This window comes from uncultured Aggregatibacter sp., assembly GCF_938046485.1.
Lineage (GTDB): Bacteria > Pseudomonadota > Gammaproteobacteria > Enterobacterales > Pasteurellaceae > Aggregatibacter.
In genome coordinates this window covers 1-47558 of the sequence record NZ_CALIWN010000008.1, presented here as the reverse complement: position 1 = coordinate 47558, position 47558 = coordinate 1, and the positions used below count along the sequence as shown (strand labels likewise).

40 protein-coding genes are annotated in these 47558 nt (G+C 43.4%); 24 read left to right on the top strand and 16 right to left on the bottom strand.

The window, feature by feature from the left end:
- Positions 1 to 688 precede the first annotated feature (688 nt).
- From Q0203_RS00555 to Q0203_RS00510, 10 genes are all read right to left on the bottom strand, one after another.
- On the bottom strand, positions 689 to 2179 hold the full coding sequence (locus tag Q0203_RS00555) for a tetratricopeptide repeat protein (protein ID WP_297928777.1): 1491 nt from the start codon (positions 2177 to 2179) through the stop codon (positions 689 to 691).
- Positions 2180 to 2191: 12 nt separating this feature from the next.
- Entirely contained in the window at positions 2192 to 6193 is a 4002-nt protein-coding gene (hrpA, locus tag Q0203_RS00550; RefSeq protein WP_297928775.1) for an ATP-dependent RNA helicase HrpA, read from the bottom strand.
- A gap of 6 nt (positions 6194 to 6199) precedes the next feature.
- A complete protein-coding gene (locus Q0203_RS00545; protein ID WP_297928773.1) occupies positions 6200 to 6580 on the bottom strand; it encodes a DUF423 domain-containing protein in 381 nt (126 codons plus the stop codon).
- The gene (locus Q0203_RS00540) at positions 6581 to 7033 is read right to left on the bottom strand and encodes a DUF441 domain-containing protein (protein WP_297928771.1); all 453 of its coding nucleotides are present in this window, start codon (positions 7031 to 7033) and stop codon (positions 6581 to 6583) included.
- Between the two features lie 114 nt (positions 7034 to 7147).
- Complete coding sequence (locus Q0203_RS00535; RefSeq protein ID WP_297928770.1) at positions 7148 to 7477, bottom strand: branched-chain amino acid transporter permease; 330 nt, start codon at positions 7475 to 7477, stop codon at positions 7148 to 7150.
- Positions 7474 to 8205 (bottom strand): AzlC family ABC transporter permease, encoded by a 732-nt coding sequence (locus Q0203_RS00530; protein WP_297928768.1) that lies wholly within the window; start codon positions 8203 to 8205, stop codon positions 7474 to 7476. The genes Q0203_RS00535 and Q0203_RS00530 overlap by 4 nt, the downstream gene beginning before the upstream one ends.
- The gene (locus tag Q0203_RS00525; protein WP_290522089.1) at positions 8198 to 9142 is read right to left on the bottom strand and encodes a LysR family transcriptional regulator; all 945 of its coding nucleotides are present in this window, start codon (positions 9140 to 9142) and stop codon (positions 8198 to 8200) included. The genes Q0203_RS00530 and Q0203_RS00525 overlap by 8 nt, the downstream gene beginning before the upstream one ends.
- Positions 9143 to 9332: 190 nt before the next feature.
- Positions 9333 to 10670, bottom strand: coding sequence for an argininosuccinate synthase (gene argG / locus Q0203_RS00520; protein WP_006718777.1), 1338 nt, complete (start codon positions 10668 to 10670; stop codon positions 9333 to 9335).
- An 84-nt stretch (positions 10671 to 10754) separates the two neighbouring features.
- Positions 10755 to 11585: an SDR family oxidoreductase gene (locus Q0203_RS00515; RefSeq protein ID WP_297928765.1), complete on the bottom strand. Its 831-nt coding sequence runs from the start codon at positions 11583 to 11585 to the stop codon at positions 10755 to 10757.
- Between the two features lie 65 nt (positions 11586 to 11650).
- Entirely contained in the window at positions 11651 to 12511 is an 861-nt protein-coding gene (locus Q0203_RS00510) for a phosphoribosylaminoimidazolesuccinocarboxamide synthase (RefSeq protein WP_297928764.1), read from the bottom strand.
- Positions 12512 to 12829: 318 nt separating this feature from the next.
- On the opposite strand from Q0203_RS00510, the gene prfC reads away from it, so the two are divergent.
- From prfC to secF, 7 genes are all read left to right on the top strand, one after another.
- Positions 12830 to 14413: a peptide chain release factor 3 gene (gene prfC / locus Q0203_RS00505; RefSeq protein ID WP_297928762.1), complete on the top strand. Its 1584-nt coding sequence runs from the start codon at positions 12830 to 12832 to the stop codon at positions 14411 to 14413.
- A 272-nt stretch (positions 14414 to 14685) separates the two neighbouring features.
- Entirely contained in the window at positions 14686 to 15252 is a 567-nt protein-coding gene (locus tag Q0203_RS00500; protein WP_297928760.1) for a TetR family transcriptional regulator, read from the top strand.
- 37 nt (positions 15253 to 15289) lie between these two features.
- Positions 15290 to 16486, top strand: a complete 1197-nt coding sequence (locus tag Q0203_RS00495) for an efflux RND transporter periplasmic adaptor subunit (RefSeq protein WP_297928758.1) — start codon at positions 15290 to 15292, stop codon at positions 16484 to 16486.
- Between the two features lie 13 nt (positions 16487 to 16499).
- Positions 16500 to 19598: an efflux RND transporter permease subunit gene (locus Q0203_RS00490; protein ID WP_297928756.1), complete on the top strand. Its 3099-nt coding sequence runs from the start codon at positions 16500 to 16502 to the stop codon at positions 19596 to 19598.
- Positions 19599 to 19778: 180 nt separating this feature from the next.
- On the top strand, positions 19779 to 20078 hold the full coding sequence (gene yajC / locus Q0203_RS00485; protein ID WP_005701087.1) for a preprotein translocase subunit YajC: 300 nt from the start codon (positions 19779 to 19781) through the stop codon (positions 20076 to 20078).
- A 27-nt stretch (positions 20079 to 20105) separates the two neighbouring features.
- Positions 20106 to 21956, top strand: coding sequence for a protein translocase subunit SecD (gene secD / locus Q0203_RS00480; RefSeq protein WP_297928754.1), 1851 nt, complete (start codon positions 20106 to 20108; stop codon positions 21954 to 21956).
- A 17-nt stretch (positions 21957 to 21973) separates the two neighbouring features.
- Positions 21974 to 22939: a protein translocase subunit SecF gene (gene secF / locus Q0203_RS00475; protein ID WP_297928752.1), complete on the top strand. Its 966-nt coding sequence runs from the start codon at positions 21974 to 21976 to the stop codon at positions 22937 to 22939.
- A gap of 123 nt (positions 22940 to 23062) precedes the next feature.
- On the opposite strand, the gene artM is transcribed toward secF, so the two are convergent.
- From artM to artP, 4 genes are read right to left on the bottom strand one after another with little or no spacing between them, the layout of a single operon-like run.
- Complete coding sequence (gene artM, locus Q0203_RS00470; RefSeq protein WP_297928751.1) at positions 23063 to 23740, bottom strand: arginine ABC transporter permease ArtM; 678 nt, start codon at positions 23738 to 23740, stop codon at positions 23063 to 23065.
- Positions 23740 to 24411 (bottom strand): arginine ABC transporter permease ArtQ, encoded by a 672-nt coding sequence (gene artQ, locus Q0203_RS00465; RefSeq protein ID WP_297928749.1) that lies wholly within the window; start codon positions 24409 to 24411, stop codon positions 23740 to 23742. The genes artM and artQ overlap by 1 nt, the downstream gene beginning before the upstream one ends.
- 3 nt (positions 24412 to 24414) lie before the next feature.
- Complete coding sequence (locus tag Q0203_RS00460) at positions 24415 to 25134, bottom strand: lysine/arginine/ornithine ABC transporter substrate-binding protein (RefSeq protein WP_297928747.1); 720 nt, start codon at positions 25132 to 25134, stop codon at positions 24415 to 24417.
- Between the two features lie 18 nt (positions 25135 to 25152).
- The gene (gene artP / locus Q0203_RS00455) at positions 25153 to 25887 is read right to left on the bottom strand and encodes an arginine ABC transporter ATP-binding protein ArtP (protein ID WP_296026580.1); all 735 of its coding nucleotides are present in this window, start codon (positions 25885 to 25887) and stop codon (positions 25153 to 25155) included.
- A gap of 177 nt (positions 25888 to 26064) precedes the next feature.
- Here artP and folA point away from each other — a divergent pair, with 177 nt between their 5' ends.
- The gene (folA, locus tag Q0203_RS00450) at positions 26065 to 26547 is read left to right on the top strand and encodes a type 3 dihydrofolate reductase (RefSeq protein WP_297928745.1); all 483 of its coding nucleotides are present in this window, start codon (positions 26065 to 26067) and stop codon (positions 26545 to 26547) included.
- A 97-nt stretch (positions 26548 to 26644) separates the two neighbouring features.
- Here the strand turns inward: folA and Q0203_RS00445 are convergent, their stop codons facing one another.
- Complete coding sequence (locus Q0203_RS00445; protein ID WP_297928744.1) at positions 26645 to 28009, bottom strand: L-serine ammonia-lyase; 1365 nt, start codon at positions 28007 to 28009, stop codon at positions 26645 to 26647.
- A 176-nt stretch (positions 28010 to 28185) separates the two neighbouring features.
- Positions 28186 to 28689, bottom strand: a complete 504-nt coding sequence (locus Q0203_RS00440; protein WP_297928742.1) for a SprT family zinc-dependent metalloprotease — start codon at positions 28687 to 28689, stop codon at positions 28186 to 28188.
- 340 nt (positions 28690 to 29029) lie between these two features.
- Here Q0203_RS00440 and mraZ point away from each other — a divergent pair, with 340 nt between their 5' ends.
- From mraZ to lpxC, 16 genes are all read left to right on the top strand, one after another.
- Complete coding sequence (mraZ, locus tag Q0203_RS00435) at positions 29030 to 29488, top strand: division/cell wall cluster transcriptional repressor MraZ (RefSeq protein ID WP_295973526.1); 459 nt, start codon at positions 29030 to 29032, stop codon at positions 29486 to 29488.
- A gap of 102 nt (positions 29489 to 29590) precedes the next feature.
- Positions 29591 to 30559, top strand: a complete 969-nt coding sequence (gene rsmH, locus Q0203_RS00430; RefSeq protein ID WP_297928740.1) for a 16S rRNA (cytosine(1402)-N(4))-methyltransferase RsmH — start codon at positions 29591 to 29593, stop codon at positions 30557 to 30559.
- Positions 30559 to 30876: a cell division protein FtsL gene (gene ftsL / locus Q0203_RS00425; protein ID WP_021617071.1), complete on the top strand. Its 318-nt coding sequence runs from the start codon at positions 30559 to 30561 to the stop codon at positions 30874 to 30876. The genes rsmH and ftsL overlap by 1 nt, the downstream gene beginning before the upstream one ends.
- A gap of 17 nt (positions 30877 to 30893) precedes the next feature.
- Complete coding sequence (gene ftsI / locus Q0203_RS00420) at positions 30894 to 32717, top strand: peptidoglycan glycosyltransferase FtsI (RefSeq protein WP_296026594.1); 1824 nt, start codon at positions 30894 to 30896, stop codon at positions 32715 to 32717.
- Between the two features lie 71 nt (positions 32718 to 32788).
- Positions 32789 to 34255 carry a UDP-N-acetylmuramoyl-L-alanyl-D-glutamate--2,6-diaminopimelate ligase gene (gene murE, locus Q0203_RS00415; protein WP_297928737.1) on the top strand — a complete coding sequence of 489 codons (1467 nt, stop codon included), beginning with the start codon at positions 32789 to 32791 and terminating at the stop codon, positions 34253 to 34255.
- A gap of 8 nt (positions 34256 to 34263) precedes the next feature.
- Positions 34264 to 35643, top strand: a complete 1380-nt coding sequence (gene murF, locus Q0203_RS00410; RefSeq protein WP_297928735.1) for a UDP-N-acetylmuramoyl-tripeptide--D-alanyl-D-alanine ligase — start codon at positions 34264 to 34266, stop codon at positions 35641 to 35643.
- Positions 35637 to 36722, top strand: a complete 1086-nt coding sequence (gene mraY, locus Q0203_RS00405) for a phospho-N-acetylmuramoyl-pentapeptide-transferase (protein WP_021617067.1) — start codon at positions 35637 to 35639, stop codon at positions 36720 to 36722. The genes murF and mraY overlap by 7 nt, the downstream gene beginning before the upstream one ends.
- Positions 36723 to 36761: 39 nt before the next feature.
- On the top strand, positions 36762 to 38078 hold the full coding sequence (gene murD / locus Q0203_RS00400) for a UDP-N-acetylmuramoyl-L-alanine--D-glutamate ligase (protein ID WP_297928732.1): 1317 nt from the start codon (positions 36762 to 36764) through the stop codon (positions 38076 to 38078).
- A gap of 18 nt (positions 38079 to 38096) precedes the next feature.
- Positions 38097 to 39287: a putative lipid II flippase FtsW gene (ftsW, locus tag Q0203_RS00395; RefSeq protein ID WP_297928731.1), complete on the top strand. Its 1191-nt coding sequence runs from the start codon at positions 38097 to 38099 to the stop codon at positions 39285 to 39287.
- Between the two features lie 45 nt (positions 39288 to 39332).
- Positions 39333 to 40397, top strand: a complete 1065-nt coding sequence (gene murG / locus Q0203_RS00390; RefSeq protein ID WP_297928729.1) for an undecaprenyldiphospho-muramoylpentapeptide beta-N-acetylglucosaminyltransferase — start codon at positions 39333 to 39335, stop codon at positions 40395 to 40397.
- A 59-nt stretch (positions 40398 to 40456) separates the two neighbouring features.
- The gene (gene murC / locus Q0203_RS00385; RefSeq protein WP_297928727.1) at positions 40457 to 41887 is read left to right on the top strand and encodes a UDP-N-acetylmuramate--L-alanine ligase; all 1431 of its coding nucleotides are present in this window, start codon (positions 40457 to 40459) and stop codon (positions 41885 to 41887) included.
- 12 nt (positions 41888 to 41899) lie between these two features.
- Positions 41900 to 42829: a D-alanine--D-alanine ligase gene (locus Q0203_RS00380; protein ID WP_033002793.1), complete on the top strand. Its 930-nt coding sequence runs from the start codon at positions 41900 to 41902 to the stop codon at positions 42827 to 42829.
- Positions 42826 to 43593: a cell division protein FtsQ/DivIB gene (locus Q0203_RS00375; protein ID WP_297928724.1), complete on the top strand. Its 768-nt coding sequence runs from the start codon at positions 42826 to 42828 to the stop codon at positions 43591 to 43593. The genes Q0203_RS00380 and Q0203_RS00375 overlap by 4 nt, the downstream gene beginning before the upstream one ends.
- A gap of 22 nt (positions 43594 to 43615) precedes the next feature.
- The gene (gene ftsA, locus Q0203_RS00370) at positions 43616 to 44896 is read left to right on the top strand and encodes a cell division protein FtsA (RefSeq protein WP_021617060.1); all 1281 of its coding nucleotides are present in this window, start codon (positions 43616 to 43618) and stop codon (positions 44894 to 44896) included.
- An 84-nt stretch (positions 44897 to 44980) separates the two neighbouring features.
- Positions 44981 to 46252, top strand: a complete 1272-nt coding sequence (gene ftsZ, locus Q0203_RS00365; protein WP_021617059.1) for a cell division protein FtsZ — start codon at positions 44981 to 44983, stop codon at positions 46250 to 46252.
- 8 nt (positions 46253 to 46260) lie between these two features.
- Positions 46261 to 47178, top strand: a complete 918-nt coding sequence (gene lpxC / locus Q0203_RS00360) for a UDP-3-O-acyl-N-acetylglucosamine deacetylase (protein WP_297928721.1) — start codon at positions 46261 to 46263, stop codon at positions 47176 to 47178.
- Positions 47179 to 47558 lie beyond the last annotated feature (380 nt).

Here is a 47558-nt window from a genome sequence, read left to right as displayed (position 1 = left end):
ATCAGGATTGCCATATGAAAAATAAGAAGTGAGTGGAGAAAATAAAATGAAAAAATGCATACCAACGCTATCAATCGCATTATTTCCAAAGCGGAAGCCGGTACAGACTACGACGCAACAATGCGGCGTCCAATTGTTCGAATTAAATTAAATAAATACGCTTGATTTCTGAATGTTTTGAAGTTGGAAAAGTTGGAAAAAACCGCACTTTGATTTACTCACACTGGCGCGAGTCTCCAGACAACAGCTATTCGAAACCTTAACTTGGAGTCCAAAGATGGTCAACACCGCTTGGGTTTCCGCCACAAATTGAAACAATCTCTTTAATTAAAAGACTCTCAATTTTACATGTATTTTTGAGGTTCAAAACCGTTTTTAAAAATGACCGCACTTTTAAAAACGAAACGATGATTCAAGCATCCTCGCTTGGATCACATAAGCACAAGCGTGGACGCTTGCGCTATCTTGGGTAAAAGAAAAGCTGAATATCGGGAGAGGTTCAGCTTTTTTTGTTTTATAAAAGAAAGTGCGGTAGATTTTGAACGTGTTTTTGAGGTTGAAAAACGTTTGAAAAAATGACCGCACTTTTTAAAAACAAAACGATAGTTCAAGCGTCCTCGCTTGGACCAAATAAGCACAAGCGTGGACGCTTGCGCTATCTTAGGGGGTATTAATAACCTTAATAAAACTATGATTTATTTCTAAATGGATTCTTAGACAAACATACATCTTGGCTATTATTCAATAATCTTATAAAAAAATCCTCATATTTATAAGCACCTGATGATAAATAAATCTTATGTACATGATTATTAATTTTGTATTTATAATCTAAATACATTAATTTATTATCCTCTGTTTTAATTCTTTTGTCCTTTAAATCGGTAAGATATAAAATTCTGCACTCTTGTTCATCCTCAAAAGCAGCATGCTTTACTAGGAAAGTAATTGGAAGTAATAAGAAATTTATTACCTCATTTTTATTTGTATCATCTATAAAAGATAATTTTCTTATATTTTCCAATATAACATTAAGAATTTTAATTACACTCTCCCTCTTTTCTTTAATAAAATTTAAATAGCTTTCAATATCATTTTCGTTACCGTCTCTGTAAAATGTTATTTTTCCTCTTTGCGCAATATTTATATAATTAGACTTCGGATCAGGATCTATATATATGCATCTATATAAAGATAGTTTTTCTATAGATTTATTATCTTCTATAAATGGTTCTTCTATATTTCCTATAAAGTTAATGCGTTCTTCTTTATTATTAAAGAAATCACTATTAAATACAATGCTGACTCCCGAGGCTTCTAGATTATTCTCTTTTCCATATAATCTAAATTGATTTAGGCTATCATGATTAAATGTAAAGCAAGATATAAGTGTAAGAGTTCGTTTACTATCTGATAATGAAGGTATGTTAAGATACTCTTTTAAAACTTTACCTTCTGTAGGATCATTTACATTCTTTACTGTATTCAACCTTAAATATGAATCTTTTTTCTCTAATAAACTCAAGGCTACAGTAGGACTTGTATAATGAGCTACGCATTTTTCATGGCTATATTCATCACTTCTAACCTTAAGAATTTCTAAAATATCTACTATAGACTTATATATATCATTAATTATTTTTGCATTATCATTAAACTCCATGCAAAATAGCTCTTTTTTAGTTTCATAATAAAAGTATTTTTTAGATTCTCTAAAATGTTTTTTGCTTTGCTCTTTATCATTTAAATAATCTCGAAATAATTTACCTAAAAAATATTGAGCTCTATAATAATAATAAAGATTTTTTATTTTATCTTTATTAACCTCTTTAAAACTTTTAATTGCCTCATTGAAATTAAACTTACTATTAAAAAGTAAACCTAGTAAATACTGAGATTCACTATATATGTCTTCATAATCTTTAGTAACCTTACTTAAAGTATTTATAGCATCATCATAAGATTTCTCCCTAATAAAAATAATACCCAAGTAATAATTAGCATATGAGAAAATATATTCATCATCATCTTTTTTTATTTCTAGATAAGCATTTTTAGCTTTCTCAAATTGACCATTTTTTTTGTATTCCCTTGCTAAGTCAAAGCGAGCTTTAGCAAACTCTTTTGGAGTAGAATTATCTCTTTTTATAGATTCTAATCTTTCTATATTTACACTCATTAAACCATACCCTTATATATTATTAACTAAATTCAAAACCCGCTTATCCGACACCTGATACTTCGTGCCCAACTGCTGCGCAAACAAACTCACCCGCAATTCCTCAATCATATAACGAATTTCCGCCACCTCATCCGAAATCGGTTTAGATTTTGGCTGTTTGGCGAGGAGTTGTTGGTAGGCTTGTTGCACTTGTTCCACGCGTAACATAGCGGCACGATCTCGATTGACATCTTGAGCCAGTTTATCCATGCGTTTATCGATGGCTTGCAGATAGCGGAGTAAATCCGGTAGGCGGGCGTAGCCGCTTTTTTGCACGAAGCCTTGATAAATCAAACCTGAAATCTGGCTTTTCATATCAGACAGGGCAAATGCCATGGTGAAATCCATTTTGCCTTTGAGGCGTTGGTTGAGCTGGTGTGTGAGCGTGAGGATCTGCTCTACTTTTTGCGCAATATCCACGGTGACTTCATTAACGTTTTCACGTACAAAATCCCGTAGCTTATCAAAGTCTTCTTGGTTCCACACAAAGCCGCCGAAATCGGCAATGAGTTTATCCACAGCACAGGCAATGCAGTCGTCAATCAAATCCAACACGCGCCCAAACGGCGTAAAATATAGCCCCAATTTGGCTTTATTCGGCAATTTTTCATGTAGATATTTAATCGGTGACGGCACGTTGAGCAGCAACAATCGGCGCAAACCCTGTTGCATTGCCACCGCTTGTTCAAATTCCGTTTCAAACAGTTTAATGCCCACCGCGTCTTTTTCGTCCACAATGGCAGGAAAGGCTTTCACACTGAAACCGCGCTGCTTTTGTTCGTAACATTGCGGCAACTCGGAGAAACTCCAAATATGCAGCCCGCTTTGCTCAATGCCATCGTCCGCCACCGCAGAAATGCTTTCTTGCACACGATCTTTTAAGCTAAATTTCAGCTCGTCTAAATCCATAGATTCGGCGATTTTCTTGCCATTTTCATCTACCACACGGAAAGTCATTTTCAAATGGCTCGGGATTTGTTCCCAATGCCAATGTTCCGCCTCTACGGTGACGCCCGTCATGCGGCGCAATTCATAAATCAACGTATCCAATAACGGCTTTTCCAACGGCACGGCACGCCCTAAAAAGGCTTGGGCATAATTCGGTGCCGGCACGAAATTACGGCGATAGGATTTCGGCAGAGACTTAATCAGCGCGATGACTAGTTCTTCGCGTAAGCCCGGAATTTGCCAATCAAAGCCCGTCATTTCCACTTGGTTGAGCAACGGCAACGGAATATGCACGGTCACGCCGTCCGCATCGGTACCCGGTTCAAATTGATAGGTCAGTTTGAGCTTTAAATTGCCTTGATGCCAGAAATTCGGGAAATCTAGCTTGCTCACTTGTTCTGCATCATCATTAATCAAAAATGAGCGCTCAAAATTAAGCAGTTCAGGGTCTTGTTTTTCCGCCTTTTTCCACCAAGTATCAAAATGTTTTTGCGACACCACATCAGTGCCGATACGCTGATCGTAAAACTCAAATAAAGTGCGCTCGTCCACCAAAATATCGCGGCGACGGCTTTTGTGTTCCAATTCTTCAACTTCACGAATCAGCTGCTGATTTTGCTTGAAGAATTTATGCTTGGTGTTCCAATCCCCTTCCACTAAGGCGGATTGAATAAAGATCTCACGGCTTACTGTCGGATCAATGGCGCCATAATTTACCGGTCGCGCTGCCACAATCGGCACGCCATATAGACTCACTTTTTCATCGGCAATCACCGCCCCGCGGGATTTCGACCAACGCGGTTCAGAATAGGATTTTTTGGTTAAATGCTCAGCGAGTGGTTCAATCCATTCCGGCTCAATTTCCGCCACCATACGCCCCCAAAGTTTGGAGGTTTCCACCAACTCTGCCGCCATCACCCATTTCGGTTGTTTTTTAAAAAGCACGGAATTTGGGAAAATCGCAAAATGCGCATTGCGGGCACCGAGATATTGTTGTTTTTCCGCTTCTTTTAAACCGATATGCGACAATAAACCGCTTAAAAGTGCAGTGTGAATTTGCTGATATTCAGCTTTTTCCGAATTAATCGGCAAGCCAATTTCACGCACGGCAAGGCGAATTTGTTGATAAATATCCTGCCATTCGCGAATGCGCAAATAATTTAAAAAATCCTTTTGGCATTGGCGACGGAATTGATTTTTCGTCAATGCCTTTTGCTGTTCTTGAACGTAATTCCAAAGGTTCAAGAATGCTAAGAAATCCGATTTTTTATCGGCAAAGCGACGATGTTTTTCATCGGAAGCCTGTTGTTTATCTGTCGGACGTTCACGCGGATCTTGAATGGATAACGCCGAGACAATAATCATCACTTCATAAACGCTGCCCAAATTGACCGCACTTAGAAGCATTTTGGCAAGGCGTGGATCGACCGGGAGTTGGGCAAGTTGGCGACCGATTGGGGTAAGTTCCCAACCTTGCTTTTTCTCTGTCGATTCACTAGCGCGCGTCTCCTGACGCGTGCTTTCATCTGTCAAATTTTGGGCACGCGTCAGGAGACGCGCGCCATCACGAGATTTATATTTTTTCAGTTGAATCGCGCCCAACTCTTCCAATAACTTCACGCCATCTTGAATGTGCCGTTTATCCGGCGCATCCACAAAAGGGAACGCTTCAATGTCATCCAAACCCAACGCCGTCATTTGCAAAATGACAGAAGCCAAATTGGTACGCAGAATTTCCGGATCGGTAAATTCCGGGCGATTATTAAAATCCTCTTCCGAATAAAGGCGAATACAAATGCCTTCGCTCACCCGTCCACAACGACCTTTTCGCTGATTGGCAGAAGCCTGTGAAATCGGCTCAATAGGTAAGCGCTGCACTTTGGTGCGATAACTATAACGAGAAATGCGCGCGGTGCCGGGGTCAATCACATATTTAATGCCCGGCACGGTGAGTGAGGTTTCCGCCACGTTGGTGGCTAACACAATGCGATTTAAACCGCTCGGGTGGAAAATTTTATTTTGTTCTTGCGCAGAAAGACGGGCAAAGAGCGGTAGGATTTCCGTGTGTTTCAGATTTTGTTTTTGTAAGGCTTCGGCGGTGTCGCGAATTTCCCGTTCACCGTTCATAAAGATCAAAATATCGCCACGCCCTTCCGCTTGCAGTTCGTCCACCGCATTGAGAATACCTTGTAGCTGATCTTGATCGTCTTCTTCTGCAACAGGGCGATAACGCACTTCCACGGGATAAGTTCTGCCCGAGACTTCGATAATCGGCGCGTTATTGAAATGTTTGGAAAAACGTTCCACGTCAATGGTCGCGGAAGTGATGATGAGTTTTAAATCACGACGGCGTGGCAACAGCTGTTTCAGATAACCGAGAATAAAATCGTTGTTCAAGCTGCGTTCGTGGGCTTCATCGATAATCAGGCAGGAATATTGATTGAGGAAACGATCCGTTTGAATTTCCGCCAACAGAATCCCGTCCGTCATCAACTTGATTTGGGTATTATCGCTAATCTGATCGTTAAAACGGACTTTATACCCCACCAAATCGCCAAGCTCTGTTTGCAATTCTTCGGCGATGCGAGCCGCCACAGAACGGGCGGCAATACGACGCGGTTGAGTGTGTCCGATTGCGCCAAGATTGCCGAATCCTAGCTCCAAACACATTTTCGGCAACTGCGTGGTTTTCCCCGAACCGGTTTCCCCCGCCACCACGATCACTTGATGCTCGGAAAGCAGTTTTTCAATTTCAGCTTTGCGTTGGCTAACAGGCAGGCTTTCCGGAAAAATGATAGGATTTTGCACCGCACTTTTACGGCTTTCTACACGTAATCTTGCTTGTTCAATTTGTTGTTGGATTTCAGCCGCAACGGCTTGCTGCGCTTCTTGGTTTTTAATTTTGCCTATACCATGAATGCGGGCGGATAAACGGCGTTTATCCACCAACATAATGTCAATTAATTGGGAAAAAAGGGATTGTTGTAAAGGCGTGAATTCGTGCTTTACCGTTCTATTCTTCATACTGATTTACTTTTTCAAACTGCCGTAAGCCAAGCAAAGCCAGCCAATTAAAAATAAGGTACCCCCAATCGGTGTCACCCAAACCAGGAATTGTCCTGCACCAAGTGCGAGTGCATAAAGGCTGCCGCTAAACAAAAGCACACCGAGCACCCAAGAACCGGCGGCAACGTTAGCCATCTTGTTGGAAACCAATGATTCACGGCACAATTGCGCAATGCCGATACCCATGATGGCAAGGGTATGGAACATTTGATATTTCACACCGGTTTCAATCCACGCTAACGCTTTAGGATCTAAAACCTTGCTTAATCCATGTGCAGCAAAAGCGCCAATCGCCACACATAAAAAACCGCTCAAGGCAGCAATCAATAACCATTTGTTTTTCATTTAAAATTTTCCTATGAGTAATGCCAAAATACCGGCCGCGATAAGCGGCCCCACAGGGATGCCGCCGAGAAAAGAGACACCGATAATGGTGCCGATGACTAAGCCTGTCACCAATACTGGTTGTTCTCCCATCAGCGGAACACCTTTGCCCGCAAGCCACGCGACCAATACACCCACCGTAATGGCAACGAACATTTTCCAACTGACAAACGCCGACAAGCCGGGAAGCTGAATTTTGCCGGAAACTAACGGGCTCAAAACGCCAATGGTTAAAATCACGATACCAACGTGCAAGCCGTATTTTTCCAAATAGGGAATATATTTCGCGAGAAGCGTTTGTTGCATGATCAGTAACACGGCGGCGGAGATCGTGATGGCGCTATTGTGGCTAAGGATGCCAAGCAAAATTAACACCACTAAAAGTAATGCAATCATATTGAATTGAAGCGACATATTGATCCTAACGTGCGGTAAAAATTTGCGGAGAATTATAGCACAAGCCATGTCTTTTCTTTGCCGGTACAGAAAAATCCTGAAGAAAAAGTGCGGTTATTTTTTAGCGTCTTTTTACACAAATACCTGTTGTACCAAGAACATATATAACATCGTGCCGGCAGCGATGGACAAGAACATATTGCGCTTCCACAAATGCAACGCAACAACGATCGCACCGGAAAGAAATTCGGGAACGCCATGAAAGCCGCTAAACACATCCACGTTTTTGTAACAATACACCACAAGCATACCAAACATCGCTGCAGGTAAGACTTTACCTAAATAACGGATATATTCGGGAATCGGGCGGTTCGCCGGGAAAATCCAAAAGGGCAGCCAGCGGGTAAATTGCACGGCCAGCACAGCAATCCCGATGGTGATGATTTGTTCGGTTAATGTCATTCTTCAATCCTCTTTAAAGTTGAGGACAATTTCGGACGACGGAAAGTCAACACCGTCCAGATGCCGATTAAGGTTGGCAATAAGAAATAGTCATGTCCGAAAACGATGAGGGAAATCGCGGCAATCGCCAAACCTAACAAAGAGCTTTCATGAGATTTTTCCTGCGCCCAGTTTTCGGCAAAAATCACTAAAAACAATGCTGTCATAGCAAATTCAATGCCCTTCAAATCAAAGGGAATAATGTTCCCGAATACGTTGCCAATGCCAGCACCGATTACCCAATACATATGCAAATAAAACGAAACAAAAAAGAGATACCAACCCCGATCAATATGCGGTGGAACGTTTGCCATGTAATTCAAGGAAAAAGATTCATCTACCAACGTGGCAATAAGGTATGGGCGTTTTTTGCCCAAGGATTTTCCGTATTTTTCCAACATCGCAATGCTATAAAAAAGCTGTCTGCCACTCACCATCAAGGTAATCAATAACGCATTTAACGGCGCAAATGCCAAACTTAATGCGCCGGCAATGATGAATTCCACGGAACCGGCGTAGATGAATAACGCCATCAACACGGGATACCAAACACCAAAACCAAGTGCTTTCATGTAAATGCCATAAGCCACGCCAAGGAACAAAAAGCCGGCGAGCATCGGTGCACTATAGGGCAAGGCAGCTTTCGCCGCCGCCCAAATGGGATGAGAATTTGTCTTTACGTCAGACATACGACGAGATCTCTTCTAATATAGACAATTCGGGCAAGGTAGAAAAACTTTGAGCTTTCACGGTTTCATAGAAATCATCCACGAACGCCATTTGCGAATCCAACTCTCGCGTTGCGGCATAAAGATTGCTGTGTAACCCCTGTTCGGTAATTTTGCGCGCCACGATGTAACCACGATCCAAATAAGGCTTCGCCGCCCAAAACGGCAATGCCGCCACACCACGTTTACTTGCCACTAACTGAATGATGGCGATGGTAAGTTCACTGGTTCGGCGGGTTGGATTGATGCCTTTCGGGTGTAATACCTTACGCAACAAATCCAACATATCATCCGGTACGGGATAAGTAATTAACGTTTGATCAATAAAATCTTCCGCCTGCCAAACCTCTTTCGCTGCTAGCGGATGATCTTTCGCACATAATCCCACCATTTCATAGGAAAACAAGGGCTTATACACAATGCCCGGAGTCTCTTCCACTTCTTGCACCACAGCCCAATCAGCACGATGGCTTAACAACAACCCAACGGCATCGGTATGGAAACCGGACACAATATCCAACTCCACCAACGGCCAATGTTGACGGAATAAATCCATGGCAGGCATAAGCCAATCGAAGCAAGTGTGGCATTCTACCGCAATGCGCAACTCGCCGGCTTCCCCTTGTTTCACCCGCGCTAAATCGCGCTCCGCCTCAATCACTTTAGGCAAAATATCATTGGCAAGCTGAATTAAACGCTCACCTGCCGGTGTAAAGTGCAACGGCTGCGTTTTACGCTCAAATAACGGTAAACCGTATTGATCTTCCAACAGTTTAATTTGGTGGGAAAGAGCGGATTGGGTGAGATAAACCCGTTTTGCTGCCAAAGAAACACTGCCCGTTTCTTTTAAGGCAAGTAAGGTTTTAAGGTGTCGAAGTTCAAGAAAGATTGGTTTCATGAGAAAGATTCATATTCATGAGGAAAATAATGAAACCGTATCATACACCAAAATAGGCTGTGCTTTAATGTTCCAGAAAAGAAAATTAAGGCATAGATTGAATAAATCCGTTCATCCTTTTTGTTGAAGTTAAATCACACAAGAAGACCGCACAGAGATGTCTCAAAGTGCGGTCAAAAAAGAGAGCGTTTTACGCTTTTTTGTATAATTGCGGTAACGCAGAATCTTTGTTTGTCGCCAGTAAACCTGTGCGGGAATAGATGCCGAGTTTGTCGCGGGTGTCGGTGATGTCAAGGTTACGCATGGTTAATTGACCGATACGATCGACCGGATCAAACGGTGCATTTTCCACTTTTTCCATACTCAAACGTTCCGGATGGTAGGTTAAATTCGGCGATTCGGTATTGAGTAAGGAATAGTCATTACCACGACGTAACTCTAACGTCACTTCACCGGTAACCGCGCGAGCCACCCAACGTTGAGCGGTTTCGCGCAACATTAAGGCTTGCGGATCGAACCAACGACCTTGGTATAGTAAACGACCTAAACGAATGCCGTTAATACGATATTGTTCAATGGTGTCTTCGTTGTGGATGCCGGTAACTAAACGTTCGTAAGCGATGTGTAACAGTGCCATTCCCGGGGCTTCATAGATGCCGCGAGATTTCGCCTCAATGATACGGTTTTCGATTTGGTCGGACATCCCTAAGCCGTGACGACCACCAATGCGGTTGGCTTCAAGGAACAATTCTACGATGTTGTCGAAGGTTTTGCCGTTTAATGCGACCGGGATGCCTTCTTCAAAACGCACCGTCACTTCTTCTGCTTTGATTTGCACGTCTTCACGCCAGAATGGTACGCCCATGATTGGATTGACGATACGAATACCGGAATTTAAGAATTCTAAGTCTTTTGCCTCGTGAGTCGCGCCAAGCATGTTGGAGTCGGTGGAATAGGCCTTTTCGACAGACATTTTGTAATCAAAGCCGTTTTCAATTAAGAAGTTAGACATCTCAAAACGTCCGCCCAATTCATCGATGAATTTTTGATCCAACCAAGGTTTATAAATTTTTAAATTTGGGTTGGTCATTAAGCCGTAACGATAGAAACGTTCGATGTCGTTGCCTTTGTAAGTACTGCCATCACCCCAAATATTGACATCATCTTCTTTCATGGCAGAGACCAACATGGTGCCGGTCACCGCACGGCCTAATGGAGTCGTGTTGAAATAAGTCAAACCGCCTGTCGTCACGTGAAACGCGCCGCATTGGATCGCTGCAATGCCTTCTTGGGCTAATTGCGTGCGGCAGTCGATTAAGCGGGCCATTTCTGCGCCATATTCTTTGGCTTTGCGTGGAATAGCCTCGTAATCCTCTTCATCCGGTTGGCCAAGGTTCGCGGTGTAAGCGCAAGGAATTGCGCCGTGTTGACGCATCCAAAGCAGTGCCGCGCTGGTGTCTAAGCCGCCGGAAAAGGCGATACCGACTTTTTCACCTTTGGGTAAGTGTTGCAAAATGGTATTTGACATATTTTCTTTCCTTATCTGTGTTTGTTTGAGTGAATGGGTTTGATAAAAGTTCGTGGTAAAAACATTTCGAAAACAACCGCACTTTTATTCTTCTGTTGTTAGCATTAAATTCGGATCCGGATATTGGTAAACAAATTCTAATTCATGACAAATTTTTTCCGCCATGATAATGCGCTGCGGATCTTGTTCTGAGTTAATAAAGTGCGGTGGTTCTAGCCCGTATTTTTCCGCCGCATATTGATAATAGGCTTCCCGAGTTGGGTGCATTGGCGCGGCCAAATGATATAAACGGTAGCCGCCCGGGGTTTCTAACAATAATTGAATGGCGCGTGCGCAATCATCTAGATGGACTAAATTCACGGGAGAATGACCGCACTTGAGATCCTGTTTGCCGGCAAGGGAATAAACCGGGTGACGATCGTTACCGACTAAACCGGCAAAACGAATAATATCGCAATCGATATCTTGCATTTGTGCCAAGCCGTTTTCAATTTCAACCAAGGCGCGACCAATGTCGCTACTTGGCTGTGGGGTGACGGACTCATCAAAATGGGCGGAAATCTCAGGGAAAACGGAAGTGGAGCTAATAAAAATAATGTGGCTTACGCCTTGTAATAAGGCTTCGTTAACCAGATTTTGCACGCCTTCGACATATTGATTGAGATCGAAAAAATATTGGCTCGGCGGAATATTAATGATCAATGAATCCACATCCAGCAATGCACTGACATCATCAGGATCCGCATTAATTTCAGGGGTAAGTTCCAAATGATAGGCTTCCAAACGCATTAAACGCATTTGTTCTACACCGTCGTGAGTGCGTTTCGTGCCTTTAACTTCCCAGCCTAGATTTTTTAAATGTCGCGCCAGTGGCAAACCTAGCCAACCTAACCCGACAATGGCGACCGACCTCATATTACTCCTATCCGGTTACAAAAAATTCCCACTATTCTAATGCATAGCGGGAATTCCTTTAAGTGTTATTTTGTTAATAAATCCAAGGCTTCTTGGTATTTATCTACGGTCTTCTGAATGACATCCGACGGCACTTTCGGCGCCGGTGGCTGTTTATTCCAACCGCTGTTTTCCAACCAGTCACGAATAAATTGTTTATCAAAAGACGGCGGGTTTGTGCCTTCTTTATAAGTCTCTACTGACCAGAAACGGCTGGAATCCGGCGTTAATACCTCATCCATCAAAGTTAACGTACCGTTTTCATCCAAGCCGAATTCAAATTTGGTGTCACAAATGATGATACCTTTGGTTAAGGCATATTTCGCCGCTTCGGTATAAAGGGCGATGGCTTTTTCTTTCACTTGCGCCGCCAAATCTTTGCCGATCAATTTTTCGCACTCAGTATAGCTAATATTAATATCGTGATTGCCGATTTCTTCTTTGCTGGATGGCGTGAAAATCGGCTCAGGCAATTTGCTGGCTTCTACTAACCCTTTTGGCAAGACTAAACCGCAAATGGTGCCGGTTTGTTTGTAATCTTTCAGACCGCTGCCGGTTAAATAACCGCGCACGATAGACTCGATTTTAATCGGGGTTAAGCGTTTGCAAACTACTGCACGATCTTTCACCAAGTCGGCTTCCGCTTTGGGTAACACATCGTAAACGCTGTCGCCGGTAAAATGATTCGGCATAATGTGCGCCAGTTTGTTAAACCAAAAGTTAGAAATTTGTGTCAGGATTTCGCCTTTACGCGGAATCGGATCATCTAAAATCACATCGAACGCCGACAATCTGTCACTGGCGACCATCAACATTCGTTTGTCATCAATTTCATACAAATCCCGTACTTTGCCGGAATAGATTTTTTTTAGACTAAGTTGTGTCATTTCATTTCCTTTTTATCTGCGTAAAAATAATGGCGCGTATTGTACCGCACTTTTTACGCAAACGTTTGCATTTTTTTGGATTTTTATTGATGTTGACTTCATGTTGCAGTAAGAGAAAAAAGTGCGGTCAGAAAAAAGGATGTTTTATGACGTATCAAAGTACGCCCAAAATGTACCGCACTTTGTCACACATACTCGCATTCATGATGCTCAAACTTGAAAAAATGGGCTAAAAAGCATATAGTTGCGCCACACATTTTAGGACCGTCATTTAAGGCGGTTTCTTTATTTTTTCATCAAATAACACAGACAGCACAGATGACATACCCACAAGAACAAGTTAATAAACGCCGCACTTTTGCGATTATTTCTCACCCCGATGCGGGTAAAACCACGATTACCGAAAAGGTTTTGCTTTATGGTAACGCCATTCAAAAAGCCGGTTCGGTGAAAGGCAAAGGTTCCGCACAGCACGCGAAATCCGATTGGATGGAAATGGAAAAACAACGTGGGATTTCCATTACCACTTCCGTGATGCAATTCCCATACAATGACTGTTTGGTCAACCTGCTGGATACTCCGGGGCATGAGGATTTCTCTGAAGATACCTACCGCACTTTAACGGCGGTGGACAGCTGCTTGATGGTCATTGACTCCGCCAAAGGGGTTGAGGAACGTACCATTAAATTGATGGAGGTCACCCGTTTGCGTGACACGCCGATCATCACGTTTATGAACAAACTTGACCGTGATATTCGTGATCCGATGGAATTGTTGGACGAAGTTGAAAGCGTATTGAAAATTCACTGTGCGCCGATTACTTGGCCTATCGGCTGCGGCAAATTGTTTAAAGGCGTATATCACTTATACAAAGACGAAACCTATCTTTACCAAACAGGGCAAGGGCACACTATTCAAGAAGTGCGCATTGTGAAAGGCTTAAATAATCCGGAATTGGATAACGCCGTAGGTGACGATTTGGCACAACAATTACGTGATGAATTAGAACTGGTAAAAGGCGCCAGCAACGAGTTTGACTTAGATTTATTCCTAAACGGCGAACTGACACCGGTCTTTTTCGGTACGGCGTTAGGGAATTTTGGTGTAGATCATTTCCTTGACGGCTTAACCGAATGGGCGCCTGCGCCGCAAGCTCGCCAGGCAGATACGCGTAAAGTGTCGGCTGACGAAGAAAAATTCAGTGGTTTCGTATTTAAAATTCAAGCCAATATGGATCCAAAACACCGAGACCGTGTTGCCTTCTTACGTGTCGTGTCGGGCAAATATGAAAAAGGCATGAAACTCAAACATGTGCGTATCGGCAAAGAGGTGGTGATTTCTGATGCGTTAACCTTTATGGCGGGCGACCGTGCGCATGCAGAAGAAGCCTATGCCGGCGACATTATCGGGTTACATAATCACGGCACGATTCAAATCGGCGATACGTTTACTCAAGGAGAAGAGTTAAAATTTACGGGCATTCCAAACTTTGCACCGGAATTATTCCGCCGTATTCGTTTAAAAGATCCACTTAAACAAAAACAATTATTAAAAGGCTTGGTACAGCTTTCCGAGGAAGGCGCCGTACAGGTTTTCCGTCCGTTGCTAAATAACGATTTGATCGTTGGGGCAGTGGGTGTGCTGCAGTTTGATGTGGTGGTGTCGCGTTTGAAATCCGAATACAACGTAGAAGCCATTTATGAAACTGTCAGCGTGGCAACGGCGCGTTGGGTGGAATGTGCCGATGCGAAAAAATTTGAAGAGTTTAAACGTAAAAATGAGCAAAACCTGGCGTTAGACGGTGGCGATAACCTGACTTACATCGCGCCAACAATGGTAAATCTAAACCTTGCGCAAGAACGTTACCCTGATGTGACATTCTTTAAAACAAGAGAACATTAATTCGTTCAAAAACGTCAAAAAAACAGACCGCACTTTGATCTTCTTCTATGGATTGCTATCGATCATTGTGCGGTTTGTCGTCTTAGATGAAAAATAGTGGCTGTTTTGGATGGCGCTCAATTTTTAACTTGCGAAAAAGTAAAAAATCAATAAAATGAACGAACGTTCATTCAGTGTATTTTATTTACTGTCTGTAACCTATCAAATGTGCGAATTAAACGAAATTTTGACCGCACTTCTCACGATTAACCCAAACTTATTAGTGACTTTATATGCATCAATCTGAAACGGATATGATCGAGCGAATTTTTACGGCCACGAATGATTTGATGGCGACAGTGGGTTTGCCAAATTTATCCATACATAAAATTGCCAAAGAGGCCAAAATTTCCCCGGGGACGATTTACCTTTATTTTAAGAATAAAGATGAATTGCTGGAACAATTTGCACGATATATCTTTAAATCTTTCGAAGAAACCTTGGAAAAAGACTATGATGAAAACCAGTCGTTTTTCCAACGCTATCGGAAAATGTGGTGGAATATTTGGCATTTTTTAGATCAGGATCCGACGCGGGTCGCCAACATGGGGCAATATGAATTTCTGCCCGGGTTTTATACTATTTGCAAAGAATGGGAAACGCGCGGTATTTGGCATCGTTTTTGTAAAAAAGCAGTAGAAGCAGGCGAAGTATGTGATCTGCCTCCGCATTTATTATTTGCGCTTTCCTTGCAAAGCGCGCTTAATATCGCATTTAAATGCAAACACTTTGCCCATAAGAGTTCAATGGCGATGCTGGAGTCGGTGATTGACCGCACTTGGCGTGCCATTCAAAAATAATCACTTGAGCTATTAGATAACCTTTACGGAGTTTTTTATGAGTCAAACTCAAACGAATAAACCAAAGCGTTCTCATGTTTTCTTGTTAAAACTGGCGCTGGGAATATTTATCTTAGTTTTTATCGCAATGATTGTGATGAATCAGATGAAAGCGAAAGGCATTGCGGATTTCTTGGCTAATCAAGGAGAAAGAGCTGTTCCGGTGACGGCAATGACCGTTTCTGCTCAGCAATGGACACCGGTGATTGAGACCACCGGTTTGGTTCGCCCGAATCAAGGAGCGATGCTGAGTGCGCAAAGTGCGGGGACGATTTCAAAAGTGTTAGTGACCAACGGACAAAGTGTGAAAAAAGGCGATTTGTTGGTGGAATTAGACAGCTCCGTGGAGCGTGCAAGCTTACAAGCGGCTGAAGCACAAGTGATTTCATTACGTCAAACGTATCAACGCTATGCGAATTTGGCGAAAAGTGGTGGCATTTCTCAGCAAGAATTAGACAATGCCAAAGCGGCGTATGATGCGCAAGTGGCGAATGTGGAATCCTTAAAAGCCACAATTGCGCGCCGTCAAATTGTTGCACCTTTTGATGGCAAAGCGGGTATCGTGAAAGTTAATGTGGGACAGTATGTATCGAACGGCACAGAAATCGTACGTGTGGAAGATCGCAGTTCTATGAAAGTAGATTTTGCGATTGCACAGAATTTATTGGAAAAATTGCATATCGGCCAAAAAGTCACCGCGACAGCAGATGCCCGTTTAGGCGAAACCTTCTCGGCAACGATCTCTGCGATTGAACCGGCGATTAATTCTTCCACCGGGTTAATTGACGTGCAAGCCACGTTTGATCCGGAAGATGGCGAAAAACTGTTATCCGGTATGTTCACCCGTTTAAACGTGGCATTGGCAACGGAGTATGACCAAATTGTCGTGCCACAAGTGGCGGTGAGTTACAACATGTATGGTGAATCACTTTATATTTTGACCGCACTTTCTGATGAGGAAAAAGAGAAATTTGCGAAACAAGGCGATGTGAACAAAATGTATCGCGCCAAACAAATTACGGTATTTACGAAAGATCGCCAAGGTATCTATGCTCAGTTAAAAGGTGATGAAGTGAAAATCGGCGATAAAATTATTACCGGTGGTCAGCAAAATTTAAGTAATGGCGCATTAGTACTTGTCGCAGATAAAGAAGGTGTCGGCACCACACAACCGGCAACGAAAACCAATCTTTAATTAGGAAATACGAATGAAATTTACCGATATATTTATTCGACGTCCTGTTCTCGCAGTTTCGATTAGCCTGTTGATCATTATTTTAGGATTGCAGGCAATTTCAAAACTGGCAGTGCGTGAATATCCTAAAATGACCACGACCGTCATTCAGGTTTCAACCGTCTATCCCGGTGCGGATGCCAATTTGATTCAGGCGTTTGTGACCTCCAAAATTGAGGAGGCAGTGGCTCAAGCGGATAACGTAGATTATATGTCTTCTAGCAGTAGCCCAAGCAGCTCGGTGATTACGGTAAAAATGAAATTAAATACCGACCCGAATGCCGCGCTTGCCGATGTGTTGGCGAAGGTGAATTCTGTGCGTTCAGAATTGCCAAGCGGGATTGAGGATCCAACGGTGACTTCTTCTACCGGTGGTTCGGGCATTATGTATATTAGTTTCCGTTCCAATAAGTTAGATGCAAGCCAAGTGACGGACTATATTCAACGTGTTGTGAAACCGCAGTTCTTTACGGTTGAAGGGGTGGCAAGTGTCGATATTTTCGGCGCGTCCGAATATGCCCTGCGCATTTGGTTGGATCCGCAAAAAATGGCTGCCCAGAATCTTTCTGCGACGCAAGTGATGTCTGCTTTATCCTCAAACAACGTACAAACCGCTGCGGGTAACGACAACGGTTTTTACGTGGTGTACAAAAACAAAGTGGATACCACCACAAAATCCGTGGAGGAACTAGGTAATCTGATTGTCTCTTCCAATGGCGATAAACTGGTGCGTTTACGGGATATTGCGGATATTGAATTAAATAAATCCAGCGATAACGCCCGTGCGGTGGCAAACGGTTCTGATTCCGTGGTGTTGGCGGTGAACCCGACGTCTTCGGCGAACCCGTTAACGGTGGCAGAAAAAATCCTGCCGTTGTATGAAAGCATTAAAAATAATTTGCCGGATGCGATTCAAACAGACATTTTATATGACCGCACTGTTGCTATTAACAACTCCATTGAAGAAGTGGTAAAAACTATCATTGAAGCGACGATTATCGTATTGGTAGTGATTACCATGTTTATCGGTTCCTTCCGTGCGATTTTGATTCCGGTCATTACCATTCCGATTTCCCTCATCGGGGTAATCATGATGCTGCAAACGTTGGATTTCTCCATCAATCTGATGACATTGCTGGCTTTAATTTTAGCGATCGGTTTGGTGGTGGATGATGCCATTGTGGTGTTGGAAAACGTTGACCGCCATATTAAGCTCGGTGAAACGCCATTCCGTGCAGCAATTATCGGTACACGTGAAATTGCGGTGCCGGTCATTTCCATGACGATTGCGTTGATTGCGGTATATTCACCAATGGCGTTAATGGGCGGCATTACCGGAACATTGTTTAAAGAGTTTGCCTTAACCCTTGCCGGTGCGGTGTTTATTTCCGGTATCGTAGCATTAACGCTTTCTCCGATGATGACCAGTAAATTGTTGAAAGGACACGATAAACCAAGCAAATTGGAAGAGCGTGTTAACCGCACATTAACTAAAATCAACAATGCCTATACTTATGTTTTAGGTTTAGTGATGGCGAATCGGAAATGTATGTTGGTATTTGCGGCAGCGATTTTTGCCACATTACCGGTATTGTTTAATTCCCTTTCCAGTGAATTGACCCCGACAGAAGACAAAGGCGCATTTTTGGCCATTGGTTCTGCACCGTCTAATGTGAACGTTGATTATGTGCAAGCGGCGATGGCACCGTATCAAAAAATGTTAACGGATACAGACGAAGTGCAATTTGCGATGAGCATTTCCGGTGTGCCAAGCACCAACCAATCTTTGAACGTAGTAACCTTAAAAGACTGGAAAGATCGTTCCAGAAGTCAGGCACAGGTTTTGGCAGAATTGAACGCCAAAGCCAAAGGCATTCCTGAAGTATCTGTCAGTGGTTTTGCTTTCCCTGAAATTGAAACCGGGGAACAAGGACCACCAATCGGTTTTGTGATCAGTACTTCTCAAGGCTATGCAGATTTGGCGAATGTTGCGGGCAAATTCTTGGAAGCGATGCAGAAATCCGGCAAGTTCGTTTACTCGAGCTTAGATTTGAAATTCGACACGGCGCAAATGCACATCAAAATTGACCGTGAAAAAGCTGGTACTTACGGCATTACGATGAAACAAATCAGTGCAACATTAGGCAGCTTCTTATCTGCGGCGACAGTTGAACGTGTGGATATTGACGGCCGTGCGTATAAAATTATTTCACAGGTAAAACGCGAAGATCGCTTATCTCCACAAAGTTGGGATAATTATTATGTTTCAGCAGCGAATGGCACCTCTGTTCCGCTAAGCAGTTTGGTGAGCATGACATTAGAACCACAACCAAGCTCTTTGCCACGTTTCAGCCAGCTGAACTCTGCGGTGATCAGTGCGGTACCGATGCCGGGTTCTTCCATTGGGGATGCGATTCAATGGCTGAAAGACAGCTCAAAAGAATTATTACCGCAAGGTTATAACTACGACTTCAAAGGTGAAGCCCGTCAGTTGGTACAAGAGGGTAATGCGTTAGCCGTGACGTTCGTGTTGGCGGTAGTGATCATTTTCTTGGTGTTAGCAATTCAGTTTGAGTCTATTCGTGACCCGATGGTGATCATGATTTCCGTGCCGTTGGCGATCAGTGGGGCATTATTAGCATTAAATGCCTTCGGTTTTGTTGGCAAAGCCGGCGCGACATTGAATATTTACTCCCAAGTGGGGTTAATTACGTTGGTCGGATTAATTACCAAACACGGTATTTTAATGTGTGAAGTCGCAAAAGAAGAGCAGCTAAATCATGGTAAAAATCGTATTGAAGCCATTACTGAAGCCGCCAAAGTGCGTTTGCGTCCGATTCTGATGACCACTGCAGCGATGATTGCCGGCTTGGTTCCATTGCTTTATGCCACTGGTGCTGGGGCAGTTTCCCGTTTCAGTATGGGGATCGTGATTGTTTCAGGCTTGGCAGTTGGTACGTTGTTTACCCTGTTCGTGTTGCCGGTGATTTATTCTTACGTGGCAAGTGAACATAAACCGCTTCCGGAATTTGATGAAAACGTCAAACCGATTGAAGGTGAGATAAATCACTAATTCAAATCATCCGTAAAACAAACCGTACTTTTGAGCCGTATTGAGCTGTTCTAAGTGCGGTTCTTTTTTGTTTTATTTTTTCACATTTCAGCGGATTTATGATATTTTAACCGCCGATTTTAATCAGTTTATGGACGCTCCATTGCGTCTTCTCTTTTCATTAACTAAAAGGAAATTTGAATGGAAGCTCAACAAGGCAGCCCAATGTCAATGTTATTTATTTTCATCATCTTCGGATTGATTTTCTATTTTATGATTTATCGTCCGCAAGCGAAAAGAAATAAAGAACATAAAAAATTAATGTCCGAATTAACCAAAGGCACCGAAGTGTTAACCGCCGGCGGTATCATCGGTAAAATCACTAAAGTGCCTGAAAAAGGGGATGTTATTGTGATTGCGTTAAACGATAAAACCGAAATTACCATCAACCGCAATTACATTGCCGCTGTGTTACCAAAAGGCACAATCGAAACTCTTTAATCTATTCCTCAAGGGAACAAGAAAGCTATGTTAAATCGTTACCCTTTATGGAAGAATCTAATGGTGATCTTTTTGGTCGCCATTGGTGTTTTATACGCTCTTCCAAATCTTTACGGTGAAGATCCTGCCGTACAAATCTCAGGAACTCGTGGTCAGGAAGCCGATTCCGGTGTCTTAAGCGAAGTTCAAACCGTCCTAAAAGACAATCATCTGACAACCAAATCTGTCGTATTGGAAAACGGCTCGATTTTAGTGCGTTTCGACAATACGGATGCGCAATTACTTGCCAAAGATAAAATCACCGAAAAATTAGGGACAAATTATTCTGTTGCGTTAAACCTTGCACCGGCAACACCAAAATGGCTAAGTAGTATTGGTGGCAATCCGATGAAATGGGGCTTGGACTTGCGTGGTGGTGTACGTTTTCTGATGGAAGTGGATATGAACTCAGCGCTAAGCAAACGTCAGGAACAACTACAGGATTCCTTACGTACCGAATTGCGCAAAGAGAAGTATCAATATAGCGCCATTAAGTCAGCAGAGAATTTTTCCACAATCGTAAGTTTGGTGAATCCGGAACAGTTATCTGATGTACAACGTTATTTGCGCAAACAGCATCCGACCTTAGACATTCGCGCGATTTCTGATAATACCCTGTCTTTGGCGTTATCTGATGCGGCATTAAACGAAGCCCGCGAAAGCGCGATTGAACAAAACTTAAGTATTTTGCGTAAACGTGTCACTGAACTTGGTGTCGCAGAAGCCGTGATTCAGCGCCAAGGCGCAGAACGTATCGTGGTTGAATTGCCGGGGGTACAAGACACTGCCCGCGCGAAAGAAATTCTGGGCGCAACGGCGACCCTTGAATTCCGCTTAGTCAATGGCAACGCCAACTTAGATGCGGCAGCTCGTGGCATGGTGACTTCGGATTCTGAAGTGAAATATGACAGAAACAATCGCCCTATCGTGCTGTATAAACGCGCTGTATTAGGTGGTGAGCACATTACGAACGCCAGTTCCGGTGTGGATCAAAATACCTCTAGACCGCAAGTGAGCGTCACCTTGGATAGCGAAGGCGGCGAAATCATGTCGCAAACGACGCGTGCCAATATCCAAAAACCGATGGCAACGTTATATGTGGAATATAAAGATAGCGGCAAAAAAGACGAAAATGGTAAAACCATTTTACAAAAACACGAGGAAGTGATTAACGTTGCCACCATTCAAGGTCGTTTCGGTAGTCAATTCCAAATTACCGGCATTGACTCTCCGGCGGAAGCACAAAATCTTGCGGTGTTACTTCGTTCCGGTGCGTTAATTGCACCGATTCAAATTGTGGAAGAACGTACCATCGGTCCGTCTCTTGGTGCACAAAACGTAGAACAAGGTTTGCAAGCCAGTTTCTGGGGATTGATGGTGGTTGTGGTCTTTATGATCATTTACTATCGTAAATTCGGTATCATTGCGGACATCGCTTTAATTGCTAACATTGTTTTATTGGTTGGGTTAATGTCCTTATTACCGGGCGCTACGCTTACCATGCCGGGGATTGCCGGTATCGTCCTGGCGGTTGGGATGTCTGTGGATGCGAACGTGTTGATCTTTGAGCGGATAAAAGAAGAAATTCGCAATGGTCGTCCGATCCAACAAGCCATTAACGAAGGTTATAACGGTGCATTCAGTTCTATCTTTGATGCGAACTTAACCACCATTTTGACTGCGGTAGCACTCTACGCCGTGGGGACAGGTCCAATTAAAGGCTTCGCAATCACCTTATCTTTAGGGATTGCTATCTCAATGTTTACCGCAATCACCGGAACACGCGCAATCGTGAATTTCTTATACGGCGGCAAACGAATTGATAAATTATCAATTTAACGGTGAGGAAATATATTGTGAATTTAGAAAATAGAAGTCAGCCAATTAAAGAAATTCAAGGCATTAAACTCCCTTTTCGTTTAGTGGAATTCATGAAATTCCGTCTGTGGGGCTACTTTGCTTCCGTCGTGATTATCGCGGTTTCCTTATTCTTTGTGTTTACCAAAGGTTTCAACTGGGGCTTAGATTTCACCGGCGGTGTGGTGGTAGATACCCACTTCTCCCAACCTGCAGATTTGGAAAAAATCCGTTCTACGTTGGTACAAAATGGCATTGAGAGTCCACTGGTGCAAACCACCGGTGGTGTGCGTGATGTGATGATTCGCCTACCGGCAACCGATGATGCGCAAATTGGTGATCACGTCAAAAAAATGCTGAACACCTTGGATAGCGATATTCAAATTCGTTCCATTGAGTTTGTCGGGCCGAACGTAGGTGAAGAATTAACCCAAGGGGCTATTTACGCCACCTTAGCTACCCTCATTATGCTATTGCTTTATGTGGGCATGCGTTTTGAATGGCGCTTAGCAACCGGTGGCGTGCTTTCTTTAGCGCACGACGTGATTGTTACCCTAGGGGCATTCTCTTACTTACAAATCGAAATGGATTTAACCTTCATTGCAGCGATCCTTTCCGTGGTGGGTTACTCGTTAAACGACAGTATCGTGGTATTCGACCGTGTGCGTGAAAACTTCCGTAAAATCAGACGGATTTCCGCCATCGACATCATCGATATTTCCTTAACTCAAACCCTATCCCGTACTATTATGACATCGGTCACCACGTTAATTGTCGTTATCGCCCTCTTCATCTTCGGCGGCCCGACAATTCACAGTTTCTCGCTAGCGTTGCTCATCGGGATCGGATTCGGTACCTATTCTTCCATCTTCATTGCGATTGCTATCGCCTATGATTTAGGCTTAAATCGTGAACACATGGTTCAACCCAAAGTGAATAAAGATGATATTGATGAAATGCCATAATTGAGCATTAAGGAAAAAACGCTAAAAAGAAGCCCCTCGACTGGTTAGTTGAGGGGCTTCTTTCGTATTAAGCAGTTTTGAGTTTAGGAATTACGTTAATAGATTTCATTGAAACGGCTGACGCTATTTAGATTCAAAACGTTCGAATGCCAGTACTTTATTTTCGACTTTGCGTAACACTAATGTGGCGATACCGGTAATCAGTAAATAGATACCGCCGGCGATACCATAGATAGTCAACGCATCATATTCTGTGCCGTAAAGTTGGCGGGCATATCCCATGATGTCCATAATGGTAATGGTTGATGCCAACGATGTACCTTTAAACACTAAAATAATTTCATTGGTATAAGAGGGTAATGCACGTTTAAGGGCGTATGGAATCAAAATTTTGAGTGTTTGCACGCGTGACAATCCTAATGCAGCACAACTTTCCCATTGACCTTGTGGAATGGCTTTAACCGCGCCATAAAAAAGCTGAGTAGAGTAAGCCGCACTATTTAATGCTAAGGCTAGCATAGCGCAAAACCACGCATTGGAAAGCAAAGACCAAAGCGGACTTTGCGTAATAAATTCAAATTGTCCCGGGCCGCTATAAATTAAAAAAATCTGAATAAGTAGGGGCGTGCCGGTAAACAAAACAAGATAAAAATTCACCGCACTTTTTAGCCAACGATTCCCCATGGCAAGGATAAACGTGAAGAGTAACGCTAATAAAAAGGCGATTAATAAAGAGGCGAAAGTGAGCAATAAACTGGTTGGAATGCCCTGAGCAATCACCGATAAATAGTCTTCAAACATTATGCATTCCCTCGCTCAAATCGAGTAAATCGTCTTTCTAATTTACGAATCGCAACTTGGCTGACAAGGGTCACCGCTAAATAAACTAACGCCGCAATGCCGTACCAAGTAAAAGGCTGATGTGTATTGGTGTTAATCAATCCGGCTTGGCGCATTAAATCATCGACGCCAATTAGCGAAACAAGTGCGGTGTCTTTTAGCAATACGAGCCATTGATTACTTAGTCCCGGCAAAGCATGACGCCATACCTGTGGCATGATGAGGTGAATAAAGGTATAAGGACGACTTAACCCCAACGCCATGCCCGATTCCCATTGCCCTTTGGGAATGGCTTGAATAGCGCCCCGTAAGGTTTGGGAAGCGTAAGCGGCAAAAATCAGGGATAAAGCAAATACACCACAGCCGAAGGCACCAAATTCAATATATTCACCGGTTAATAATTCTACGATTTCCGTTGAGCCGAAATAAATCAATAAAACGACTAAAATTTCAGGTAAACCACGCAATAACATCACCAAAACAGAGGTTGTTCTGGCAATGATCGGGTATTTATTGGACTCAAGTGCGGTGAAAAAAATACTTAAAATTAAACCGACGATGAGCGAACAAACAGCAAGCCCTAAGGTCGTTAGGGCTGCATGAAAAATTAACGCGAGATAATCATAAAACATAAATTATTTTGTCATCCATTTATCATAGATTTTTTGGTATTCGCCACTGGCTTTGATGGAATCTAACCCTTTGTTTAAGTTATCTAATAATTCTTTAGAGGATTTATTGACGGCAATGCCTAAGCCATTACCAAAATATTTTTTATTGGTCACTTTCTCACCGACAAATTGGATTTCAGGTTCTTTTTTGATCATATCGGCAAGCACGGCTGTATCGCCAAAAATCACGTCAATACGTCCGTTTTTTAAATCCAAAACCGCATCTTGTAAGCTGGCATAGGCTTTGATGTCATATTGTTTTGTTTCTGCCGCCGTATATTGTTGGAAGGTGGTACCGTTTTGTACTCCTACATTTTTCACTTTGGTTAAATCGCCTTTGCCTGTTAGTGCAACGTAGCTTGCCGAGCTGTCGTAGTAAGGTTGAGAAAAGGCAACTTGTTTTGCACGTGCATCCGTAATGTCAATGGCGGAAATGGACGCGTCAAAACGTTTGGCTTTTAAACTTGGAATCAACGCATCGAATGCTTGGCTTTTAAAGTGGCAGGTTGCTTGAATTTGTTGACAAACGGCATTGGCGATATCCACGTCAAAACCAATGATTTCGCCTTTTTCGTTTGTGGTTTCAAATGGCGGATAGCTTGGTTCCATTGCAAAAGTGATTTCTTGTGCGTTGGTTGCAAGTGCGGTGCCGGCGAGTAGGGCGGTTAAAAGTAATTTTTTCATCATGTTTCTCCTTCTAGGTTAAATGTTGTGTGATAAATACTGTTTAAACTGTTCGGTTTTAGGTTGTTCAAAGCAACTGTTGTCGCCAATTTCGATAATATGACCTCGTTCCATGTACACGACTTTGGTCGCCACTTTTTTCGCGACATTGACTTCATGGGTGACAATCACTTGGGTAATGCCTGTTTGTTGCAATTCCTCAATAATGGAGACGATTTGCGCGGTAATTTCCGGATCCAGCGCGGCTGTCGGTTCATCAAATAACAGCACTTGCGGTTTCATCATTAATGCGCGCGCAATAGCCACACGCTGTTGTTGACCACCGGATAAATGGAGTGGAAAACGCGCCGCGTGTTCTGCCAAACGTAAACGCTGCAACAGTTCCATCGCCTGTTGTTTGGCTTCCGTTTCGCTTGTGCCAAGAATTTTCATCGGCGCTTCAATGAGGTTTTGCAACACAGTCATGTGCGGCCATAAATGATACTGTTGGAATACCATGCCGACATCACGACGCAGTTGGCGAATTTGTTTCGGGTCATTATTGGCTGATAAATCAAATTGATTATTGGCAATGCTCAATTCGCCCGATTGTGGCACTTCCAGTAAATTTAGTGTACGAATTAAGGTGCTTTTGCCGGCACCGCTCGGGCCTAATAGCACCACCACATCGCCGTCATCAGCGGTTAAATTGATATCGAATAAGGCCTGATTGGCACCATAGAAAAAATTCAGGTTTTTAACACTAATTGTCATTGTGACTTCTGCTCTTGTATCAAATCATTGTTGGAATGAAAATATATTATTATTTTGTGCATAATTATGCAATAGGCTTATGCATGATTTTATTCGGTGACGATTGACAATAACCGCAAAGGCAATGATAAAATTATGCTATAGTATTCACCTTATTAAATTGAGGAATAAATAACGATGACATTAAGTCTCATTGTTGCCATGACAAAAAATCATGTGATCGGGCAAGAGAACAAAATACCGTGGCATTTGCCGGCGGATTTGGCGTGGTTTCGTCAAAATACCTTAGGAAAACCTGTGATTATGGGACGAAAAACCTTTGAAAGCATTGGTCGTCCGTTACCCAAGCGAACCAATATCGTATTGTCTCGCCAACCCTTTATTCATGAAGGCGTGCTGTGGAAAGACAGTATGGAAAGTGCGGTCGATTTTGCAGGTGATTCTCAAGAACTGATGATCCTTGGCGGTGGGCAGCTTTTTAAACAAGCGATACCTTTGGCAAACCGTTTATATTTAACGGAAATTCAAACGGAATTGGCGGGTGACACGTTTTTCCCACAGATTGCATATGATGAATGGGAGATTGAGTTTGAGCAATGGCGACCTGCCGATGAGCAGAACCCTTATGATTGCCGTTTTTTAATTTTACGACGCAAATAACGAAAAACGGGTTTAAAAGAGACGATTTAAATCTCCTTAATCGCGAAAGGGAAAACACCAGAAAAAAAGACCGCACTTTTAGGCGATCGTTTTTTTGTTATGAACAGATGACTTTAATGGCCAGGCCGCCTGTGGCAGTTTCGCGGTATTTCGCGTTCATGTCTTTCCCGGTTTCGTACATGGTTTCAATCACTTTATCCAAACTCACGCGTGGGCTGGTGGTACGGCGTAAAGCCATACGACTGGCATTAATGGCTTTCACCGAAGCGATAGCATTACGTTCAATGCAAGGCACTTGAACTTGTCCGCCGACCGGATCACAGGTGAGTCCCAGATTGTGTTCCATGGCGATTTCTGCGGCGATACACACTTGTTCAGGGCTGCCACCAAGGATTTCCGATAAACCGGCGGCTGCCATGGAGCAAGCGACTCCCACTTCGCCTTGACATCCCACCTCTGCACCGGAAATGGAGGCGTTCATTTTATATAACGATCCGATCACGCTACAGGTTAATAAATAACGTTCAACGATTTCATTGGTTAATGTGCCGACAAATTTTTCGTAATAAGCCAGCACCGCCGGCACGATGCCACAAGCGCCATTTGTCGGTGCGGTAACGACGCGTCCGCCTGCGGCATTTTCTTCATTAACGGCTAACGCAAACATATTGATCCAGTCAATTACCCGCATCGGATCGTTAGATAATTCGTTGTTCGCTTTTAGCATTCGATATAACGTCGCTGCGCGTCGAGCAACTTTTAATGGCCCCGGCAAGACGCCTTCCGTATGCAAACCACGATGAATACAGGCTTTCATGGTTTGCCACACTTGGTGTAAATGATTCTCCAGTTCCGCTTTACTGTGTAAAGCCAGTTCATTTTTCATGACTAAACTGGACAGAGAAAGGCCGCTTTCTTGGCAATGACGTAAAATATCCGCTGCATTTGTATAAGGGTAAGGCACGTCGATTTGATGGTCTTCTTGTTGGTTAAAATGCGCTTCATCCACAATAAAACCGCCGCCAATGGAGTAATACGTTTGTTTATACAACACCGCCGTGTCGGCCAATGCCGTAATGGTCATGCCGTTTTCGTGTAAGGGCAAGAAGGTTTTATGAAAAATCATGTCCGTTGCCGGATCGAAGTTAGCCACTTGTTTGCCCTCAGCTAAAGGCAATTTAGCGGTTTTGTTTACCTTGGCAATAAAACCGGGAATCGCTTCAATATCTACGTTATGAGGTAAGTAGCCGGCTAATCCCATGATAATCGCAATATCGGTGCTGTGGCCGAAGCCGGTCATGGATAACGAACCGTAAACATCCACTTGAATGTGCGTGGTTTTTTCCAGTAGGTGACATTCAATTAAATCATCAATAAATTGTTTACCGGCTTTCATCGGGCCAACCGTGTGCGAACTGGAGGGGCCGATACCGATTTTAAACATATCAAAAACGCTAATCATCTTTTACTTATTACCCTCGCTGACGAGGCGAAATCGTCGGGCGTGTGTGTTTGAATCAGGTTAAAGGAAGCGCATTCTACGCTTATTTTTAAAATAATCCATAGTGCAGATGAGGGATGACTGCGACACATATGGCAACCCTAAATAGGTTAATTCATTGTGATTGGGGGAGTATATCAGTCGCCGACAAAATTCAGCCGTGTTTTACATTTGCGGCAAAAATAGACCGCACTTTCACGTTGGATTTTATTGTGTCGGCGAATGGTTAATTGGTGCGTTTGACAGGCGCAGCGGTAAGTAAAGGTTTTGCCTTGCACGGAAGAGAGATCAAACTGATGGCAGGTATCGGCCGGTAAATGAAAAATCTCCTTCATGACAAATCGCCATTCTTTGCCGTGCGGCTGAACATGGCCGAAATGTTGATAAACAACGAGATGAGCGAGTTCATGTAAGGAGACCTGCTGAATGAATTCTTGCGGATTTTCTAACATCAAAGTGCGGTTAAAACTGATGGCGTTTTTTTGTAAATAAGCGACACCGGCTTTTATTCCTCTTAATTCATAATGAATTTGCGGAAAATGAAAAGGGTGTTTGAAGTAGTCTTCCGCCAACTGCATACCATAATGCAAGCGGCGGAGAATTTGCATTTTTATCATGCGAAAATGATGTTCTGTTTGCATAACATAAAGTGTTGATGGTGGTTTTTATCCGCGGATCTGTGTTAAACGCAAAAGGGCGTTTGTGGCTATGTTGAATACCTCATAACAATATACCTTTAACGCCATGCTGTCATGCGTTCCGATGGATAAAATCGGGTAAGAACGGAGATAGACGAACGAGCGTATAAAAATTTGAAGAGAGAGGTCACAGAAGCCATGAAACCGCTTGCAACTTAATTAAACAAATAATAAACTTAGCTCAAAGTGGTGAAAAGTGTTTTTTTGTGGTGAATTTTGGATCAAAATCCCAAATCCTAAGCAAATAAACCGAACACCGATAAAGAGAATAAAAGGTGAATTCATGTTTCGTGGAGCGTCGGCAGTCAATTTAGATGCGAAGGGTAGGCTTGCTATCCCGACCCGCTATCGCGCCGAGCTTTTGGAACAAAATCAAGGGCAAATGGTTTGCACCGTGGATATTCGTCAACCTTGTTTATTACTTTATCCTCTCCAAGAATGGGAGATAATTGAACAAAAACTGCTTGAGCTTTCCAACTTTGACCCCGTACAACGCAGCCTACAGCGAGTGATGTTGGGATACGCAACGGAATGTGAATTAGACAGTGCCGGCCGAATTTTGATCAGCGGTCCGTTGCGCCAACACGCGAAATTGGAAAAGTCCATTATGTTGGTCGGGCAGTTGAATAAATTTGAAATTTGGAGCGAAGCCGAATGGCAAGCCCAAGTGGAACAAGATATGGCACTGGGCGCAACAGAGACCTTTGCGCTATCGGAAAAATTAAAAACGCTGTCATTATAAGAGTCAAACTCAAGGAACAGCGGCACTAGCAAAGATAAGCGGCGATTATGCCGCTCTATCTTCTTTTTAGATTGTAACTTTATGTACCCTTGGTAGTCATGTATGGCCCTTTTAAATACATTTTCGTCAGCTGAACATTCAACCGTTTTGTTACATGAAACCGTTGAAGGGTTGGCATTGAAAGAAAATGGCATTTACATTGATGGGACATTCGGTCGAGGCGGACATTCCCGCTTAATCCTCTCCAAGTTAGCTGACAATGGCAAATTAATTGCCATTGATCGCGATCCTAAAGCTGTCGCAGAAGCCAAAAAAATTCAAGATCCACGTTTTCACATTGAACACAATACCTTTTCTGAAATTTTACCGATTTGTGAAAAATTAGGTTTAGTTGGCAAAATTGACGGGATTTTGCTTGATCTTGGCGTGTCTTCTCCGCAATTAGACGATGCCGCGCGTGGCTTCAGTTTTATGAAAGACGGGCCGTTAGATATGCGTATGGATAACAGTCAAGGATTGTCTGCGGCTGAGTGGTTACAGCAGGTTTCAGAACAGGATTTAGCGTGGGTGTTAAAAACCTTTGGTGAAGAGCGTTTTGCCAAGAAAATCGCCAAAGCTATTGTCGATTACAATAAAAGTGCGGTTCAAAATGGCGGTGAATGTTTAACGTGTACCTTGCAGCTTGCTGAATTAATTGCTCAAACCGTGCCATTTAAAGATAAACATAAACATCCGGCAACCCGCAGTTTTCAAGCGATCCGCATTTTTATCAATGCCGAGTTAGATGAATTGGAAAAAGTGTTAGCCTCCGCATTAGCCGTGTTGGCGCCAGGTGGGCGTTTATCGATTATCAGTTTCCATTCATTGGAAGATCGCATAGTGAAACATTTTATGCGGAAACAAAGCCAAGGCGAGGCGATTCCAAAAGGCCTGCCTTTGCGTGAAGATCAGATTCAACGTAATCAACGCTTAAAAGTGATCGGTAAGGCGATTATGCCAAGTGAGGACGAAATTGCCCAAAATCCACGCGCGAGAAGTGCGGTGTTACGTATTGCAGAGAGATTAACTTGATGTTGCAGAATAATGACAGATACCCGTTGCAAGAGATCATCATTGAAGACTTATTTACGTCTAATAAACTCGTGTTGATCTTGTTATTCGCCATTACCGCTAGCGCCCTTGGGACGGTTTGGATTACACATCAAACCCGTGGTTTGGTGGCGGAAAAAGGGGAATTGGTTTTGCAGCATCAAGCGCTTGAAAATGAGTTTTTAAATTTAAAATTAGAAGAAGCGACACTCAGCGATAACACGAGAATAGAAGCTATTGCCAAACAATTAGGTATGCAACGTGCCACATCAGAGCAAGAAGTCGTTATTCTTGAATAGTATGGAATGTGAGAGATATGGTGAAGTTTAATAAATCCTCTAAGTTACCTAAGCCCAAAAAAGCCACAAAAGGGACATCTCATAGCAGTTCTGCGGTTAAGCCGAATAAACCGAAGGTTGTTTATGAAAAAAGCTTTTTACAAGCCCGTTATATTTCGGTGTTAAGCCTAATTCTTTTGGGATTAATCGCACTGGTTAGCCAAGCTGCCTATGTTCAAATCGTCAATGCCGATTCATTAATCGATGAAGCGGATAAACGTTCTTTGCGCAAACAAGAAATTCAGTTTGTGCGTGGTTCTATTTTAGATCGTAATGGCCAACTGTTGTCTGTTAGCGTGCCGATGTATTCTGTCGTTGCCGATCCGAAATTTATCTTTGATGAAAATGCGCTGAAAGATAAAGAACGCTGGCAAAAATTGGCAGAAGCCTTGGGGATTTCTTATAGCAATTTGGTCAAACGGATAGAAAAAGATCCGAAATCTCGCTTTGTGTATTTATCTCGTCAAATTTCACCGACCCTTGCACAATATGTAAAAGAGTTAAAAATTACCGGTATCGTTTTGAAATCGGAAGCGCGCCGTTTTTATCCTCGCGTGGAAGAAACCGCCCATTTGATTGGTTATACCAATATTGATGGCACAGGTATTGAGGGCATTGAAAAAAGCTTCGATTCCATGTTGGTGGGTAAATCCGGTTCCATGACATATCGTAAAGATAGATTCGGTAACATTGTCGAAAATATTTCTGATGTGAAGAAATATGATGCGCAAGACGTGACCTTAAGCATTGATGAAAAATTACAATCCATGGTTTACCGTGAAATTAAGAAAGCAGTTACTGAGAATAAAGCGGAATCCGGCACGGCGGTGTTGGTGGACGTGCGCACCGGTGAAGTTTTAGCAATGGCAAATGCCCCTTCTTATAACCCAAATAATCGTGTGGGAGTAAAATCCGAGTTAATGCGTAACCGCGCGATTACCGATACCTTTGAGCCGGGCTCTACTGTAAAACCGTTCGTGGTCTTGACCGCACTTCAACGTGGTGTGGTACGCCGTGATGAAATTATTAATACCGGCCCGCTCATCTTGAACGGCCATGAAGTTAAAGACGTGGCGCCGCGTGATCAGTTAAGTTTAGATGGCATTTTAGAAAACTCCAGTAACCGCGGTGTGAGCCGTTTAGCGTTACGTATGCCGCCGAGTGCTTTAATGGAAACCTATCAAAATGCCGGTTTAGGCAAACCGACAGATTTAGGTTTGATTGGTGAACAATCCGGTTTATTGAATGCCAACCGTGCTCGCTGGTCTGATATTGAGCGTGCTAACGTAGCCTATGGTTATGGTTTGAATGCAACGCCATTACAAATTGCTCGTGCTTATGTCACTTTAGGTAGCTTTGGTATTTATCGCCCGCTTTCTATTACTAAAGTGGATCCACCGGTCGTGGGACAACGTGTGTTCTCTGAAAAAATCACACGCGAAGTCGTCAACATGATGGAAAAAGTCGCGATTAAAAATGGTCGTGCGATGGTCGAAGGCTATCGTGTTGGTATTAAAACCGGTACAGCGAAGAAATTGGAAAATGGTCGCTATGTAGATAAATATGTGGCTTATACCGCAGGTATCGCACCAATTACCGACCCACGTTATGCTTTGGTGGTGCTGATTAATGATCCGAAAGCAGGGCAGTACTATGGTGGTGCAATTTCCGCACCGGTATTTTCCAGTATCATGAGCTATGCGTTGCGTAGCAACAATGTACCGCCGGATGGCGTTGAAACGGATAAAACAACAAAACGCACTGTTCGTTTGAATAATAAAAAATCAAGTGAAATCAATTAAATTTGACTAAATTCAACATAAAGTGCGGTGCGTAAATAAAGCGTTTTTCACTCATTCATTGAGAAAACATTATGTATCGATTAACTGATCTTCTCGGGATTCACATCGCAGAAAATGTGAATCTCACCGAAATGACATTAGACAGTCGAACTGCAAAGGCCGGCTGTCTTTTTGTTGCAATTAAAGGACATCAAACCGACGGTCGTCAATATATTCCGCAAGCGTTGCAAAATGGCGCAAGTGCGGTCATTTTTGAGGCTGATTCTGAGGCGCAACATCTTCAGGTGCGCTACGAACAACAGGTTCCGCTGATTGCTTTTTACCGCTTAAGCGAACATTTATCCCATCTTGCGGATGTGTTTTATGGGCAGCCTTCCAAGCGTTTAACCTTGGTTGGTGTTACCGGTACCAATGGCAAAACGACAACCGCGCAATTATTAGCGCAGTGGACACAGATTTTAGGGCATACCAGCGCCGTGATGGGCACCATCGGTAACGGTTTATTTGGCCGAGTCAAAGAAGCAACGAATACCACAGGTTCTGCGGTGGAAATCCAAGCTTCGCTGGCGGAGTTTGTCGCACAAGGTGCAGATTTTGCCGCTATTGAAGTGTCGTCGCATGGTTTAGTACAACATCGCGTAGAGGCTGTGCATTTCAGTGCGGCGGTGTTCACCAATTTAAGTCGTGATCACCTTGATTACCATCACACGATGGAAAATTATGCTGCGGCGAAAAAACGTTTATTCAGCGAATTGGATAGCTGTCATCAGATTATTGATGCGGATGACCCTGTTGGGGCAGCATGGTTAAGTGAGATGCCTGAGGCGGTTGCGGTCAGTAGCAAGGCAGATTTTGTTCCCCAACAAGCCAAATGGTTGAAAGCGGTGAATGTCTCCTTTAATCACAAAGGCGCCACTATTCAATTTGAATCCTCTTGGGGTAACGGTGAATTACAAAGCGCGCTTATTGGCGCATTCAACGTCAGTAATTTATTGTTGGTCATGGCAACGTTGTTGGCGCTTGGCTATGACTTATCCGAGCTCATTCGTAGCGCACATAAATTAACCGGCGTATGCGGTCGGATGGAAATGCTGCATGCTCCGCATAAACCGACCGTGATCGTGGATTACGCACATACACCGGACGCATTGGAAAAAGCGTTACAGGCAGCACGGTTACATTGTCAGGGTAAGCTTTGGTGTATTTTCGGCTGTGGTGGTGATCGCGATAGTGGCAAACGTCCACTTATGGCGAAAATTGCCGAACAGTTGGCGGATAAGGTCATTGCTACGGATGATAACCCGCGTACAGAAGATCACACCCAAATCATGGCGGATATTTTAAAAGGGTTTGCTCATCCGCAAGCCGTGCAAGTGATACACCAACGTGAAGAGGCCATTGCCACGGCAATTCAAAGTGCGGTGGAAAATGACGTTATTTTAATTGCCGGCAAAGGGCATGAAGACTATCAAATTATTGGTAAAACGAAGCATCATTTTTCCGATCAGGAAGTTGCCCGTCATTATTTATCTCAGTAACGAAAAATATGATTACATTATCTCTCTCTCAAATCGCCTCCATTTTAGAGGTACAGCTTATCGGTGATGGCAACATGACTGTCGAAAATGTGAGTACAGACAGCCGTAAAGCCGTCAACAATGGGTTGTTTTTTGCGTTGAAAGGCGAAAATTTTGATGCACATGACTACGTTATGAAAGCGGCTGAACAAGGTTGTGTTGCCGCCGTGGTTGAACATCCAACAGAGGGCAATATTGCCCAATTAATTGTGAAAGACAGCCGTCTTGCCCTAGGACAGCTTGCCAAATGGTTGCGTGAGAAAATCAATCCGAAAGTGGTGGCGATGACAGGATCTTCGGGCAAAACCACGGTAAAAGAAATGACGGCCTCTATTTTGCAACAAAGTGCGGTGGATTTTGACGACGTTTTATTTACCCAAGGCAATTTTAATAACGACATCGGTGTTCCGCTAACATTATTACGTTTAACCGAAAAACATAAATTTGCAGTGATTGAACTTGGTGCCAATCATATTGGTGAAATTGCCTATACCACCGCCTTGGCGCAGCCCGATGTGGCGTTAGTCAATAATGTCATGGCAGCCCATTTGGAAGGTTTTGGTTCCCTTGACGGCGTTGCAACAGCGAAAGGTGAAATTTTCCGCGGATTAACCCAGCATGGCGTCGCTATTATTAATAAGGCACATAACTATTCACAAAAATGGCAGGCAGAGATTGGTGATCATTCGGTGCAATATTTTGCTTACGATGATCCGAAAGCCGATTATTATGCCGAAAACATCGTATTTTCCGAACAAGGGGCGTCTTTCGTATTGCACACGCCACAAGGCAATGTGCAGATTGATTCACCCTATTTAGGCGAACACAACGTATCAAATGCTTTAGCCGCGACAGCGCTGACAATGAATGTGGGTGCGACGTTAGCGCAGGTCAAAAAAGGGTTGGAAACGCCCTCCTTGGTAAAAGGGCGTTTGTTCCCGATTGTCCCTTGTGAAAATCTTTTGCTCCTCGATGATAGCTATAATGCGAACGTAGGTTCCATGAAATCGGCGATTTCCGTGTTGCAAAAATATCCCGCTTTTCGCGTCTTTGTTGTTGGTGATATGGCAGAATTAGGCGATAATACACCGCTTTGTCATCAAGACGTGGGCGAGTTCGCCCGTGCTGCCAAATTGGATTTGGTGATTTCATTTGGACGTGACAGTGCCGCCATAAGTGCGGTCAATTTAGGTCGTCATTTTACCGATAAAACAGAACTTGTCGCTTATTTAACGCCAATTATCAAACAACAATTAACACAACAAAAAGTCGTTGTTTTGGTGAAGGGATCACGCAGTATGAAAATGGAAGACGTGATCGATTTATTAAAGGGTAATTTTTTATGTTAGTTTGGATTGCTGAGTTTCTCACCAAATACAATTCTGATTTCCATGTCATTTCCTATATTACCGTGCGTGCTATTTTAGCGTTGCTCACGGCACTTTTATTGTCCTTATGGATCGGCCCGAAGGTTATTCGTCGCTTGCAATTATTGAAGTTTGGTCAAGTCGTACGTGATGACGGCCCTGAAAGTCACTTTGCCAAAAAAGGGACGCCGACCATGGGCGGTGTCATGATTCTCTTTGCCATTGGTGTGAGTACATTATTATGGGCGGATTTAAGAAACCCCTATGTTTGGTTTAGCTTGTTTGTTTTATTCGGCTACGGCGCTGTCGGCTTTGTGGACGATTACCGTAAAATTACCCGTAAAAGCACAGACGGCTTAGTGGCGCGTTGGAAATATTTTTGGCTGTCTGTGGTGGCATTGGTGGCTGTGTTTGGTATGTATGCCATGGGGCAAGATACCGATGCGACACGCCTTGTCGTGCCGTTCTTTAAAACGGTGATGCCTCAGCTAGGCATTTTCTATATTGTATTAGCTTATTTTGTGATTGTCGGTTCCAGTAATGCCGTGAACTTAACGGATGGGTTAGATGGTTTGGCGATTGTGCCGACCATCATGGTCGCCGGTGCATTTGCATTGGTGGCATGGGCAACCGGGAACATTAACTTCGCTGAATATTTACACATTCCGTACATTAAATTTAGTGCTGAGTTAGTGGTATTCTGTACTGCCATTGTGGGCGCCGGTCTTGGCTTCTTGTGGTTTAACACTTACCCGGCGCAAGTGTTTATGGGCGATGTCGGCTCATTGGCCTTGGGCGGCGCGTTAGGTGTGATTGCCGTCTTAGTTCGCCAAGAATTTTTATTACTGATCATGGGCGGTGTGTTCGTCATGGAAACGCTGTCCGTGATTTTACAAGTGGGTTCCTACAAATTGCGTAACAAACAACGCATTTTCCTGATGGCACCGATTCATCATCATTTCGAGAAAAAAGGCTGGCCGGAGCCACGTGTTATTGTGCGTTTCTGGATCATTTCCTTAATGCTGGTATTAATTGGTTTAGTGACCTTAAAACTACGTTAATCATACCTAAAAGCGCGGTCATTTTTGAGAGAGAATTTCATGCAATATCAAGATAAAAAAGTCACTGTTATCGGACTGGGCAAAACAGGGTTATCCTGTGTTGATTTTCTGCGCGCTAAGCACGCGGAAGTTCGTGTCATGGATACGCGCAATGCACCGGCAGGGGCAGAACAACTTGATAAAGCCATTCCTCTGCATACCGGCAGTTTAAACCAGCAATGGCTGTTAGAAAGCGATTTGATCGTAATTAGCCCGGGTCTTGCGGTAAAAACGCCTGAAATTCAGACCGCACTTCAAGCCGGTGTCGAAGTCGTCGGCGATATTGAGCTGTTCTGTCGAGAAGCGGATAAACCGATTGTGGCGATTACCGGTTCCAACGGCAAAAGCACCGTGACCACATTGGTTGCAGAAATGGCAAAAGCCGCCGGATTAAGCGTTGGCATGGGCGGTAATATCGGCATTCCTGCGCTTTCTCTCTTAAATCAATCACATGATATTTACGTTTTGGAGCTTTCCAGCTTCCAGTTAGAAACCACCTATTCGCTAAAAACCGTGGCGGCAACGGTGTTGAACGTCACCGAAGATCATATGAATCGTTACGTGGATTTACAGGATTATCGCCAGGCGAAATTAAAAATCTACGATAATTGCCAAACGGCGGTGGTTAACGGAGAAGACCCGCTCACCCTGCCAACTACGCAACACCCGGAAAAACAAGTGAGTTTTGCGGAACATCATGCGGATTATTGGCTGAAAAACGAAAACCGGAAAACCTATTTAATGGCGCGTGATGAGGTGATTTTAGCTTGTGATGAAATGAAATTAACCGGTCGCCATAATTACATGAATGCCTTGGCTGCGATTGCCTTGGCGCAAGCTGCCGGCATTAATTTGTTGGGAATTCAGACCGCACTTCGCGAGTTCGGTGGCTTGGAACACCGTTTCCAAGTGGCGCATATGGCGAACGGCGTGCGTTGGATCAATGATTCAAAAGCAACCAATGTCGGTAGTACGGTTGCTGCATTAACCGGTTTACAGGTCGCCGGGAAACTCTATTTATTGTTAGGTGGCGATGGCAAAGGCGCAGATTTTTCAGCTCTGGCAACCTTAATTAATCAGCCGCATATTTATTGTTATTGCTTTGGCCGTGATGGCAAAGCGTTAGCGGATCTTACCTCACAAAGCCGCTTATTCGACACCATGGAACAAGCCATCGCGGCAATCCGTCCGCAATTACAAGCAGGCGACATGGTGTTGTTATCCCCGGCGTGTGCCAGTTTGGATCAATTTCCGTGTTTTGAAGCACGCGGTGAAGAGTTCACGCGATTGGCACAGTTAAGCTCATCACTAAGTTAGGACAGATGAGGAAAATACATGGGATTTTGGGATCAGTTTAAAGCGCGTAGCGTGCAAGCAACCACCGTAACGCCAAGCAGTTCGTTGTACGACCGCACGTTGCTTTGGTTGTATTTAATCTTGCTATTAATTGGGCTATTGGCAGTATCCTCAGCCTCTATTCCGGTGGGGACCCGTTTGTATAGTGATGCGTTCTATTTTGCCAAGCGCGATGTGCTTTACATTATCCTTTCCTGTGTGACCTGTTATTTTGCGCTACAAATTCCCATGGAAAAGTGGGAAAAATGGCATGTTAAACTCTTTGGCGTGGCTTTGGTGTTGCTTTTTCTCGTGATGATTCCTGGGATCGGACGGGAAGTGAATGGTGCACGCCGTTGGATCCCGATGGTTTTATTTAATTTCCAACCGGCGGAATTTGCTAAGTTAGCCTTAACCTGTTTCCTCGCCAGTTATTTTACCCGACGTTATGATGAAGTGCGGAGTCGCAAATTAAGTGCGTTCAAGCCTTTTATCGTGATGGGCGTGATGGGCTGTTTCCTTTTAGTACAACCAGACTTGGGCAGTGCCGTTGTCTTATTTATTATCACCTTTGGCCTATTATTTATCGTAGGTGCCAACTTTTGGCAGTTTATCGGGTTAATTGGCGTGGGCTTGTTGCTGTTTGTGTGGTTGGTGCTGACATCCGCATACCGTCTAAAACGGATTACCGGCTTTATGGATCCTTTCAAAGACCCTTACGGTACCGGTTTTCAATTATCTAACTCGTTAATGGCATTCGGTCGTGGTGGCTTTTTCGGCGAAGGGTTAGGCAATTCCGTATTGAAATTGGAATATTTGCCGGAAGCACACACTGACTTCGTCATGGCGATTGTGGGCGAAGAGTTCGGCTTTTTTGGGATTTTTATTATTATTGCGCTACTTGGCTTATTGGTTTTTCGCGCCATGAAAATTGGGCGTGAGTCCTTAATTCTAGAACAGCGTTTTAAAGGCTTTTTGGCTTTCGGGATCAGTTTTTGGCTTTTCTTCCAAGGCTTTGTGAATTTAGGGATGGCGCTGGGGATGTTACCGACCAAAGGGCTTACCTTTCCACTCGTCAGTTACGGGGGCTCCAGTATTATCATTATGTCGGTGACTATTGGTATGCTTCTGCGCATTGATCACGAAAATCGCCTCATGCGTGGTGGTCAAGCAAGATTGCGAGATGACTAGGCCCAAAAGTGCGGTCGGTTTTTTAAGTATTTTTAGAGAAAAGAGATGGGTAAAAAATTATTAGTGATGGCAGGTGGAACAGGCGGACATGTTTTTCCTGCCATTGCCGTTGCACAAGAATTACAACAGCAAGGTTGGGAAATTCGCTGGCTTGGCACTAAAGATCGTATGGAAGCCCAATTAGTACCAAAACATGGCATTCCCATTGAATTTATCCAAATTTCAGGGTTACGCGGCAAAGGCATCAAGAGTTTATTATTGGCGCCTTTTGCGATTTTGCGCGCGGTGTGCCAGGCGCGTAAGATTATTCAACAATACCAACCCAATGCGGTATTAGGCATGGGTGGCTATGTTTCTGGCCCGGGCGGTATCGCGGCAAAACTTTGCGGCGTACCGGTGGTATTGCATGAACAAAATGCCATTGCGGGATTAACCAATAATTGGTTATCCAAAATTGCTGCGCGAGTGTTGCAAGCCTTCCCAAATGCCTTTCCTCATGCTGAAGTGGTGGGAAATCCGGTACGTCGTGATTTATTCCAAACCGAAGCCCCAGAAACACGTTTTGCTGCGCGTGATAAAATCTTGCGTATTTTAGTCGTCGGTGGTAGCCAAGGGGCGCGCGTGTTAAATCAAACTGTGCCAAAAGTCGCAGAGAAACTCAGCGCCCAAGGTTTGGAGATTTATGTGCGTCACCAAGTAGGCAAGGGCAATTTAGCAGGCATTGAGGAAATCTATCAGGCAAATCAAAATGGCGTGGCGACTGAATTTATCGATGATATGGCAGAAGCTTATGCCTGGGCGGACATTGTGATTTGTCGTTCTGGCGCATTGACGGTGTGCGAATTGGCGGCAGTCGGTGTACCGGCTATTTTCGTGCCTTTCCAACATAAAGACCGTCAGCAATTTTTGAATGCCAAATATTTAGCGGATGCAGGGGCTGCGCTGATTATTGAGCAGCCGGAATTTACCGAAGTGCGTCTGTTGAACGCGTTAACCCCATTGTTGGCAGATCGTGAAACATTATTAGCCATGGCGTTAAAGGCAAAAAGCAAGGCAACACCATTAGCGGCTAAGCGGGTCGCTGAGGTGATTGAAGACGTGGCAAATTAAATTAAAAGTGCGGTCGTTTTTTCAATTATTTTGCGCGACCGAGTAAGAAGGACAGATTCATGGATAACTATCATCAACAGATTAGAGACATCATTCCGGAAATGCGCCGAGTGAAGCAAATTCATTTTATCGGTATCGGTGGCGCGGGGATGTGTGGTATTGCCGAAATTTTATTGAATGAGGGATATCATATTTCCGGTTCGGATATTGCGGAAAGTGCGGTGACTCAGCGTTTAGCTTGTGCCGGCGCCAAAGTGTTTATTGGGCATAAAGCAGAAAATATTACCTGTGCTAGTGTGGTGGTGATTTCTTCTGCGATTCGTGATGATAACCCTGAAGTGGTGGCGGCAAAAGAAGCACGCATTCCGGTTATTCAACGTGCGCAAATGTTGGCGGAATTAATGCGTTTCCGTCATGGTATTGCGGTTGCCGGTACGCACGGTAAAACAACAACCACCGCGATGGTTTCTATGATTTATGCAGAAGCAGGTTTGGATCCGACTTTTGTGAATGGCGGTTTGGTGAAATCCGCCGGGACAAATGCGCATTTAGGGCGTAGCCGTTATTTGATTGCCGAGGCCGATGAAAGTGATGCCTCTTTCTTGCATTTGCAACCGATGATTTCTATCGTGACCAATATTGAGCCGGATCATATGGATACCTATCACGGTGATTTTGATGAAATGAAGCAAACCTATGTGAATTTCTTACATAATTTGCCGTTTTATGGATTAGCCGTGCTATGTGCCGATGATACCGATTTAATGAGCTTGGTGCCACAAGTTGGGCGTCAGGTGATCACTTATGGTTTCAGTGAGAATGCCGATTATCGCATCGAAGATTATCAACAAACCGGTTTCCAAGGCCATTACACCGTGATTTGTCCGAACGGTGAACGTATTGATGTCTTGCTGAATGTGCCGGGGCGGCATAATGCCTTAAATGCGACGGCCGCGTTAGCGGTAGCTAAAGAGGAAGGCATCAAAAACGAAGCGATTTTAGCCGCATTAGCTGATTTCCAAGGGGCTGGTCGCCGTTTCGATCAGTTAGGGCAATTTATTCGTCCGAACGGTAAAGTGATGCTGGTGGACGATTATGGACATCATCCGACGGAAGTGGGCGTCACCATTCAAGCGGCGCGTCAAGGTTGGGAGAATAAACGGATTGTGATGATTTTTCAACCGCACCGTTATTCCCGCACCCGAGATTTATTTGATGATTTTGTGCAAGTCTTATCTCAGGTCGATGCCTTGATTATGTTGGATGTGTATCCCGCCGGCGAGGCACCGATTGTGGGCGCTGATAGTAAAGCATTATGTCGTTCTATTCGCAATCTTGGCAAAGTGGATCCGATTTTGGTGTCTGATACGACACAATTAGGAGATGTGCTTGATCAAATTATTCAAGATGGCGATTTAATTTTGGCGCAAGGCGCCGGCAGCGTGAGTAAGCTTTCACGCCAGTTAGTCGAACGTTGGACAAAAGAATAAGTGGATAGCGAGATGAGTAAAACCTTAAAACAAGAAAAAATTGCCGTATTATTGGGCGGAACCTCAGCCGAACGTGAGGTGTCTTTAAATTCAGGAACTGCCGTATTAAACGCGTTGCGTAAACAGGGGTATGATGCTCACCCGATTGATCCGAAAACTTTTCCGGTGGCAACACTAAAAGAACAAGGCTTTGATCGTGTGTTTAATATTTTACATGGTCGCGGTGGTGAGGACGGCACGATGCAAGGGTTGTTGGAGCAAATCGGTATTCCTTACACCGGTTGCGGTGTGATGGCGTCTGCGCTGACCATGGATAAAATGCGCACGAAAATGTTATGGAAAGCCTTTGGTCTGCCGGTTGCTGAGATGGAAATCGTGACAGTGGAAAATCGAGCAACCTTAAACCCTGAGTCAGTGGTCAAAAAACTCGGCTTGCCGTTGATGGTGAAGCCCTCTTTAGAAGGGTCTAGTGTGGGGTTAACCAAAGTGAAAGCGATTGAAGAGTTAGAAAGTGCGGTGGATTTTGCGCTTAAATTTGATCGCACCGTACTGATTGAAGAATGGCTTGCCGGTGATGAATTTACTGTGCCGGTACTGAATAACGAAGTGTTACCTTCCATTAAAATCGTGCCGGAAGGTGAGTTCTATGATTATGATGCGAAATACATTTCTGATAATACGCAATATTTTTGTCCGGCAGGGTTAAGCGATGAACGTGAGCAGGAGCTTCGCCATTTAGTAAAACAGGCCTATGATGTGGTGGGATGTCGTGGTTGGAGCCGTATTGATGTGATGGCAGATGCGGAAGGAAAGTTCCGTCTGGTAGAGGTGAACACGAATCCTGGTATGACGAGTCACAGTTTGTTCCCAAAATCAGCTGCAACGGTCGGGTATTCTTTTGAACAGTTGGTTGAGAAAATTTTAGAGTTGAGTGCGGAATGAATTTACTAAAACGCAAAACCACACAAAATATAAGATATGGTGAGCCAAAATCAAAAGTTTTTGTGCAAATTAAATTATTACTTGTGCTATTATGCGTTGGCATCGCGTTCTATTCTTATTCAAATTGGCAAAGTTTTCTAGAAAAATTAGATAGTAAGCCTATCAGTGCATTTGCATTAGTCGGTACACCAACCTTTACGACGGATGCGGATGTGCGTGATGTTTTATTGAAAATGGGTGGGTTAAAAGGCTTTTTCGGTCAGGATGCCGACATTATTCGTGAGCAAATTGAAACAATGCCTTGGGTAAAAGGGGCGGTTGTGCGAAAAATGTGGCCGAATAAGTTAAGCATTTGGGTGACAGAGTATAAGCCTGTTGCGATTTGGAACGAAAGCGATTTTCTCTCTGATGATGGCGTCGTTTTCCAGCTGCCCATGAATAAACTCAAAGATACGCATCTCCCGCGTCTAGCCGGTCCGGATTTCCAAAGTGAAAAAGTGCTTGATGCCTGGAATAGAATTTATGCTGATTTGAAACAAAAAGGCTTAAATTTAAAAGCGGTTGCCATTGATGCGCGTGGTGCATGGAAAGTCGTATTAGATAATGATGTGGTACTGAAACTTGGGCGAGGCGACTGGAAAAGCAAACTCGAGCGTTTCGTTACGATTTATCCACAGATTGAAATTCCTGAAAATAAGCGATTATCTTACGTTGATTTACGTTACGCCTCCGGTGCTTCGGTAGGCATGGTGGATGCTAATTAAATATTAATAGTGAAGTTAAAAAATGTCTAAAATTGTGGAATCAAAGACTATTGTAGGATTGGAAGTCGGTACATCAAAAGTGGTTGCCGTGGTGGGTGAGGTATTGCCTGATGGCGTGGTAAACGTGCTTGGTGTTGGCAGTTGCCCTTCTAAAGGAATTGATAAAGGAAGCATTACGGATCTCAATGCAGTAGTGACTTCAATTCAACGCGCCATTGAAGCGGCTGAATCGGTGGCTGACTGCCGTATTATGAGCGTAACGCTAGCCATTACCGGTGAACATATTCAAAGTCTAAATGAAAATGGCTTTGTGCCGATTGCCGAAGGCGAAGTCACACAAGATGAAATTGATTCTGCGATTCACACAGCCAGTTCGGTGAAAATGCCGGAAGGGTTGTCTTTGTTGCACATTATTCCACAAGAATTTGCCGTTGATAAGCAAATGAATATTAAAAATCCATTGGGTTTGCAAGGTGTGCGCTTAAAAGCACAGACCCATTTAATTGCTTGTCATCAGGATTGGCTAAACAATCTGAAAAAAGCGGTAGAACGTTGCAAATTAAAAGTGGAGAAAATTGTCTTTTCCGGTTTGGCTTCAAGTTATTCTGTATTGACTGAAGATGAAAAAGATTTGGGCGTCTGCTTAATTGATTTCGGTGCCGGCACCATGGATATTATGGTGTATATTAACGGGGCATTGCGCTTTAGTAAGGTGATTCCTTACGCCGGTAATCGTGTGACCGATGATATTGCTTATGCTTGTGCGACCTCAAGAATGGAGGCTGAAAGCATTAAAGTGAATCATGGTAGTGCATTCTGTCCACCGAAACATCATGCGGATAAAAAAATTGAGGTCTCTAGCATTGGTGGGCGTGGTCCGCGCACATTGACTCGCGAACAACTTTCGATGGTGACATCTGCCCGCTATAAAGAATTATTAGGTTTAGTTAAAAATGAACTTCTTTATTTAAAAGCGGACTTAGATTCTAAAAATATGAAATGTGAGCTTATTGCCGGCATTGTCATCACCGGTGGTGGCGCACAAATTGAAGACTTAAAAGAATGTGCCGCCGAGGTATTCGGTACTCACGCTCAAGTGCGTATTGGTAGCCCGTTAAATATTACCGGTCTTACAGATTACGTCAATAAACCACAATATGCAACAGTCATTGGATTATTGCAATATGGACATAGTAATGAAGATGAAGGTCCAATCAATGAGGAGCATACCGATAGCGGATTTTTAAGTGCTTGTGGCAATATCATGAAAAAAATTTTTAATAAAGTGCGGTCGGAATTTTGAGAATTTTGATTTTTCATCTACAATATGAACAATTTGGGTTTAATACGCCGATAATTTGTCGGCACTAACGGAGAATAGGTAATTATGTTTGAGCCGGTAGATTACGATCTTGGTGAAATGAGTGGTGCGTTGATTAAAGTCGTCGGTGTTGGTGGTGGCGGCGGTAACGCGATTAATCATATGGTTGCAAATATGCAGCAAAAAAATGCCGGTAATATGATTACTGACGATGCTCTATTTAACACCGATGAGCATGGTAAGATTGAATTCTATTCTGTGAATACAGATGCTCAAGCGCTTCGTAAGAGTCAAGCCCAACAAACCGTTCAAATCGGCGCGAATACAACGAAAGGATTAGGTGCCGGTGCAAACCCAAATGTCGGTCGTAAAGCAGCGGAAGATGATCAAGATGCCATTCGTAAAATGTTAGAAGGTGCGGATATGGTATTTATCGCTGCCGGTATGGGCGGTGGTACAGGTACCGGTGCAGCACCGATCGTGGCTCAAATTGCAAAAGAATTAGGTGTTCTTACCGTCGCTGTGGTGACGAAGCCGTTTGTATTCGAAGGTAAGAAACGGATGATGTTTGCTGAAATGGGAATTAAAGAGTTATCGAAATATGTGGATTCTCTAATTATCATCCCTAATGAGCAATTAACGAAGGCCATGCCAAAAAATGCCACATTGATACAAGCATTTTCCGCCGCAAATGATGTGTTGAATAATTCTGTGACCGGTATTTCCGATATGATCACCTCTCCAGGGTTGATTAACGTGGACTTCGCTGATGTGCGTACCGTGATGTCAGAAATGGGACAAGCAATGATTGGCTTTGGCGCAGCACAAGGTCCACAAGGAGAGGGGCGTGCTGAAGAGGCTGCAAAAATTGCCGTGAAAAGCGATCTATTAGAACGTGTGGATTTATCCGGTGCGAAAGGTGTTTTAGTTAATATTACTTGTGGTATGGATTTGGGATTATCTGAATTCAACGCTGTAGGTGAGACCGTGAGAGGATTTGCTTCGGAAGAGGCAACCGTGGTTATCGGTACAACATTAGTGCCGGATATGGTTGATGAAATTCGTGTAACTATTGTTGCGACCGGTATCGGCGAGCCTGAAACGCCGGAAATTCAAATTCCTGCTCGTCCTCAGACAGTACAGGGAAATACTCAACCGGGTCTTCAACCGATTAGTACAGCCTTTGGTAGTTTGGGAACTCGGGCGCCAAATTATGGTCAGATAACACAAGATAACGTATCTGAACGTGGTCAACAAAAGCCGGAAGATAAACCTATTCCTGCTAATGTCGATTCACTGTTTAATGTACGTGATTTTATGCGTAATAATGACAAATAGAGAGTATTATGATTAAGCAAAGAACCTTAAAACAAAGCATTAAAGTCACCGGTGTTGGCTTGCATAGTGGTAACAAAGTTACTCTGATTTTGCGTCCGGCAATGCCGAATACTGGGGTGGTCTATTGCCGTACTGATTTGAATCCGCCGGTGACATTCCCGGCTAACGCAAATTCAGTGCGTGATACAATGCTTTGTACTTGCTTAGTGAATGAACAAGGTGTGCGTATTTCAACGGTTGAACATCTTAATGCCGCATTGGCTGGATTAGGTATTGATAATGTGATTGTTGAAGTAGATGCACCGGAAATTCCAATTATGGATGGTAGTGCAAGTCCATTTATTTATTTATTACTTGATGCAGGCATTGAAGAACAAAATGCACCGAAGAAGTTTATTCGTATTAAACAAAAAGTACGCGTAGAAGATGGTGATAAATGGGCTGAGTTCTCCCCTTATAACGGTTTCCGTTTAGATTTCACTATTGATTTCAACCATCCGGCAATTAGTAAAAATGTACGTAACTATGTGATGGATTTTTCTGCGCAGGCTTTTGTTCAACAAATTAGTCGCGCTAGAACCTTTGGTTTCATGAAAGATATTGAATATCTACAGTCACAAGGTTTAGCTTTAGGCGGTAGTTTGGATAATGCCATTGTGCTTGATGATTACCGCATTTTGAATGAAGATGGTTTACGTTTTAAAGATGAATTAGTTCGTCACAAAATGTTAGATGCTATCGGTGATTTATATATGTGTGGTTATAATATCATTGGTGATTTCAAAGCCTACAAATCAGGTCATGGTTTGAATAATAAATTATTAAGAGCGGTATTGGATAATCAAGAAGCGTGGGAGTTTGTTACCTTTGAAGACAAACAACAAGTTCCACAAGGTTATGCTGCACCGGCTCAAATCTTAATTTAATATCTAAAATAGTCGGTTATAAAAAGCTATATTTCATTAGAAATATAGCTTTTTTTGTATCACGTTTTATTAGTTAATCGACATAAAAAAGGCTACTTTTCATGAAGTAGCCTTGTTTATTATATCCAGCCAAAGTCTGGCTATAAAAACCATACGCAACATATATGGAGCCAAATAGCTTTAAGCGATGAACAGAAAAATCCTCGCGATATAATGAATAAGGCTGACAACCTAAATTCAACATTATAGGAGGATTATTGACCCCTCGTAGCGTGCAACTTGTTGCACGAATGATTAACCTCGACACGTAATTCACGATTTTATGCGTAGCGTGCAACTTGTTGCACGAATGATTAACCTCGACACGTAATTCACGATTT

Coding starts and splice junctions, on each gene's coding strand:
- Q0203_RS00555 (WP_297928777.1), bottom strand. CDS start 2,179: ATGAGTGTAAATATAGAAAGATTAGAATCTATAAAAAGAGATAATTCT.
- hrpA (WP_297928775.1), bottom strand. CDS start 6,193: ATGAAGAATAGAACGGTAAAGCACGAATTCACGCCTTTACAACAATCC.
- Q0203_RS00545 (WP_297928773.1), bottom strand. CDS start 6,580: ATGAAAAACAAATGGTTATTGATTGCTGCCTTGAGCGGTTTTTTATGT.
- Q0203_RS00540 (WP_297928771.1), bottom strand. CDS start 7,033: ATGTCGCTTCAATTCAATATGATTGCATTACTTTTAGTGGTGTTAATT.
- Q0203_RS00535 (WP_297928770.1), bottom strand. CDS start 7,477: ATGACATTAACCGAACAAATCATCACCATCGGGATTGCTGTGCTGGCC.
- Q0203_RS00530 (WP_297928768.1), bottom strand. CDS start 8,205: ATGTCTGACGTAAAGACAAATTCTCATCCCATTTGGGCGGCGGCGAAA.
- Q0203_RS00525 (WP_290522089.1), bottom strand. CDS start 9,142: ATGAAACCAATCTTTCTTGAACTTCGACACCTTAAAACCTTACTTGCC.
- argG (WP_006718777.1), bottom strand. CDS start 10,670: ATGTCAAATACCATTTTGCAACACTTACCCAAAGGTGAAAAAGTCGGT.
- Q0203_RS00515 (WP_297928765.1), bottom strand. CDS start 11,585: ATGAGGTCGGTCGCCATTGTCGGGTTAGGTTGGCTAGGTTTGCCACTG.
- Q0203_RS00510 (WP_297928764.1), bottom strand. CDS start 12,511: ATGACACAACTTAGTCTAAAAAAAATCTATTCCGGCAAAGTACGGGAT.
- prfC (WP_297928762.1), top strand. CDS start 12,830: ATGACATACCCACAAGAACAAGTTAATAAACGCCGCACTTTTGCGATT.
- Q0203_RS00500 (WP_297928760.1), top strand. CDS start 14,686: ATGCATCAATCTGAAACGGATATGATCGAGCGAATTTTTACGGCCACG.
- Q0203_RS00495 (WP_297928758.1), top strand. CDS start 15,290: ATGAGTCAAACTCAAACGAATAAACCAAAGCGTTCTCATGTTTTCTTG.
- Q0203_RS00490 (WP_297928756.1), top strand. CDS start 16,500: ATGAAATTTACCGATATATTTATTCGACGTCCTGTTCTCGCAGTTTCG.
- yajC (WP_005701087.1), top strand. CDS start 19,779: ATGGAAGCTCAACAAGGCAGCCCAATGTCAATGTTATTTATTTTCATC.
- secD (WP_297928754.1), top strand. CDS start 20,106: ATGTTAAATCGTTACCCTTTATGGAAGAATCTAATGGTGATCTTTTTG.
- artM (WP_297928751.1), bottom strand. CDS start 23,740: ATGTTTGAAGACTATTTATCGGTGATTGCTCAGGGCATTCCAACCAGT.
- artQ (WP_297928749.1), bottom strand. CDS start 24,411: ATGTTTTATGATTATCTCGCGTTAATTTTTCATGCAGCCCTAACGACC.
- Q0203_RS00460 (WP_297928747.1), bottom strand. CDS start 25,134: ATGAAAAAATTACTTTTAACCGCCCTACTCGCCGGCACCGCACTTGCA.
- artP (WP_296026580.1), bottom strand. CDS start 25,887: ATGACAATTAGTGTTAAAAACCTGAATTTTTTCTATGGTGCCAATCAG.
- folA (WP_297928745.1), top strand. CDS start 26,065: ATGACATTAAGTCTCATTGTTGCCATGACAAAAAATCATGTGATCGGG.
- Q0203_RS00445 (WP_297928744.1), bottom strand. CDS start 28,009: ATGATTAGCGTTTTTGATATGTTTAAAATCGGTATCGGCCCCTCCAGT.
- Q0203_RS00440 (WP_297928742.1), bottom strand. CDS start 28,689: ATGCAAACAGAACATCATTTTCGCATGATAAAAATGCAAATTCTCCGC.
- mraZ (WP_295973526.1), top strand. CDS start 29,030: ATGTTTCGTGGAGCGTCGGCAGTCAATTTAGATGCGAAGGGTAGGCTT.
- rsmH (WP_297928740.1), top strand. CDS start 29,591: ATGGCCCTTTTAAATACATTTTCGTCAGCTGAACATTCAACCGTTTTG.
- ftsL (WP_021617071.1), top strand. CDS start 30,559: ATGTTGCAGAATAATGACAGATACCCGTTGCAAGAGATCATCATTGAA.
- ftsI (WP_296026594.1), top strand. CDS start 30,894: ATGGTGAAGTTTAATAAATCCTCTAAGTTACCTAAGCCCAAAAAAGCC.
- murE (WP_297928737.1), top strand. CDS start 32,789: ATGTATCGATTAACTGATCTTCTCGGGATTCACATCGCAGAAAATGTG.
- murF (WP_297928735.1), top strand. CDS start 34,264: ATGATTACATTATCTCTCTCTCAAATCGCCTCCATTTTAGAGGTACAG.
- mraY (WP_021617067.1), top strand. CDS start 35,637: ATGTTAGTTTGGATTGCTGAGTTTCTCACCAAATACAATTCTGATTTC.
- murD (WP_297928732.1), top strand. CDS start 36,762: ATGCAATATCAAGATAAAAAAGTCACTGTTATCGGACTGGGCAAAACA.
- ftsW (WP_297928731.1), top strand. CDS start 38,097: ATGGGATTTTGGGATCAGTTTAAAGCGCGTAGCGTGCAAGCAACCACC.
- murG (WP_297928729.1), top strand. CDS start 39,333: ATGGGTAAAAAATTATTAGTGATGGCAGGTGGAACAGGCGGACATGTT.
- murC (WP_297928727.1), top strand. CDS start 40,457: ATGGATAACTATCATCAACAGATTAGAGACATCATTCCGGAAATGCGC.
- Q0203_RS00380 (WP_033002793.1), top strand. CDS start 41,900: ATGAGTAAAACCTTAAAACAAGAAAAAATTGCCGTATTATTGGGCGGA.
- Q0203_RS00375 (WP_297928724.1), top strand. CDS start 42,826: ATGAATTTACTAAAACGCAAAACCACACAAAATATAAGATATGGTGAG.
- ftsA (WP_021617060.1), top strand. CDS start 43,616: ATGTCTAAAATTGTGGAATCAAAGACTATTGTAGGATTGGAAGTCGGT.
- ftsZ (WP_021617059.1), top strand. CDS start 44,981: ATGTTTGAGCCGGTAGATTACGATCTTGGTGAAATGAGTGGTGCGTTG.
- lpxC (WP_297928721.1), top strand. CDS start 46,261: ATGATTAAGCAAAGAACCTTAAAACAAAGCATTAAAGTCACCGGTGTT.